Here is a 57671-nt window from a genome sequence, read left to right on the forward strand (position 1 = left end):
GATTTTGCCCATAAGTGCATATTTGAATTTTATGAGGCAAAGGTATCAAAACCTTATGATATAAACCAATTATGAACATCTACTTATCATTCCCAAAGTTATCTTTAGTACAAGATGTTGCAAGTGTTACAAGACTCAATATACAAAAAAATTTTCTAATCATAATTTCAAATTTTTAAATGGTTATTTCCAAATGCTTGAATCGAAACGATTTGATTGACTTATTACGAAATTCTCCATCCCATTACCTTCGGGGTTACTTGAACACAAGACACCTTCCGACTCAACATTAATCACTACACACTTGGGGGATTCATAAGAAACGTCCTTCAAAGAACCGTTTTCGATAATTGTTTGATTTGTTTTCATATTAATATATTTTATTTAATTAGTATTCGTAAACAAATAAAAATCCTAACGAGATATACAGCCTAACATCGCAGTGTTTTTAAAGGAAAGAACTTTCTGTTGTCTGACATCTACACGAAAATACATATTAAAGAGCATAACAGCAAGCTTTTTAATATTTATTTAACAATATATGTTATACAGCATTTTTCAAGAAAGATTTCCGAGCAGTACATCCATACAAATGAAAGCTTAAAAATCATTAGGATTGTACTCCCTCTTGGAAGACTTGAATTGTGAATAGTCCTTTCTCCTCCATGTGCGAATATAGTCCACCTTCATAGTCGAAGGAAATCCGGCTGCATCGGCCTGCTCTTTCGTGGTAGGAACAGGATAACGCTTGCCGTTATTCCATTTCTCGAACGGAGTACGAGGCTCCATAGACAATGTGATATACATTCCCAGATGCCAATAATAATTAGGAACAGATGCCACTCTTTTATTATCAATATACCATATTATTGAGTCTGGGCGGTTCTCACATGCATACAGATGATAATCGTCTCGTGAATCCCAATCTACCACAGTTTCATTATGTCCCCACATGCTCTGTGGATGGAGAAACTTGTTGGTAAACTTCTCGCTGCCGTCAGGGTTAGTACCGTCCGGTTTCAGCACCATAATATGATAATTACAACTCATGATATGAAAATCCTTTGGAACCTGCTGCAGTTCGATTATGTCTATTTCGTTATACACCACCGTATTCTCTTTCTGAGGCTTGATTTTCTTTCCATCACCAGGAAGAGAATAAAGCCAAAAGGCAGGGCATGTACCTCTGAACACATGCGCTCCCTTAATCCTTGCTTCAAAATATCCGTATGTCACCTTACCTTTTGAATTCAGCATACCCGACTGGAAATAATAATGTGGGAATGCCTTACTGAAATCATGTTCATGGTGTTTAATTGTGATATTGAGATTTCCATCTTCCTGCTTCACGTTATCAGGGCTGAAGCTTACAGTAGCAAACGGTCTGCACGGAGTATTCCATTTTGATTTATCTATCTCTGTCCCGTTGAAATCGTCAGTGTACTGTTCCACTACCTCGAAAAGTTGCGGGTCGGTATGCGGAGTTACCACCTGTTTCCCTTTCTCGGTAATAGCTGAATCGTGCTTAATAAGCGGTTTCTTCTGCGGAGTATCATTGATAATAGCATTGACAGTGAAAAGGCATGTTGCAAATGCTGTGGTTAAGAATAATAAGCGTTTCATACTATTGTGTTATTTTTATAGCTGAGAAGGGAACATTTTATGGATGCTCCCTTCTATTGTGGTTTAATTATTAACAGGTATAAGCTGGATGTCGTCAATATAGATTTTAGTTCCATCAGGGATGGCATACCTGGCAAAATTGAATTTATAAGTTGTCAAATCTTTATCAAAAGTGAATTCTCCAGACTGAAAAACAGTCCATTCACCATTATTCGACAATGTTACATCTGTGGCTTTCATAAAATTCGAAGCCGAAGTATCTTTATATTGGAAGACACAAGCTGCTGTACCAGTAATGTTAGCTTTATATCTGAATTTCAACTTATATGTTCCAGCTTTAGGAAACGAAACCACCTGTCCTCCATCAGTTTTTGGCATAAAATAAATCTGACCTTTTGAACTTATGTTACCGGTATTATCAATAACCAAGACCATATTCTTGTTTTTACCCTCAGTCAGATTCTCATATTTTACCGGAGTATTAGTTTCTTTACCAACATCGCTTGCAACAGACCAACCCAGAGTTACAAAATTGGAGAACTGAAATTCATCTGGATTTTGCAAGTAACGTTCAAAACCATGCATGAATGGGTCAAAAGCACTGGTATTATCAGCACCCTTATGAGTTAAACCATCAAAATCGAATGGTGCTACAGCAAAACTATTTTCAGTCTCCAGTCCTTTTCCCTTAAATTTCAATTTAATAATATCATTTGCTCTTATAGCAACAGGCAGTATAACATTGATATTATTGTTAGCAATATTTACAGAGCGGATATTTACACGACTTCCATTTGCATACACCTCAAAGCTATTAATCAGATTAGTAGGAGTTTTAAAATTATCTTCCTTTAAACCTGGTTTTATAGATATTGCTGTTACAGATTGATTATTATAGAAAGAAATCATATCATTTGAAATTTCTATTACAGGCATCTCTACCTTGTTTTCTATATTCACGCTACCAAAGGCTTCCAACTTAACTCCATTATTCAAAGCAATATTTCCGTTTCCATCATAAGAAATTGTAACATTATTGCCATATTTTACATTCTCAGCGAGTTGTAATTTTAAGCATTTCTTATCGTCGGACATAGTGATACTATTGATTGTTGCTGCTTTGCTATCAATATTTACAGATAATCCTACAGAAGTTATACCATCTGCAAAAGCTGAAGCGGACTGCTCTTCCTTAAAGGTTATAACAACCAAATCAGGGTCATTATTTTCAATTACAAAGTTCAGTTTGTCGGAAGTAAAAGGCAGTACGTTATTTTCCACATCATTATCCGGATGTTTTGCAGTATCAAATGCTGCCAGTTTCTTACCATTGATAAACATAATATCACCAGTGCCATCGTATGCAACCGAAACACTAACTCCTGCTGTTACTGCCTGCTCTAATTTCAATTCGAGCACCGAACCGTCTTCTTGAGAACGGCGAACCTCCTTCAAGACAAGAAGCGAAGAATTGCCATCAATTGAAAATACTGACGACGGTGTGCTTGTTACCGTGAATCCCTTGGTAGAATAAGGCATGAGCTTGAAATCCAAATCTCCACCTAAATCGATTTTGACAACATCAGGCATATCATCAGATATAAGCATTGATGTCGTGTTATTTTCACCCAAAATATCATAAGACTCGTCAGTTACAGAAGGGTTCTCACCTTCGCCGGAACCAGAATACTCAAAAGACTTTACATTAAACGTAACCGGAACCGAGAGATTCATCTTTTGACCGGCAGAAATACCGGTCAAAGACAAACTAATATTATTATACACATCGTCAGCATTAGGGAATTGCATACGCAGCGTATCTTCTTCAGCCTCTATAGAGTTCTGTTCAGAAGAAATGACCCATTTTGCTGCAGATACATTTACCGAACTGTTACAGAAACTGACATTGTCATACTGTGTCACCTCTACCTCCTTGGATTCGGGTGAAGAATTCTGCATATCAGCAGAAACAATCTTTACTCCGTTCACAAACACCGAATACGAAGGATTTATGGCATTGCTTGCAGCAGCATCATCCTTAGAACAGGAAGCAAAAGCTGTAGAAATCAGTACCGAAGCTGCTATTATCTTATTTAGTTTCATATTTTTCCTTAATTTAAAGTTATACTATTCTCCTATTCTGCGAAGTTCCAACTGGTCAAGATAGAAAGTTCCCACTCCTACAAGAGTATTAAACATGAACCTGCATTGCATCCCTGACAGTTGGGATTCAATAGCGATGTTTGCACTCTGCTTTATCCACTTACCCCTTGGCATTTCATTAGAGAACGTGAATGTGGTAGGATTTTTCGAATCCGGCTTCTTGAAAAAATCAAAATTGAAGTTTCCTGTCGGTATATAGCCTTCGGAAGGGAAATACACATAAAAAATCAATTCATAATTTCCAGAAGGTATGTCAATGGTATGTTGTGCCAAATTCATTAAATAAAAATTACCGGAAGTGCCCGAGGCTGTTATCTTCAGCGAGTATCCTTTATCGCCAAACTTGATTTGCGAATCCTTTACAATTGCACCATTGGGAGCAATACTCCATCCAAGATTTCCTATTGTGGCATCGGAATTAAATGTGAATTTATCTCCTAAGAATATATTTTCTCTTGAGTCGGGGTCCACCTCTCCATCATCATCTTCATCTTCAGGCTCTTCAACAAACTTTACAGGCAACTTCTCAAAAGGTTCGAGCAGCTTGCCAATAGACGATTTGATATTTCCTTTTCCATCATAACTCAATGTTACGACATCTTCGGCTGTCAACATCCTGTCTACCCTTACCTTAAGGATAGAAGAATTTTCCAAACTAACGGTCACTCCATAAATATCTACCGTATCATTATTTATTATAGCAGTAAATCCTGAATTCTCGACAAGACCAAACGGAGCATTGGCACGAACACAGATATTTCTGGTGTTTGATTGATCAACGAAAAATGTATCGACAGCTATACAGAATACATCCGAAGGAATTTCAGAAGCAGGAACATCGGCAGCAGACGTAGGACGCTGCAATTCATAAAGAGCCAAGGATGAGAATTTCTCCTCCTTATCCAATACATCATTTATGTAAGTCTCTACTACAAGTTTAGCCATACCTGACTGGCGCGAACCATCACATACATATTTCTTAAGTATTGTCTGTTCATCGCCCGACTTAGTATCTGCCTTGGACTTTATGACTACAGAATATGAAAAACTGTATATTTTATTTGTCGAATTATCAACAAAATCGCTTGTGGCAAAGGATGTCAAGAGATTTCCTTTCTCTTCAATCATCAATGGAAGATTTCTATACACATCAATGGCTAACCCATCACGAAGATTTTCAAGGCGATATATATCGGTCATGACTGTAGGCTCTTCAGTCCATTTTTCGGGGGTACATGATATGAGTACCCCTAAAAATGTCATTAATATATAATTAAAGTATTTTTTCATAAGTCTATTAATTTACGTATTCCAACTTAATATCATCAAAATATATTTTAGAATTTACAGGCAACTTTCCTGCAGGGAAAAATAACTGAAGGTTTGTAACCTTGTCAGTACCGGTATCAAATTCAGATGTAATTTTAGTCCATGTACCTGTTGAAGTAACATTCAAATCAGAAATTTTCTCTAGAGGATTAGCACCATTCTTCTGGACTCTTATCTGCGCGTCGTTTATCGCCTGGTCTGTATATACCATTAACGACACTTTGAATTTTCCACCATCAATATCCAATAGATTAGCCAACTGGAAGGATACATATTTGTCATTGGCCGTACCAGAAACAATCTTCAATGCCTTGTTAGTGGTATTAACCGGATCGGCCGTTACAACGGCAGATGCGCCTGTATTTTTGTTATCTACCATCCAGCCGTTCTCCCTTGGTGTAGTACCACCAACTTCAAAGCCTGAAACAGATTTAGGAATAAGATTAGAAGTTACCGTATTCGGTACGGATATTTCAAAACCTTCAAGGCTACGACCATCCATCGATTCTATGCCACCCGTGCCATCATAATATACTTTAACAAGTGCTCCTTCCGACAACGGAGCGCTTAGAGAAATCTTAAGTTTTGTTCCGTTAGCATCTGCTGTCACACTGGAAACCGGGATTATTTCGCTACCACACTTCACCGTGAAACTTGACCTTAACTTTTCATCTGTAGCGATTGACGCCAAAGCTCCGCTTGATATCTTGATATTTATTGTCTTTATATCTACAGTGGACATTCCTGATTTTGTATCAACTTCAAATGGTTTGGATGATTTCACAACTTTGATGACAAGCGGTATGGACTTCTTTACGTTGGCAACCGGTTTTTCTACACGGCGTGCAGCCAAAGAATGTTCGCTATATCCCTCTTCGCTTGGTACATTGAAAGTGAAAGCAGCTTCGTTGGCAGCAGAAGTTTTCTGTACACTACCTTCAACACTCCATGTTATACCCTCAACAGTTTCGAATTCCTGGTTTGGCGTATTATTGACAAAAGTCAGACTTTCGCCGGCTTCCACTTCTACATTCTTCCATGTAGACTTATCAGAAGAAACTACGTCGTCCGGCAAAACATTAAGCAATACAGTCCCGTCAGACTTCTTTACAGTGAAAGCAGGCCTTGGCTTTGCATAAACATTTACAGTAAACACTTTTCGGAGTACCCAGATCCCGTCTTCGAGAACTGTCTGAGTAGGATTCTTCTCATGAGAAGTCGCCCATTCGTTGAATGTGTCAACCAATGTAACTGTAGTCTTACCCGGAGTGCCGAAAAATATGCTTTCGGCGGCATTCTTTGAAACAAGGCCCTTATTGGGATCTACCTGATTTTTGATAGGAGGCTTCTTATAGTCGAAGTCATCAATCATAAAATTACTACCTTCTTCGATTACCCACTTGTGTGAAGTAAATCCCTGGGAAGCATCTATAAATGAGATAAATGTATCTACATTTACTACATACTCAGAATTTCCCTGATTGATTGTCTCACTTGTATACCACGCCAAATCGCTGACCTTATCAAGCGGTTCATACTCTTTTCTACAGCTTGTTGCCAGTACTGCGGCAATAGAACATGGTAAAAGCAGTTTTGAAAATATATTTCTAATCATATTTTTAGCGTATTAGTTATTGTTTTTGATAGCTGAATTATTCATCAATTCTTTCTGAGGGATAGGGAAATACAGGTTTCTCTCTTTACTATAGTTCTGTGCAGCAATTTCAAATTCATAATTCAAGCTCAGATTACCACTTCCTTCTTGTACGGTAGAATTGTTTTTTGTCTGAGTCTGATTGCTGTTAAGTTTCTTGGCCGTATATTCTACAGACCAGAAATCGTCATTATCATGATGGAGTTTGAAAATATTTTTACCATCGTCTTCCAATAATCCCCAACGGCGCAAATCCTGCCATCTAATCTGATGACCTTCAGTAGCAAGTTCAAGAGGACGTTCAACAAACATAAGATGTTCCATCAATTCATCTTTGGTATAAGACTCTCCGTCGTATGTACGAATTCCGGCAAACTCTGCTTCGATACCCAAAAGTTCAACACCCCAGCGTGCTCTCACCTTGTTGATGTACAACAATGCACCTGCTATATCAGGCGTCTCTCTCTGCAAAAGACATTCCGCATACATCAAATATACATCTGACAGTCTGTTTACAACGACATTCTTTCCGGACATTGAAGGCTTCTCTTTTGTTACGATATCATGATTGGTATATTTCTTGAACTTTCCGAATCCCCAATCGGCCAATGGACCACCCATAGGGCATTTTTCGGAAGCATTACCATTGATATAATATGGAGTAACTTCATCCTTAACCAAAGCTACCATAGCAGACGCTCTGAGAGAGACCTGACGTCCTGTGTTTCTTGAATCCTTATTGTCAGGTTTATCATTAAGAAACTCGTTGACCAACCAAGCTGCAGGCAAGAATCCACCCAAACTAGTGGAAAGAGTGGCAAGACGATTATACATACAATTCATATCCCAAGTTGTGATATCCTGTCTGTAATCCAACGAATATGAAATTTCAAGAATAGACTCAGAATTAAACTCACCTGCGTTAGTAAACATTTTAGTCCAGTCCTGTTCCAGTTCATAGCCGTAGTTATCAATTACATCCTTGAATTTCATTTCTGCCTCGGAATATTCTTTTTCATAAAGGTATGAAATACCTTGGATAGTTGCTGCAGTACCTTTTGTTGCCAAACCCTCATAATCAGAAGTTACATCCTGAGGCACAGGTAGCAAATCGTAAGCAACTTCCAAGTCTTCTCTAAAGAATTTCAAGACATCTTCTGCAGGAGACAAAGGCAAGTTGAAAGACTGTGCAGTGCTTGTGCGGAGCACAACACTTCCGTTATTGAAAGAAGAATGCAAATAAAAATACATCAGACCACGGATGAATCGGGCATGTCCCATCTGAATATTCCATGTTTCAATTTCATCACCCGAAACGGTATCCTTAATTCTTTCTAAAGCCTCGATTACCTGATTGGCACGCCAGATACTGATATAAAGAGCATCCCATTTGCTGGATATTGCGACAGTACTGTTAGTATAATTCTGACAATACCAGTTCCAACCTTCAGCATTGTTCTGTGGTTGAGGTCTACCATATCCCGGCCAACACAAGTCACTTCTCCATGCTTCTTCACGAATATTGAGTACATAGTCATTTCTGAGAGCTGCATATGTAGCATAGAGACCTGACTTCGTATCCTTCAAATCAGTCCAGAATGTTTCAACCGTTGTTTTGTTAGGATTTGACAAGCTTAAATAGTCTTCACAAGAAGACAAAGAAGATACCACCAGAGCCCCTAAGGCTATATTTCTAAATATATTGTATTTTTTCATGACATTCTAATTTAAAACGACAAGTTAAGACCCACAGAATATGTTGCAAATGTAGGATAGTTACCCATATCCATACCTCGCTTGTTGATGCCTCCACCTATTTCAGGGTCGTAGCCTGAATACTTGGTCAGAGTAAACAGATTCTGTCCTGAAATGTAAAAACGCAAATTAGACAGACGCATGCGAGTAACCAAAGCCTTTGATAATGAATATCCTAAGGTTATCGACTTCAAGCGTAAATAGGAGCCATCTTCAAGCCATAAGTCGGTATCTGCCCTATAGTTTTCATGGCCCTTCACATCACCTCTATAAGTAGGAATAGGCGAATCAGTGTTAAACTCAGTATATTGTGCCACCAAATCTTTGTGACGTCCATAGCCAAATGCAGTAGCACGGGAACCATTCATGATTTTATGTCCAAGTGCAGAATAAAGATTTGCATAGAGATCGAAACCCTTGTATCTGAATTGCATGTTGAAACCGATTTCATATTTAGGGAGTCCACTACCGGAATATACTCTGTCGTCATCAGAGATTTTTCCATCCTTATTGGTATCAACAAAAATCAAATCACCCATCTGTGCAGTAGGATTGATTTTCTGATATTCGGCAAGTTTTTCTGGTGTATTTATGATTCCATCTGTAGGATAAAGGAAGAAAGCTCCCGCTTCATAACCTTCTGCTATAAAAGTTACCTGTGAACGGGCTGCTGCACCTGAAACAAGTCCTTGAGGATATGCACTGATGCGTGTACCATCTCCATTTATTCTTGTCACCTTATTCTTGTTGGTACTGAATGTTCCGCTAAAATCATATGAAAATCCCTTGATTGCAGAACGATATCTTGCAGTAAGCTCATAACCTGAGTTGGTCATGTTACCTACGTTCATTACCAGAGTTTTAGTAGCTCCTGTTGAGCCTGGCAATGTAACAGGGAAAAGCATATCCTTCTTGTCGGTAGAATAGTATTCGGCAGCCAAAGTGAACTTATTATTGAACAAAGCCAAATCTACACCAATATTATACTGTCGTGTAGTTTCCCATTTTACATTCTGATTTGAATATTCGCTCTGGATAGAACCGATAGCCAAAGACTGATTAGATGCATCTCCTATAACATAATCATATCCGTTGGTAATGACTCCGCTAAACGTATAAGGAGTAAAATTCTGATTACCTGTAGTACCATAGCTTCCACGCAATTTAAAGTTATTCACAACATCAGCAAGTGGCTTGAAGAAAGGTTCGTCACTAATATTCCAAGCAGCAGATGCTGAAGGGAAGAATCCCCATCTATTGTTCGAAGCAAAGCGCGAAGAACCATCACAACGGATACTTGCACTTATAAGGTATCTTCCTCTCCAATCATACTGAAGACGTCCTATAGAACCTATAAGCCTGTTTACATAATTGTCACTTGAAGTGGCAGAAGGATTAAGAGAACCACCGTTCAATACCTTAATGTCATTATCGACTACACCCTGTTTCTTTGCAGTAAAACCTTCGTAAACATATTCTTCGCCGGTAACACCTGCAAAAGCAGTTACTTTATGCCCTTTGACAGTCTTACGATATTGTGCTCCGAAATCCCATACTATAGAATTCCTGTTAGTTGAAATCATGGAAATATAACTGTCTTCAGGTTTAGTAATAAGTTCGCCATCCTGGTCTTTTATTTCCTTATATGGACGGAAGTTACGACGGTAGCCACCTGATTCCTTCAATGCAACTCTACCGCTGACATTGAAACCCTTGAAAAGCTCATAATTGATATTGAAATTAGCAAAAGAATTAGTCATTCTCTGATAATCCTCAGAGAAGAAACTGTCGAGAACATAAGTCAATCTGTTCTGTTCATTGCCACCTACTGTTTCGAAAGTATCACCGGGCTTGATTTCCGGCTGGGTAGGGCTGTATTTTATAGCCTGAAGAATAAGTCCAGCAGGAGAATAATCGGTATCTTCGACAGAAAGTCCTACACTGGCATTCATGGTAAGACGTTTTCTCTTATAGCCAAGATTAATTCGTGTATTGTATCTATTGAAACCTGAATTGATAACACTACCATCCTGTTTATAAAAACCATTCATTATGCTATATGTGAGACCATTATTACCTCCACTCAATGTCAATGAGTAGTTTTGTGTGGCAGCATTGTCTACAAAAACCTGATCCAAAAGATTAGTATCGTTATGATAGTACTGCAGGCTACGATACAAGTCCAACAATGTGGTATCATCGTACGTATTGGAAGTACCAGTATTTCTTTTGAACAAAAGATTAAAATATGTTTGTTCCTGTGTATTCATCAGATAATCCGTTGACGTGATTTTCTTGATACCATAACTTGCATCAAAACTTGCTGACATTTTACCTTCCTTACCTTTTTTGGTTGTGATAAGAATAACACCTGCTGCACCACGAGTACCGTAAATTGCACAAGAAGCGGCATCTTTGAGGATATCTATAGTCTCGATTTCGTTTGGACTGATACGCGGGTCACCTTCCTGCGGAACACCATCCACGACATAAAGAGGAGTATTCTGACCGTTTACTGAAGCAACACCACGAATAAGAATTTCCGAACCAGCACCAGGCGCACCACTCTCAGCCGTTACACTTACACCGGAAACCATCCCCTGAAGGGCATTTCCAAGGTCGGACGTATTGATTTTGGTTATATCTTCCGATTTCACCTGTGCTACAGCACCCGTCAATTCTTTTTTCTTTACCGCACCATAACCTATAACCACCACATCATCCAATAATTGAGTATCATCCTTAAGAACAATATTCATATTCGGCGACACTTTGACTACGGTGTTCTTATATCCTATAAATGATATTTCAAGTTTGGCATTTTTATTAGCCTTGATTGTAAAGTTTCCATCAAAATCGGTAATTGTTCCGTTTGTAGTCCCTACAACCACAACATTAGCACCTATTACAGGCTCACCGGCACTATCCTTTACAACGCCTTTAACAGTAATAGCCTGTGCAAAAACCTGAACTGAAAAGACTAATCCCATTATCATCAATAACAGGCTCTTTAATCTATATTCCAAGTATTCATTCATTGAGTAAAAATTTTGATTAATAAATTAACATTTTCTATTTGAATCTTTGTTTATCTTCATCAGTAAAAGCACGCTTAGAAGATTCAAAATTCTCATAATCACGTTTCCATGAACGTATATAATCCACATACATCACCGAAGTGAATCGCTGTGGAGATTCAGGATTGATAAATTCACCTTCATTATCTAAAACAGATTTATCCAACCCATCTGGATTGACCGCTAAACGCTGACCATCAGCTTCGTATTTTTCAAATGGAGTTCGTAGCCCTAAGGATAGAGTAAGATACATATCCATGTGCCAAAAATAATTCGGTTTGGATGCAACCCTTACATTATCCACATAGAATACAACAGAGTCAGGACGGTTTTCCACTGCATAAACATGATAGTCGTCTTCAGGATTCCAACTGACAGTTGTTTCATTCTTACCTAATTTAGGGTATTGTCCGGCTTTAATCTGTTCATTTTTCAAATCCTCATCTAATATCCATATATGCATATTCTGACTAAGAATAAACTTGCTTTTAGGGACTTGCTGAAGTTCTATTACGTCAATCTCATTGTAGACAACATCATTCTTCTTTCCATTAGAGTTATCGATTTCACTGGGAAAAGTATAAAGCCAAAAAGCAGAACATGTACCAGGCCAAACATCTGCTCCTTTTATTCTCGCCTCATAATACCCATAACCGACTTTTGACTTTGAACGCAACATTCCGGAAGTAAAATACAAGTCTTTAGTGCCTCTTTTATGCTTGTAATACTTGATTTTCAATTCCAGCTTTCCATCTCGTGTTTCTACATTTTCCGGAAAGAAAGTCCAGGTTGCAAACTTGTCGTCTTTAGGATTCTCCCAATATTCAGTATCAAAGCCACGGTCAAACTCGCACGAATACAAAATCTGCTTTTCAAACTTGTCAGAGTTGTATGGTGTACACATGAAAGGAGAAACCTTATCGGTTTCCTTATCTCCATCATCCGAACCTTCATCACCTCCTGGAATTCCAGAATCCGGATCTGGAATATCTTTTTCTTCAGAGCTACACCCTGAAGAAAAAGACAATAAAAACATTAGAAAAAAAGATATGTATACAATCTTATAAATCATATAATATAGATGTCGTAAAAATAGACCTAACATTATTACAAAAGCCTGTAAATGAATACAGGTTATTTAACTTTTTCGAAAGTTATATCATCAACATAGAATGATACATTTTCTGTTCCTTTTGGAGCTACTACCTGAAGAGCTGCTTTAACATGATCAATATGAGTACCATTCTTTGAACGGAAAGGACGCGAAGTTACTTTCACCCACTTGCCGGCAGGAACTTTAGCAGTCTGAATCATAGCTGAGAAATATGGAGATTCAAAATCGGCAGACTCTTTTGATTTTGGAGCAAGTTTCTTTCCATCTTTATATTTTGTAGCAGGAAATATCATGCTGAAGTTCTTTATCTTACCAGATTCAACGAAAACCCAGCAACTGACAGTGTATTCACCGTCTTTCAACTCTACCATACCATCAGGATTGAAAGAAGCGCATGCCATTTTCTGTTTTTCAAGGGCAGCCTCTGTCTTGAAATAAAGACTATGCTTTCCATTAGGAGTATGATTCTTTGAATCAGTTATAGAAAACACGTCATTGTTCTGAATCCACCAGTTACATGAACTTTTATTAGACGAATTTGCAGGAATTTTACCAATTTCAAACGCATAATTAGCCTTGTTGAATGTCTGTGCACTAACTGTTGTAAGAGAGGCAATAGCCAAGCCTAGAAATAATACTTTTGTTTTCATGATAATTAAATTTTAGTTTATGAATTATTGTTTTTCTCTTAAATATCGTTCTTTTAGACTTTAAATCAAGTGTAGGTTGTCTGATGTCTTTACAAGTTTAGGGATTATATTCTATATATACAAATAATTTTAAAATATAATCACACTTAATGGTGATATTTAACTATAATAAACACAATGTAAATTCTATGCTTTTTGCGATACTTATTTAGGACTATGGGAAAGAAACTTTCGGATTATATGACATGGGACGGACTTTGGATAAAGAAAAAAATCGCAAGCTTAATATTTTTTCGATATGTAAGCTTGCGATACCCTAAACAAAAAAATTAATTAATAAACTGTATCCAGTGGTTTAATCTGATATGTAAACTCGTAATCTTTATATGTTAGCCTGTATTGAGGCAAACAGGTGCTACCCCAACTATTTTCGCCACCTAATCCTTGCTGGGCGTAATCTATGCATACTTCGGTAAAATCGGCAGGTTCTACTTGACCTGAATGCCTTTGATCTTTGAGGTCACCATCGTCAAGAGATTCAATTGTATAGTTCAATGCTACCATAGAGAAAGGTTTTGAAGCCACAAAATTCAAACCTATACCACCTTTATTTGTTTGGTTCCACCATCTGATGTCGGTCTTACAACCATTTTCTTGCGGACGAATGTATGGGTAGAATTGTTCTTGTGTGGTCATTTTATATATACCGACAAACGAATTGTGGTTTCTGTCTATATAGTTTTCTACAGGTCCTCGTCCATAGAAATGGCTATAATACATTTCCTTAGGCATTCTCATACGCATTCCGTAACGGAACATATTTGGAACCTTCTTGCCTTTTTCCGTCAAGAGTTTCTGGGTAACCTGAATATCCCCCTCATTATTGATGACATACGACAGTTTCAATATAGAGAACACTTCCGGCATTTGATATTCAGCATCGACATATACCATTGAATTTTCAACCCGGGAATTTATTCCCTTAAGTTTCATTACAGGATTTTTCCAGACCTTATACTTGAGGTTAAGACGTGCTCCATAGTCATTGTCCGTTCCAGCACGCCAAAAATTCGGAATAAGGCTTGTTCCTTTCTCAAGCATTGAGATTCCGTTTACATCGTAACGACACAAGAAACCATCAACTTTACTGAATTCAATATTAAAGTTTTCACCCTCGACAATTACTCTGTTAACATCCGGTTCCTTTATTCTAGGAGCTAAGATTTCAGGATGTCCACTAGCTTTATTAGCCAACTGTTCAAACACAAATCCAGAAGTATTAACCGGAATCTGACTCTTGGCTATTACATAACCGGCATTAAGTAACTGTTCTGCCTTCTTTAAGGTGTAATATACATTAAGGAAAACCTCATCATCGGCAGTAAATTCTGATGACGAGAAAGGTATCTGATATTCTTTTGCAGATTGTGCCGGTACATCAAGATTTGATATAACGCCTTCTTCAACTACATTACCATTTACAACCAGATTCCATTTCATGTTGTAAGCATCAATATTCCTGAAGAAATATTCGTTGTAGACATTAACCTTGCCATTTTTAATATCAGACTGCGTAGTCCAAATTGGCTGATGGAAATATTTCACTTCATAGCTTTGCGGATTAGGCACTCTATCCGGGCTTACCAGACCATTGGCACAGAAGTTATTATCGGATGCATCATAAGGGTTGAAATCACCACCATAAGCATAATACATATTACCTTTGTCATCATACTGACGTATACCCTGATCCACAAAATCCCATATAAAACCTCCCTGGAATTGCGGATATTTACGAATCATATTCCAATAATGTTCGAAACCTCCCATAGAATTACCCATAGAATGTCCATATTCACACTGAATCAGCGGTTTTTTAGGATTAGCCTTAAGATATTTTTCGCAAGGGCTATATCCGGCATACATTGGGCAGAAAATATCTGTATAGTCAACACTAGGATTCTTCTTGAGGGATTCTTCTAATGTCATGCCTTTATTAAGGTCTCTGATAACCTGAGACATAGCCGGTTCAAACTGACATGCCCTAGAAGGATCTTCATTCTTAATCCAATTATAGCAAGCCTCAAAGTTAGGTCCCATACCTGCTTCATTACCCAAAGACCAGAATATTATGGAAGGATTGTTGAAGTTACGTTGAACATGGCGTTGGTTTCTTTCGAGATGCGCTTTAGCATATTGTTTGTTTTTTGCAAGCGAACGATCTTCGAAGAGCATCATCCCATGTGATTCAATATTAGCTTCTGCACACACATAAATTCCATATTTATCGCACAAATCATACCAATATGTATCATTAGGATAATGGCTCGTACGTACGGCATTTATATTTAATTCTTTCATGAGACGTATGTCCTGAAGCATTCTTTCCTTACTGATTACATATCCATAATCCGGGTCAATATCGTGACGATCGGCACCTTTGAATAATACAGGCTGTCCGTTCACGAGAATTTGTCCTTTTTCGTTATCCAGTTCCACCTTGCGGAAACCAACATTTACGGGAATTACCTCACCATTTGAAATGGCAAGAAGTTTATAAAGGTTAGGAGTCTCTGCAGTCCATTTCAGAGGAGACTTCACATTGAAGCTTACTGTCTGGTGACCACTCCCTGAAACCGTCTTGGTTTCGACAGGCTGTCCGTCCGGAGAGAATAGTTCGAGAGATACAGTCTGACGTCCGTTTAGCTCTAAAGAAACGTCAAGTGTAGCATCAGTATATGTTTTGTCCAAATCTGGCATTATACGGAGATCGTCAATACGTTTATTATTTCTGGCGTAAAGATAACAATCGCGCGACACGCCACTCAGCCTATAGTAATCCTGGTCCTCAAGATAAGTTCCATCGCACCATCTGAATACCTGGAAAGCAATAAGGTTTTCCTTTCCAAATTTCACATAAGGGGTGAGATCAAACTCTGCCTCAAGTTTACTATCTTCACTATATCCTACGAATTTTCCATTTACATAAAGATAGATATTTGATGTCACCGCACCAAAATGTGCTATGACTGTTTTTCCTTTCCAATTGGCAGGAACGACAAAACTTCTTCTATAAGAGCCTACATGATTATTCTCAACAGGAAATTTAGGCGGAGTATGATAATATTTGTTGGTCCATGCCTGGGTTAGGTCGTTTATTTCGCAGTCTTCAATCTGGCTTCTCCATGGATAGCCAAGATTGACATACTGCGGGTCGCCATATCCGTTCATTTCCCAATTTCCGGGCACTGGCATTTTGCCCCATCCGAGGTCGTTGAAATCTGTTTTATAAAAATCAAGAGGGCGCATATCCGAATCTTTTACCCAATTGAATTTCCATATTCCATTCAAAGACATGATATTTTCCGAGAGCCATTTATCACCTTTCATGGCAAGTTCTTCAGACTCATAAGCAAAATAATATGTATGCATCGGCATGCGGTTCACCTGGTTTACTTCAGGGTCTAACCACTCTGTCCTATTCTGCGCCACACCATTTACTGATGCAAGCATCATAGCTAAACATAATGTTTTTATGGTTTTCATAAATCTACAATGTTAAGTTTAAGTTACTTATCAGTTCTTTATTTCTGAATTTCTATCAGTATTGTTTTCTCAGGAGTCAAAGTGAATTGTTGTCCCAGCGACGTTCCGTTTATAAGATTTACGACGTTCTTTATGTTTCCTTTCTTTGACTTCAAAGTCACTGTGGCATCAGTACATCCTAAATTTATAATCGACATGACATATTTGTTATTGCCTGTCGGAACGACTCTCCACATACAACCTTTTGTGTTTATTCCATTTTTCTCTACAATGAACACATCCGGCGTAAGTTTCTTCTGTTCGAGAATTCTAAATGCTTCGTTCGTTATTTTGCCAATGCCATCCATCGGGATTAACTTGCCTTTAGATGCGTTCAAGGAGATATTCCGAGGTTGTCCATATTCATTTTTCTTCAAACTGACAGAATCTATAATAACCGTGCCGCCATTGTCAAGATATTTTTGTATGGAATTAAACTCTGCATCTGTCACAAATTCTGTTTTCGACACTACTATCAATTCCCAAAGATTATTTTTCTGACTGTTGATTATATCTTCCGTAGCAAATCCCAATGGAACACCGTTGAAATACATTTTGCGATAAAGATCGAAAAGGTTTTGCATATGGAACCACTTGTTGATGACAGAAGTTTTAGAATAGAACAGGCGTATAGGCTGTTTAAGGCTTTGCATTGCTGCGATTTCACTACTGAAAGCATTAAGATCCATCATTGTTTTTGCAACTTCGTTTGCCACCCTTGGCTGCTGAACCACACTTGCCGCATATGCATTGTTCATCGCATTGTCAGGCCCTCTATAATTCATCAGATCTTTTCGTATAGCTCCGTCTTTTTCTCTTGCCCAAAACCATGTATAATTAACATTCATACCATGGAGGGTTGCAAGCCAATATGCAGAACGAACAAAGTCAGGTGTCATATAAAGGTTACGATACTGTGACGAGGAAAGGTAATGTGACTCCGAGTTTACATTTGGCTTGTTTGGAGAAACCGACCTGCAAAAATCATAAGTCATAGTCACTTCTTTCCAATCGAAAGAATAAACCCCTTCCCAATATTCTTTTTCCTTTCTGTGGTTCCACTGTTTCTTTACTATTTTAGCGTCATTACCGATTATATCTGAAAGTTTTGTCAGAGCCTCCATGTCAATACCATGATCTATCTTATCGTCCGAGAAAAGATGTGGCATGATTTTTAAATGTGTTTTTGCATCAGAATCGTATTTCTTTATTCCTGAATCAAGGAACTTGAACCATTCTGTCACTCTATCCATATTAAACGACATCCAATCATAGCCGGCCGGTTTTCCCTTAAGATTTACGGCAAACGGAACTTGAAACTCCACCTCATCAAAAGAAGAGAATGATGTATTCCATAATTTATTGAGATGAGCTATATTGCCATGCTTGTTTTTCAACCAAACACGGAACTTTTCCATTGTATATTTCGAGATTACACCAGTAGCCCACGTTTTCTGCATAGAAAACCAATGCGGTTCATTTGACAGTATATACCCCATATCCGTATAGGCCTTGCCTTTCATTAAAGGTATCGTAGATTTAAATGTCGTTTCCCAAAATCTACGTATGTTAGGATTGTCAATATCGTATTTTGTAAAGTATCTTGAGCCTATACCTAAATCAGGGTCAATGTCCAAGGCCCATTTTGGAGCTACTCCATGCCATAAAAGTACATAACCGGAATATTTGGATGGATATTTGGCTATCTTTTCAACACCCATATACGAAAGATCTCCGTTCTCATTTTTTATGGATGGTAACGCCAATGAAACTCTATCGACTTTTCCACAATATTCATTAACCATGAAGTCGGGCTTCGTAAAATAATCATTTATATATACAGGTCGATTGCCACTCACAAATTGGTTTCCTTTTACTTTAATGGATTCCCAATCTATAGAAGGAACCGGACGACGTACATATTTGCCTGATATAACACCTTGTAATTCTTCGATAGCGGTATCAAGCATTTTGTTTACTTCATCTCTTTCGAATTCGGCAAGCTCTGCAGCCATCTTTTCTGCATCTTTTTTATAAGCCGGCCATGCTCTGAACTGATAAACATTAGGCTCAATGTTTTTCTCATCCCAAGCTGCATAGCCAAGAAATGTCTTGGACATCCATACTGCAAGTTCTTCACGCTGTACATCAAGCCCTTTGCTTTTAGCCTCAATTATCAATGAATTTAATTTAGAAATTTTCTTTTCTGCATTTTCTACAGACTCCGATGCCATTATTAACGCAGGAATCAATAAAAAAATAAAGAGAAACTGTTTTTTTTTCATGATTAATTAAATATTTAAGTTACTATGTAAGTGTATCCAATATTATGACCTTACCTTATTGCACACTCTCACAAGAATATTCAAATATAGACTACAAACACACAAAAGTTACCTGAAAACTCTCTTTCTACCTCAAAATACTTAATATTAGAATTCTGTAAAAAATAAACTTTCTATAAAGCATGAATGCATTATTAATTCTATCCTGAAATTTTATCCAATTATAATTTTATGACTCAATCAATTTGTATATCGTTTGTCCCTATATTATTTCAATTCACTTTTTACCTAAAGAATATATCATGTGTTGTCTGATGACAATGCAAAAGTATAAATAATTACATTACATACAAAGTATTAATAGATGAAAAATAAATTATTAACATTTATTATTGGAATAGTTAAATAATAAAATAATAACAGAGAATGCTCATCTCCTGACGGGAATTCACATTCTCTGTTATACAGTGATCATTTAAACATTATTTATCTCAAGTATCACTAACCGACCATCTATAAAGATATCATGTCATACTCAAATCTTCTGTTTTTACCGCAACTTACAAATACTTAGAAGCAGAAAACGATTAGAAACTGTTTTTATTTATTATGCCTTAGTTTAAACTTCCAAAAGAATAAATAAAACCGCAAACTTGAATGTTAACATAATTATTTCTTAAGGCAAATATCATAAAAATCAATTAAATTCTTTTACCGGTATAACCAATGGTTTAGACTTTAAACTACCAGACTCATTTGTAGCTGTTATAGTTATGTCAGAAGGAGTCTTGGTGGACTGTATCATCAAAAGACAACGTCCAAATTCCGTTTTTACCATTTTTTTCTTAAATGAATCCATTTTCTCTGTCTTTCCACAGTCTGTTCCAAGGAATCGATAATCACCTGAAATAGTGAACTTTATCTCGTCGTCTACATTCTTGACCTCTCTACCTTTCTTGTCTACAAGCTGAGCCACAACATGGAGCACATCTGTATTATTGGCCGTCATCATCTTTCGGTCTGGAACGAGTTTAATAGAATACGCCTCATCAACGGTTTCAAGAGTTTCTTTTACTTTCTTTCCTTTATAAGTACCTACTGCCGTGAGTTTACCTTTTGAATAATCTGTTGCCCATTTGAAGATTCTGTCTTCCTGATCTTTCAAACTTTGTTTTCCCAATGACTTTCCATTTTGGAAAAGTTCAATTTCATCGCAATTAGAGTAAATCTCCACTATGATTTTCTCGCCTTCGCTGTAATTCCAGTGCGGATTAACATTTTGCCATACTCTTGGAGCCAATTTCCAGTAATCTTTTTTCTTCTCAACAACATTGCCATCTGCATCTTTCTTAAAAATTGAAAGTTTAGCTGTTTGAGTATATATCGCAATAACCGGTTCATCAGTCCAAAACGACTTAAACTGATAATACGATCCACGCGGAAATCCTGCCAAGTCCAAAGGTCCTTCAGGCGTAGCTTTCTGAGGCCATTGCTGTGCACGGCGTTCACCCAAATAATCGACACCTGTCCATAAGAAAACTCCTGCTATATAATCTCTTTCGATACAAGCTTTCCATTCGTACCATCTAGGGACATTCTCGGTACCCATCATAATTTTATTTGGATATTTTTCTCGCAAATAGTCATATTGCGCTGGTTTGTAACTGAAACCTGCAATATCCAATACATCGGTATATCCTGTTTCAAAACTTGAAGTAGGAAGAATAAGATTGGCTATTACATAACGTGTGGTATCCATCTCGCGTGACCATTTGGCTAATTTTGCAGCCGTTTTTCCTATACTGAAAGTCTGACGTGGATAATTACGCCAAAACTCACGTACAACTTCCGGAGAATTTGGTGGTACGGGAGTACGCCATAAAGTCCAGTCCATCTTATCGTTCCTATCCGTATTGCCAAACAATCCTGTTGCAGATCTATTACCTGGATATGTCCATTCAATCTCGTTTCCAATACTCCACTGGAATATGCAAGGATGATTGCGCGAAGAACGCATTACGTTCTTTAAATCAATCTCTGCCCATTGCTGGAAATGTTCAGAATGTCCTCTGGTAATATAATCTACTTCTTTATCGTGCATATTATATCTTTTATCTTTTGGCAAATCCCATTCATCGTAAAACTCATTTTGAACAAGAAAGCCCATTTCGTCGCACAAATCGAGGAATTCATCCGAAGCAGGATTGTGAGCTGTCCTGATAGCATTACAACCTCCAGCTTTAAGTATGGCAAGACGACGTTTCCATACATCTTTCGGAACGGCAGTTCCTACGATACCAGCATCATGATGCAAACATACACCTTTTACTTTCATATTCTTTCCATTAAGGAAAAAACCTTTGTCCTTATCAAAATGTATAGTCCTTACTCCAAATCTGGTCTCGCGATTTCCTATCGTTTCATTGCCACTAACTATATATGTTTTAGCGATATAGAGATATGGAGAATCTATATCCCAAAGTTTGGGATCGAATAGTTCTACGTCCTGATTGAGGGTAACCTTTTCGCCTGAAGCAAGATTAAAAGCTGTGCTCACTGTGGCTACTTTTTTATTATCCGCATCATAAATGTCAGTATATACTCTACCCGATTTAGCTTCAGAATAATCATTTTCCACATCTACACGAATATTAACAGAAGCTGATTCTTTATTAATTACGGGAGTCGTAATGAATGTTCCCCAAACAGGAATATGCAATTTATCCGTAATCAACATTTTCACATTACGGTAAATACCAGAACCGGTATACCATCTGGAATCGGCATATCTACTATGGTCTACCCTTACCGACAATCTGTTAATTCCATTTTCCGGTTCAATAAAATCCGTCAAATCATACCAAATGGGGGCATATCCATAAGGATGGTTTCCCAAACGCATACCGTTTATCCAAAAATCCGCATTGTTATACACGCCATCGAAGATGATATAACATTTCTGGTTTTCACTGATTTCAGTTTTGAAAATCTTAGAATACCATCCTATACCACCGGGAGTAAATGCCGTACATCCTTCGAGATTCTTGTCAAATGGTTTTTCTATTGTCCAGTCATGAGGGAGATCCAACTGCCTCCAACCTTCAGGATTGTATGTAGTCAATGAATAATCATGAGAATCCGACAAAGTAAATAACCAATTATCATTGAAACTCACATATTTTTCTTGGGATGCATATGCTCCCATCCCAAACGAAAACAAAAGGAAAAGGCCTGAAAATAAATGTCTTTTCATGGTAATTATCTTTTTATAATATAATCAAGATTTTGCAAGTGGGGCACTTAATAGTTGATTGACAAGCCAACAAGGTTTCCCATACAGATACTATTTTTACATATTGCAAAAATAGCTTTCCCATCTGTATATTTTGATGAAATGAAACCTTGTCAACTTGTCTTCTTGTCAACTTGCAAAGTATAAGTTAGACTTGCAAAGTTTAAATAATAGAATTTTATTTCAATGGACGCATACACACTTTCTCAATCGTATGTATCATAGGCAGCAATGCATTGGGCTGTACTTTAGACTTATATTTAGCAGGATTATAATTTACCTTATCAGTAGATTTATAAAGATATGGTAAACCGATTGACAAAGCTGGTTCTTTGTATAATTTCATCTGTCTGATAAGTTCTTTTTGCATTCTGTCAGCTATCTCCTTGTATTTAGGATTATTATAGAAATTTTTCATCTCATCCGGGTCGACCTCAAGATCGAACAACCAAGGAGTTTCCCTGCAAGAAAGGACTAATTTATACCGTCCGTCCGTAGCCATCGTCCAATCGTTAAACGGAGAGGCTGTAGTATAAACTATTCTGTCTTGTTTGACATTCTTTTCCTTGTTTGTAAATGCCTGGGCATCATTGATACCCTCTTGCAAACCAGGAATCTGTTTCACTCCCATCAATCCAAGAATGGTTGGAGCAAAATCTACACATGTATATACAGTATTGACAATCTTGCCAGGAATTATCTTTTCAGGATAGCGTATAACAAACGGAATTCTGGCAGACGATTCATAAGGAAGTCCTTTGTTTACTCGGCTATGCTCATAAAGCATATCCCCATGATCGGCAGTAAAAACAACTATAGTATTGTCAGTCAGATTATTTTTATCAAGAAAATCCAAAATACGGCCAACGTTATCGTCTACACATTCCACCATGGCAAAATAGTTTGCCAACGCTTTCTTGTCAAACTTATCCTTGTTTACATTGTATTGTCCACCCCTGGCCCAACGCGGACGTTGGTCAGTATCATTTGTGACCATCGTTTCCGGAGCTTCATAATCAAGATTGATATATTTCTGAAGATATTCCTCGCTCGCTATATCTGGAGAATGAGGATCCGGAATGGATAACATCATATAGAAAGGTTTATTCTTGTCGCGTTCAAGCAATTCAAGACACCTGTCGGTGAGATACTCCGTAACATGGATAAATCCAGGTTTAACCGGGCCCGACCAATACGAACGGATTTTATTGGGTTGTTTTACAATTTCAAAATATTTCCAGTGACCATCATTGAACATATAAGTACGATCCATATATCCGAAGTTGTATCCTGGTTCAAAATATGGACGACCAATATTGGGAACACCGCCCAAATGCCATTTTCCAACGTATGAAGTCTGATAGCCGTCACGTTTCAACATTTCAGCATATGTAATCAAATTTGGATTCATAGGCATATCGTTAATCGGACATCCTGTAGATACAGGATAAAGTCCTGTCTGGAAAGATGCTCTTGAAGGAGTAGAAACAGGAGATGAAGCATAATACCTGGTACAGATGGCTCCTTCTTTTGCCAGCCTGTCTATATTAGGTGTCTGAACAACATTCTTACCCCATGGAGAATCGTTTATATCGCCAACCAATCTCCTGTAACATCCCAATGTATTGATGGTATGTTCATCGGTTTGTATGACAATAAGATTTGGTTTTTCTGATGCATATGCACACGAAACAACCAATGAAAGGAATGGAAATATTTTGTCTTTCATGATACTATTTGTTTACACTATCAACAATATTCTTACAAGCATTGAAATAAATTCCGCAATCTACAGAATAGGCTATATACAACACACCCTGATTACGCCAAAATTTTGCATTCTCAGCCGACTCTACAAATGTACCTACTTTAACCCCCTTGGCAGCAGCTTTCTTTACAGCTTCCTTCATTTTTTCTACTACTATAGGGTTTGTGACATCGCCCGGAACTCCGCAAGACTGGGACAAATCGTAAGGGCCGAGGAATATTACATCAAGGCCTTTCACATCAAGGATTTCATCCAGATTATTGATTCCTTCCAGTCCTTCAATATGTACCAATACCATGGTACGTTCATTAGACAACTTGAAATGTTTACTTTTTTCCACATGAGTATATTCGGCAGCACGTGTATAACGGCACACCCCTCTTGTCCCTTCCGGAAAATATTTAGATGCACTAACTACGGCTTGAGCCGACTCTTTGCTGTTTACTTGTGGAACTTCCACGCCATGCGCTCCCAAATCGAGCGCACGAAGGATATTCTCATCACTTGTATCGGTGGTACGAATTATCGGACTCATTCCATGAAGCTCTGCAGCACGGATAAGATTCTGGGCAGACTCAAAACTGATTGGTCCATGCTCCATATCTATAATACAAAAATCAAAACCTGCCAAAGCCGCCTGTTCAATAAGAGCAGGATCATTCATTTTCAAGAATGGGCCCAATACTGCGTGGCCATCATTCATTTTTTGTTTTATATAATTTACAGTCATAGTGTCTTTATATTAATCTATTCATGAAAAATAATCTAATTTTACAGGTATCCCTTCTTCCTCGATAAAAGCAACAGTCATCCCAGGAACAGGAATAAAAGGACCATAAATAAGTTTAGCATCCTTAAGTTCTTCGTCCATGGACTCTACTTCGTATGCGATATGCGGCATTGTCTGAACAAGTTCGGGAAACGGACACCCCTTTTCAAAACGTAAAAATTCAATCTTATTTGGACTCGCTGCCACATCAGTACAGAAAAGATGAAGCTCATCATTGTGAGTTTCACCATCTACCGGATTTGTTACCGGTATGCCAAAATGGTGTAACTTTCTCATAAATTATAATTAAAGTGCTATTGAAATACGTTTAATGTACAGATAATCTTCAAGTGCAAGATGCGAGCAATCATGTCCCAATCCACTGTCTTTCATACCTCCATGTGGTAAATTTATACCATACTTGACACCATTGACCTGAACTTCACCACATTCTATAAATTTAGAATATTTCTGTACCCTTTCAAGACTGTTTGTAAACACATACGAAGCGAGACCTGCATCTGGAACATTCACCATAGGGTCAAGATCTTCTTCCGTATTGAACTTGATGATGGTAGCAACAGGACCAAACATCTCTTCGTTGAAACAACGCATATCAGGAGTTACATTTTCAAGAATCGTAGGATTCAGATAGCTTGTTCTTTCAGGCATACCTTCCGGTATTCCTCCAAGAGACTTTTTGGCTCCCTTGCTTACAGCATCGTCTATCAATTCCATTATGCGTTCACGAGCCTTAACATTGATGACAGGTCCCATATTTATACCTTTATCTTTACCAAAGCCGACCTTGATAGCTTTAGTTTTTTCCGTGAAACGCGACATAAATTCGTCATAAATAGATGACTGCACAAAAATACGATTAGGCGTAACACAAACCTGGCCACTGTTGTTGAATTTTAGTCCAACCATTGTATTTACTGCTTTATCCATGTCACAATCATCGAAAATCAATGCAGGAGCATTTCCGCCGAGTTCGAGGCCTAATTTTTTGATAGATGTTGCAGACTGCGCTACAAGTTTCTTTCCTGTGGCACTCGAACCAATCATGGTAAGAACTCTTGGGATAAGGCTCTCTGACATAGGAATGCTTGTATCCTTACTTGAACCTGTAAGAACGTTAATGACACCTGCCGGGAAATTTATTTCAGCACAAATCTCCCCAAACAAGTAGGCTGAAACAGGAGAATCAATAGACGGACGGATTATTATGGAACATCCTGCCGCTATTGCCGGTGCCACTTTATATGCCACATTCAAAATCGGGAAGTTCCATGCCAACATGGCACAAACCACACCTCTTGGTTCGTGAACAAGGATATTGGTATGCGACCCCTGCAAATCGGGCAATACCTGCGAACGCATTCTTAACATCTCGTTGGGATAATATTCAAGTGCATCAACTATCATGTCAATATCTTCGTCTGCCGATTCCCATGTCTTTCCCATTTCATACATCACAGCATAATGAAGTTCGTCTTTATGTGCGATAACGGCATTACGCAATTTGGCAATCCACTCGTTTCTTTCGGACAAAGACAATTTTGACCAATATTCAAAACCTTTCTGTGCTTCCTGCAAAGCCAATTCGGTATCTTCCTTTGACGCTACACAAAGTTTTGCAATACATTCGCCTGTTGCAGGGCTAATAATCTCCTTCTGCGTTCCGGCAACGCTCTCACACAAGCGTCCGCCTATATACATTTTTTTTACACCAAAATCCATAATCAATAATTTATACGTTTTCTATAATCATTTTCATATTCGGGAACAACATTAGTCTCCCAGTTTCTTAAATCTTTTTTCATTTTTTCGAAACGTTCGGGATAAACATTCTGCAAATCTGTAGTCTCACTTATATCGTCACGAAGATTATATAACTGATATTTACCTGAATGATATTTTATCAGTTTCCAATCACCGTTGATAATAGCAGCATACTGGTCTGTATTATATGCACGGAAAAAATAAAGATTACGTTCTTTCATCTTTTTTCCTTTCAAAAGAGGCATAATGCTTTCGCCGTCAAGCTCCTTGTTCTTATATTTCTTTCCTGTGGCTATTTCCATGAATGTAGGGAAGAAATCCAAAGCCTGCACTGGGGTTTGGCAAACACTACCTTTTTTAGTAACTCCCGGATAATAAATGGCAAGAGGCACCCTGATTCCTCCTTCTGCCATTGTATCATCTATCAATTTACATCCGCGAAGAGGATAATTCGAATATAGTCCTCCTTGATCAGAGAAATATATAACTATAGTATTATCTTCTATTCCACGGTCCTTAATCGCCTTCCTTATCCTGCCTACAGACTCATCAACTGCCTCAATCTGCGCTGCATAGTTTGCTTGAATGTCTGTCATTCCTTTCGCTTTATATTTATCGAACAGATCTTTTCTTCCGATATTAGGACTGTGAACATTATAATAATGCATTGAAAGCATGAACGGTTGGTCGCGGTCGTAATTTTCTATCATGCTGACAGCCTTATCTGTTAGAAAATCTGTAATATAGTCTCCATTTTTGGCTATTTTTTTCGTTGTGTCAGCACCACGCATACGGAAAAATGGAGCATAATAATTTGAAACATTTCCAAAATCGGACAATCCATAAACTTCGTCATACCCACGCTTGTCAGGCCATACTTCAGGTCCTCCCAAATGCCATTTTCCCACAAACATATTATAATATCCGCATTCTTTCATAAGTTGAGGAAAAATTGTTTCTTCCATAGGAAGCCAGTTACGCGAAGGCATATACTCGTTTAATTCCGGAGAGTTTTCAGGCCAATAAGAATATGGTTCGGTGGTACCTGCCACTTTATTGTCAATATGTCTCACCAATTGGAATCTTACCGGCTGTTTACCAGTCATAAGCGACGCTCTACTTGGACTGGATGCCGGCTGTGTGACATATGCACGTTCGAAATTCATTCCATCAGCAAATAAGCGATCTACATTCGGAGTGTTGTAATGAGGATTACGTAAACCAAGGTCTGCCCATCCCAGGTCATCAACAAACATCATTACAATATTCATTCTTTTACTTTCTGCCGATGATTTTACCGATTTGGATGCAGCCATTACATTATTGGAAACTCCTAAAAAAGCCGCTATCCCTAACGTAGTATTGCTAATTATATTTTTCATATAAATAATCTTTAAAATTACTCATCTTCCCTGCCGATTCCTGTATAATCGCGGAAAAGCTTAATAGCATGATCGTCTTCCGTCTTAACTAAATGCTTGTAAAGACGAACCCGCAAATCCTTAATAACATTTTTCAATTCTGGTTTATTTATAAGATTAACCATTTCATGCGGGTCGTTTTTCAAATCATAAAGCTCATCATCGCCACACGGATTGAAACAGTATTTATATTCCGGGGTACGAATAGCCCTTTCGCCAAACCAATGACCGTTATAATATTCGTAGAAAAAGAAAGATTCATCCGGAACATTCTTCCATGCCTCGTCACCATCGTATACCAAAGGTAACAAAGAACGGCTATCTTGATTCGACTGGCGTGGCTGAAGTCCCATATATTCTACCAACGTTTGATTTATATCAATAAGAGACACTTGGTGTTTTACCACTTCTGGTTTCGCCCCAGGCACCTTCATAAGCAATGGGATTCTCATTAATCCATCATAGGCATACGGACCTTTATCATACAATCCATGTTCGGCCAGCATACTGCCTTGATCGGATGCAAAAACTATCATTGTATTATCCCATAAGCCTTTATCTTTTATGGTCTGGAATAGTTCTCCCAAAGCTTGATCCAACATCGTTACCATTCCCATGGAATAAGCTATGGTCTTTTTCCAATCATTTTCTGTCATATGTCCTAAATCCATCCATGGCCACATTACGGAATACTGATATTCAAGGCCTTTCTTCATATCTTTCCTGTATGAAGGAGGAAGCTGTACATCCCTGTAATCATACATTTTATTCCATGGCGACGGCACCCTGTATGGCGGATGTGGATAATGGAAACTTACAGTAAGAAAGAACGGGCGCTCATCATTTACGGCTTCGTTCAAAAATTTAATACCTAAATCAACTTGTTTCTTAGGTTCACTCTTTTCGTATGTAGTCTTTAATGTGCAGTAATAATCCGGTTTTTCAGGACTATCTGCTTTATCCTTGAAGACCTTTTTGTCATAATACCTTTCTATAGCCTCGAAACTTGGCCGTTTTGGCTTGACCCTTAAACATTCATTTGCACTTCCTACATACTGGTCGACACCACGGACATCAGGAGTAACATAGCCCACATGCCATTTACCGAAATAACCCACATTATAATTCTTATCCTTTGCCCATTCATAGATAGTACTCTGCTCAATGGGCAAAGTCATATCCTTACAATGCCAAAGGTGAAGATTATCATTCAAACCGGTACGATGAGCCAAGCGTCCTGTAAACAAAGCAGCTCTTGAAGGCGACGACAGGCCTGTCACGGTACAAGCATTAGAAAAGTCTGTACCCGAATTACGCAATTCGTCCAGATTGGGAGTTTTAGCCTTGCCACCTGCATAATTTAACATATCAAAACGCATATCATCGGTAAGAATTAAAATTACGTTTTTCTTTTCCGGATGCTTAGGATCTAAAACTTTTTTTTCTGCCGCATATGTTGTTATTGCAGGTATAGACATCAAAGAAATGGCAGAAAGAATATATGAATTTTTCATTTGTATCATCTTGTCAAATATTATTTCCAACCAGGTCAAAAGGATATTCCTTTCGACCTGGACTATATATTACCATTTAGCAGGTATAAATACACTCATTTCATGTTCGCCACGGTTACTCCATGTATAATAAGGAATCAATTTCAATTTGAATGGCTTATATCCAGTTTGCAAAGGAGCATACAACTTGTTTTCATCAAATCTCTTTGTACGTACGTAAGCATCTGTGGTAAGAGTCTTTACTCCGCCAAGAAGGTCTTTTTCATATTTAACGTCAAATTTAGCATCTACAGGCAGAAGAATATCTTCAATCTTGACTTTATTAGGCAAATCTATTCCTTCCACGCAATATGTCAAAGGTCCATAAGAGACAGCAAGCTGATTGCGTACTTCTTCTACTTTTGGATTACCCTCGTTCAATATAGGTTTCATTGGCAATACAAGTTCTACCTTGTCACCAGACTTCCATTTACGATTAACCACAGCAAATACTCCAGTATTGATAGGCATATCTATACCATTTACCTTAAGAGTTGCTCCTATAGCCCATGCCGGAATACGCAATTTCAATGAGAATTCAGCATTCTTGTCACCCTTGTAATTCATTTCTATTTTATCATCCCAAGGATAATTTGTAACTTGTTCAAACCTGACATTTTTGCCATTGATTTTTGTGTCTATTTCGTTACTTCCATAAAGAGTCACAAAAAGAGAATTTTCATCTTTCGCATAAGCATAATCTTTTGTTTCAGCCAAGAAACGCACCAAGCTTGTAGGACAACAAACGCAAGTGCATTCTTCAGTCCATCTCTGATGAAAATCCAACGACAATAGCGGATGCTGCTTACCATACCAACGCAACACGTTCGTATAGAAATAACTCTTTCCGTCAAGCCCCATGGACGACAAGTTGTTATAGAACGCTTTCTCCATAACATCCAAGTACATAGGATTTCCAGTCAACATAAACAAACGCCAACTATAATATGCCCCATAAAAAGTCGCACATGTTTCATTATATGCCGTAGAATTTTGCAACTGATATGGAAAACCAAATGCTTCATGCACACATTCAGTAGCATTTCGCGGAGTTTCCGAACCACCTCTATGCACATTACCCAAGCCTCCCGTAAAAGAAGCCTTTCTATTGTACATATCATTCCAGATTGTTTCAAGGGCAACAAGTAGTTCCTTGTCATTTATTTCAGCTACATAGTCGGCGGCACCTATATACAATACCGGACCTAAAACGGCATGTCCTACAGCACGATGCTCTTTTCTAAGCTTTGTATCGTTCTGGTTTTGTGTTTTACCATTTTTATTTCCTCTACCGGTTATGAATCGGTTTGCACAATCCAAATATCGTTTTTCGCCTGTGCTACGATATAATTCCATAAGTCCCATAATTTGGGTTGGGTTGAAATCAACGTCAGCAAGTTCAGGAGTTATTTTTGCAAAATATTTATCCAGGAAATCACCAACTTTGATAGCTGCATCCAGCAAAGTGCGATCTTTTGTAACACGATAGTGCACACAGGCCAATGTCAGGAAATGACCCATATTATATGTTTCATGAAATCCTGGTCCCTTAAATCTCTGAGTATTCTTAAATGGCTTATTCCATGCACGTTCTGAACCTGTAACACCGAAACCTATCTGAGTATGTGTAGTAAAATATCCATCCTCGGCCACACTACGTGCCAGACGGGAAGCCTTTTCCTGAATAACTTTCAATAGTTCAGGGTCTTTTGTCACTGCATAAACAGCGATTTGCGCTTCAAGCCATTTAAAGTAGTCGCCATCCTGCCAATATGTACCTTTAAATCCTTTAGAGCCATCTGCTCCATCAGCCAAAATCTTGAAGTTATATTCGGAAAATTCCATGAAATATTTGTATTGGGCAGGAATAAGATTCGGCATTACCATATCAAAACGGTCTTTCCAAAAACCTTTTGTCCATTTTACTTCTCCCATATCGGCTCCACGAGCTTTAACATATGCATTCTCTGTTGCTGCCACATATGCATTCTGCTGTGCAGAGACTGTAGAACCCAAAGTATGGGCCAACATTGCTAATAATAATAATCTTTTTTTCATGATAACTATATAAAGGTTAAATTAATCATTCAACTTAAAGTAATTCAATTTATCTTCATCCACTTCTATTCCCAATCCATAGCCTGTCGGCACATCTATATATCCATTCACTGCCACATGAGGTTTAGTAATCAATTCCTCACGGATTCTGTTAGGACTGCGATCAAATTCCAAAAGCGGCTTTTTGTCGAACATACGACCCGGTGCATATTTAAGATTTGACGAAATGTGGAGATTTGCAGCTATAATGATACCTGTACCCCAATTATGTGGTGTCATCTCTACGTGATGCGTATCGGCAATAACAGATATGCGTTTTGCCTCAGTAATACCACCCGTAGTTCCTGTTTCAGGTTGTATATAATCTACACACATATTATCCAACAATGTTTTAAATCCATCAGCCCTGAATTCACATTCACCGGCAGCCAACGGAATAGTAGTTCTTCGGTGTAACTCTTTGAATCCCATATAATCATCAGGAGAGACAGGTTCTTCAAACCACATTATATCATACGGTTCAAGAGCTTTCGACAGGCGAAGCGCTTCACGGAAATTATATGCATGATTGGCATCAATTGCCAGTTTAACATCATCTCCTATTGCCTTTTTAACAGCCAACACATTCTGGATATCTTTTTCTATTCCAAGTCCGACTTTCATTTTGACGGCTGAATAACCTTGCTCTTTGTACATCAAAGCTTCTTCAGCCAATGCTTCACACATTCGGTCTTTCATACTTTCCGTGAAATACAAACCTGTTGCATAAACCTGGACCTTCTCTCTATATCTTCCACCTAACAAAGTAGAAACAGGCTGCTTTAAAATTTTTCCTTTCAAATCCCAAATTGCAACGTCAATAGCACTTATGGCAGAAAGCAAAATTCCTTTCCTTGCATAATCTATAGAACGTCTGAACATATCAGACCAAATTATATCGCTATCCAATGGAGATTTTCCAACCACCAAAGGTTTTAAAAATTCTATTCCACTCTTGATTATATTTGCCGGGCCGTATCCCTCGCCCCATCCTACTAAACCACTTTCGGTTGTAACCTTTACAATACAAATCAAACGTGAAGAATAACTAAACTGCGAGAAATAAAAAGCCTCATCCAATTGGTCGGACAACAAAAAGACTTCTATATCTTTTATTTTCATAACTTTGGAATTTATTAATTTATAAAACTATCTTTAAAAGTCAATATCATACAAGCTGCAATCAATATGACAGAAGCAACTATCATCAATAGAAACGAGTGTTTGGTGTTTTTCCATTCACCTGTCAGATACCCCCATATATTACCAAATATTAATGATAACGACAACATTACCGGCCATGTTATAACATTTCCAAGTTCACCTATAGAAACCGAGACAATTCCACTTAAACCTAAAGGCAAGAACCACAAAAAGCCTGTAATTACAGCCCATACTGAAGCCGTGATACTTCCTTGTTGTTTAAAACTAAAATCACCCCAAGTCTTATTCTTACATAACAGAAAGATGGCATAACCCGCATTCATCAATAATCCTCCAAAAACAACCACAGCCCTTGCCGGTATAGAAGAAGCCGAATACGTAGCACCCAAAGATTTCGCATTGTCAATAATCGGTATCGCAGCTTCGAAACCTACATTAAGAAGAGAAGAAAGAATACCTGACGATACAACAATTACGAGTCCCTTTACCAAAGATGATTTCTGACTGTTATTCACCTTTGAGGAACCTACATTCTGTTCTTTTTCACGAAGAATTCCGGAATATGCCGAAAGAGCCACGCCAACCAACATTATAGCCACTCCTAATATCACATAAATAAACGACGGCTGATGAGTAGCCCCTTCTATGCCAAACAAAGGAATTATGGCTCCAAGACCTCCGGCCAATCCCATTACTACCCCATTGGTTATAGATATTCCAACATAAGAGACACTCATTCCAAATAAAATTCCACCAATACCCCACAAAAAGCCTAAAAGCAGTGATGTCATAATTACTTTCGAATCTGTCATTAATATTGACTCCATGAAGGAATCAAAACCTGCGTATCCCCATACAAAAGGAACGACAAGCATAGCAAACAATGAATAAATCAACCAGAACGACTCCCATGACAATGGAGACTGTTTCTTCATACCTAAGCCAAAAGACCCTTGAGCAAAACCTGCCAACAAGAGCAATACCAAACCTAATTCACTCATAAATATTATATTTTAAAATTAAACATTAATTCTTTATATGTTGTCTGATGTCGTATGCAAATATATTCCTATTTTATTATTTGCGCAAGTTTTCGTAATAAACAATCAAAATATTAACATTTACAACATTTTACAAACAACTTTTAAGTACATGACAAAAATTTGATTATTATTCATCTAAAACCTATAGTGGCGTGGCGACAGCCCTCATCCTTTGGAGAGAACTCACTCCTCACTCGCTCGAATTCCCGCAGGTCTCTGCCACTGACAGAAGGACGCTTCTTGGAAATGACTTCTTCGAGCAGAGCCTGGCTGATAGGCTGGTACTCGTCTGTGCAGCCCTTGATAGTGGCATTGAACATCTTTCTTGCCGCCGACCTCACTATGTAACTGATGTCGCTGCAGTTATAACCTTCGCTCAGCTCTGCCAGTCTGTTGATGTCTATCCCCTCATCCGAGGGAAGTTTGGAGAGTGCCAACGTGAACAGACTCTTGCGGGCTTCCTTGTCGGGCATGTCTATATACACCATCTCGTCGATACGTCCTGTCCGTAGCACAGCCTTGTCGATGCGTTCAGGATGGTTGGTCGCGGCAAGGACATATACACCACGTTCGGAGGCATTGTTGAGCATACAGAGAAACTCGTTGACCTCACTGTCATAGTGTTGGTTTGCCTCGTCACCGGAGCGTTTGGGCACCATGGCATCAAACTCGTCGAAGAACAGCAGTGTGGGTGCTTTCTTCTCCGCATCCTTGAATACTTCGCCTATCTTCTGTTGTGTTCCATGTACCCATGTACAGGCGAGGTCATCAGGCACGATCTTCATGAAGTTGATGCCTATCTCCTCGGCCATCTTCTCGGCAAAGAACGTCTTGCCGCAACCTGCAGGACCATAAAAGAGCATGGAGGGAGGCTTGATGCCATATACCTCGGCACACTTGCGGTTCTTCAGTACGTTGATAAATCCCTCGGTCACAAACTCCTTCAGCTCGTTCATGCCGGCAATGTCTCCAAATCCATGACCATTGGCTTTCTTCTCTGCTACAGGCTTGTGCTCAGCCTCCTTTGCAGGGGCTGTCTGCTGTTCTGTCACCGGCTGTCCTCCGCAGATGCGGCGCAACCAATCTTTCTCGGCTTCTGACGTATGCATCTTTCTATCCTCCACTGTTTTGTTTTACTTCTATGATAAGAGAGTGGCATTTGTAACCATTCTCTATCATCTATCCCTACTTTCTGCTGAAAAAAAATATCCCTTTGGTCTATTGTGCCTGTTTGCCACATTAGCCAAAGGGATATTATCATTGCATTCATGCAATCTTCAATCTTTAGGCTTTGGTGGCTGTAGTTTCCACTGCTCTACCAATCGTTTACAACCGTTTTCAATGTGTTTAGCCACACGATGATATACAGCTGCAGTCTGGTAATGAGGGTCTTCCACATTGCCGTCTTCATCAAATGCCATCTTGTTGAACAGAACGATTTTGTTCCAATAGCTATAGTCCAATACTCGTGTTATGGCATCACGGTGACGCTCGTCAAACACAATGACCGCATCAGCTGCCATCAGTTTCTCACGTGTCATAACCGTGGTCGTACCACTTAAATCATATCCCAATTCCTTCGCCACATCCACCATGGCAGCATCACGAGGATACTCTCCACAGTCCAATGTACCAAGTGAGAATACTTCGATGCCATTCATTCCTGCGTCTGCCAAGAGTTTCTTCGTCACACATTCTGCGAATGGTGACCGACAGGCATTGCCTGTGCATACAAAGCAAATCTTGTAGTTCATGTTCATTCAAAAATACGGTTTACATCAAACAAATGCTTTTTACGTCTCAGAAACTCTGCCTCATAGTCTGCGGGCAACCCTAGCATGGCAAGCTCGTCGGGAGTGATTGCCTTGATAATGCTGTTGAGCCTTGCGGCAATGTCATCACAGCGGAACTCCTTTTTCTCCACATAGCGATGCCCTCTCATCTCCGGCACCTCTTCAAACGGAACGGAAGGGTGCATCACATAGTAAAGCGCAATGGCAATGTCCGTGCGGTGTCTGCCCATAGCACAGGCAATATAGAAGCCACCCTTGTCCATCAACTCGAACAGCAGCGGAAGCGAGCTAATAATCTGATGCACGTCCGTGTTCCTGCTGTCGATGGGCAGACTGTGGTATTCCAGGCCAGCCTCTACCACATTGCGGTCGTAGCGGTCGGTATGGTCAGCCGTGCGGAGGTCAATGATGACCTTTACACCGGCATCACGCACCTTTGCCAACAACCAGTTGCTGCCACGTCCCGACATAGTCCTGCCTCTCACTCCTTTGTCATAGACAGGGGCAAGGTCAACAATGGGGTATCGCATCAATGCCTCATACAGAGCATTGGGCTTGTTGACAACTGAAAGGTTGTTCGCCTCAGATTTGTTCTCATGGACGACCTTGTTTTGGGCATTCTTTCCCACATGCCACCCATCGCACCACGCGCATTTATAGACGGAGAAATGCACACCATGCTTCTCGCTCATTGCCTTGGCAGCCCTCAAAGCAACAGCTTTCGTAGGGTAAGACATCTTTTGCTTGCCGCTTCCTCGTGCCGTATGGCTATATCGGCTGAAAATGCCGAAGGCGTTGTGCGTCACGAAGATGTTTCTCCAAGCACCTTTGCGAGTCAACTGGTCATATATGGCAAAAAATAGATTCTTGATCTTCATCTCATTAATCCTCATAAATAGTAGAAATTCTTGTAATTGAATGTGGTCAAGGGTGAGTGGACATCATCCATTGCCAGCATACGTTTAGGTATCTCGCTCAGGGGGATTCTTTCATCAATCAATGCTCTCAGCCTACGGGCCAACTTCACATTCTCACGATTAAGTTCCTCTTGCGTCGTCTTTACCTGATATAAAAGAGCCTCATTTAACTCTGAAACTATCATCCCCGTAAACAAACCATGCAAGCCTTCTGCACGGGCAAACTGGTCGGCATTGCACCACACAGCCACAATGTTGCCTCCATGCTTGCGCAGATGATAAGCGTGGGAATGGCTCACGATTATCTTGTCGAACTCGTCCTTGCTGTCATCCGCACGAAAGAACAGTCCTTTGTCTGAGCCATGCCCCAGCAACATGATGCGCTCCTGTGTAGAGACATGATGCAACAAACGCCCCATCTCCTTGGTTGTGCGGTAGTCGGCAACGACTTGTGCTTCCAGCCCATCATATAGGGCTGAAAGCATCGCCGTGGTTTTGTCTTTTGGATGTATCACTAACATATGTTCTACTTATTATTTCTCCTATAAAAGGTATTATAGCTTCCAGTGTTTGGATTCCATATATTTCTTACATTTGTCGCAGAATACGTTTGTTTTGCGGAAAGGATTACCACCTTTGGCATTCTGCATCATACATTTTATATCAGGACAATGCCGCAAGCCTTGGGCATGACCTAATTCGTGGAGCATTACGCTAAACAACTGCCCGTTGCCATGAGGACGATAGGACGAGAATACCGCCACACCTGTCCCTATACCGCTGGCAAGTCCCATAATTCCGCTATGGGCACGACCTCTGAAATTATCAAGTCCGATATCCGCCTGCGTAAGTCCAACGACAATAGTTGAATCAGACTTATAATGACATAGCACCTTGTTCAGTACATCAGCCCTATATCGTTTGTGGTCATTCCTTTTAGTGGTAAGGGCAGAGTCGGGCAAGTGAATATTACCGGCCATTCTGCATTTGGGATAATGAACTCTTAAAGAATCCATCATGGCACGCTGTAAATCTACATTGACTGCGCCCAACGTATATACACAAACAACAGGCACAACAGATTTCTGCTCTGTTGTTGATGTAGATACAGGGGTACTCTTCTTGCAGCTTCCCAATATCAGGGATAGCGCACACAGCAATATGATGTCAAATATTCTGTTGTTCATTTTGCGACACATCTATAAATCAGCGGTACAAGAACGTCCTCTATTACCCTGTCATCCATACGGTGCTCGCCACTGAAGTGGATTACTTGATTATAGTATTGCAGGAACAAAGATTCTCCATTCACCTGCTGGTCGTTGTCGGCAAACATCCCCCATACCTGCTTGCGGTCGGCCTCGGTAATCCCTTCAAACTGATGCTCTTCCATCTCCGCATGGTTGTGGATGATTTCTGGGGTAATCTCAAAATGAGTAGTACCATCCTTTCTCGGCTTGAAGTATTCATGTGTGCCAACCGTGAGCATCTTGCTCTTCTTCGACATCTCGAAAGCGGGATTCACACAGATGCGGTTATATCCACGCATCTGCTGTGCATACATGCCTCCCATGCTGGTGCCTACGACGACATCCGGCACTTCGTTCATACACAGCCCTCGCAAGAAGGGCAGAGCCTCGGCAGGGTCAACGGGTATGTCGGGAGCAACGACATCAAAGTCTGACAACAGCTCTCGTAGAGTCTTTACCGTTCCGCTGGCAGCCGACGAGCCGAAACCATGAAGATACATGAGTTTCTTCCTTCGGATAGACTTCTCCTCCAGTTCCTTTGTCTTATCCCGAAGGTCATAGCTGTCGCGCATGTTCATCAAGATGTCGCAGAATTCAGCAGGAGTAAGTATCGTTTTATAGGAACTCGGCTCACCGCTTGTATGAACGAGTTTGATGCCACGAGTCTGCATCAGTGCGGCACGAAACCGTTCACTCTGTTCAAACATCGCCTGATAGGCACGGCGTATGATTCGCTGATACTCTTCGCTTTGGCGGTCTATTGCCTGCCCCTTCCACCACACAATCTGGTCAGTCTGCCACGATGTGACGCTCATTTTCCGAGCATTGCCGCCCTTCATGCTGCATATCTGCCGCTGCTTGTCGAGTTCCTTCCTCTTCAGAGATTGCAAGAAACCCTCCATACTGCTGCACACCATTCCGTCGAGGCGGAAACCGTTGCTGCACAAATTGCTGAGCACATTGGATGGGTACAAACCATTGGAACGTATATCCAGCGTGTTAGTTTCTGGATTGTACATATCCTTCAGTTCGTGTCCATTCCGTGTGGTAGCCATATAATTTTCTTCCATTTTTCAATTCGATTTTTCAGTCACATTACTTCTTGGAGTAGTAAAAGATGCTGTAGTAACCTGTTTTCTATCACAATAGACCGACGTTTTCTATAAGTTAGAAACAGTCGGATGCTTGCGTTCATATCACATGCCTATATCGATTATTGCATCAGCATTTTCTTGCGACTGATCATAGTTATCCAAATCCTCATCGGTCATCAAATCTATTTCGCTTGGGATGTTTCTGACATCAAACCAAGTGATTTGGTTTTGACCGCAGAGGATGTATATTTCTCCGTCATCATATTGCCTTGCGCCATATACTGGTCCTCTAACGACACACTCAGTTACCAACTGGTTGTCTCTGACTGCTGAAATCCGTGCAGAGTCGTCTGCTAATTGCAGCCAATAGTAAGCCGTGTTGTTTATCGTGGCTATACTGTCACCCCATTCAGAAGTATTCTCTTCCTGCTGGTGGCCGCCCCCACAACCTATAAGGGTGATGAAAGCAATGAAAAGCATTATCAGGTTCTTCATCTTGCTTCGGTTTAACTCATTGCTTCAATAGTGTTTCTATGCTCTTTGCCAACTCATTCAACTCCTCATGTTGTGGTGTACTTTGTCTTGCGGTCTTCAGGTCAATATTGTATAATACCGTGCTGTCACGCTTCACGTCATAGGAGTAATGGAGTACATGAAAAGTGTCACCATAGCGCACAACAGAGTCGGTTGCAAACTCCCCGGAACGAAGAGTCACCGAGTCTTCCGATATATACGGTTGGTCTGAGTAATCATAGTATGAGTTAATTCCGTTTCTCGTCATCTTGACGTGAGAAAGAGGAATCTCCGCCTTGAACTTATTGGTAACACGTATTTCCAACCTGTCTCTGTGACCATAAGCATTCCTGTCACAATATTTATCAAGTATTTGACAGATACTGTCCTGTAGATTCGGGTCGCTGATATTTGATGTCATCATTTTGTTTTGATATACATTATACAAAGTATAGCATCCGTTATTTCTTAGTTCATAGATTCCCAATGGGCGATTGCGTGAATTATGAACAATGTTGTCATATATAGGTTCGACAAGTATGCCGTATCTGTCCCGCAAGCCGACCTTGTCCGTATTAGTGTCCTTGATATAGAAAATGCCTCTCAATGGTTCCAACGTATATAACCCTCGGCGACCATATTCTATACAGGCGTATTGATTATAACCAATTGCCAAGGTTGGGAGGAGTATTCCCAAATATACGGTAGCCAATATGCTTATTCCTGCCAATCCTAGCTTACCAAAAGTGCGCCAACATACGTAAGCAACCATTGCTATACTGGCAACGAGCATCCACACGCGCCACATCCCGGCATAGCGTTGGGCATAGAAGAATAGTACCATAGCAGCTACCATCATCCAAAGTTTGCCGACAACAGGATTCTTCTCTGTTGTATCTTTACAGGAAGTCATATATCTGGCAATCAGATATAGACTGAGAGGCGGCAGGACGACACAAGCGAAACGACACATTCTCATGTCCATGGCAAGCCCTGCATATAACGCACAGATGGCAATCAACATCAGTTGGCAATAGGCCTTTGTCCCTTTGTCCTTCCAGAGAATCGCTCCCAAAGCATCCTTCCAAGTCAAGGTAGATGACTTCATTGTTTTCCTGATAAGTCCAACAATATATACAGCTATCGGTCCCAAGAATAGCCATGCCAACAATATGCATTTTATAATGTTATGGGTCAAGTGGTCATTGTTTATACCCATAACGACAAACGGCAAATCAGCGAAATCACCCGTTGTCCTCATAACCGGTCCCTCAACAGACAGCAAGGCAAACAGAGCCGAGAAAACTGTCAATGGAATCCAACTTCGTTTCTCCCCACGATAAAGGGTGAAGGAGAGAATGATTCTCATCACGACTGTGACTACCATAAGAAAATGAGTTGGTAATGACCACCAACTACAGTTTGCCAATGCAACAAACAGCCATAAAGAACAGACGGCCAAATCAAGCCAAAATACTTTTTGCTTCATTATATTCGTATTTACTTTTTGTTTAACCACTCAATCAATTCATTCGCTTTGTCTGACACCATTGCAGGCGATGCCGGCAGCTTATGCTTTCTCTGCACGACCATGCTGACAGCATACTTCGGCTTGTTGGCAGGGAAGCAGCCTACAAACGTGAATGTCTGCTCCGTTCCGTCATCAGCCACATTATATACTCCTCCAAGTTCCAAGTCCTTCGGTGCACGCTTATGTTGTATGCCTTCTTCCTTGAACATTCCGATGGCAATTGCACGGATATTGCCGCGTCTTTCCGCAGAGACGTTCACGGAATCCAAATGGAAGATATTGTTGAACACCGTAGCCAGTTCCAACGCATTGGTGTTCTTTGTCTGGTCAGTAGCGTACTTCCAATAATCCATGCCGTCAGGCAAGGTCATCATGGCGTGATACATTCCAATTCTCGACTTGTTGAGCAGAACCTGTCTGTATGTCAACATTCCGTAACCACCTCTGCGCCAATTATGGTCTCTTATCCGCACGCTGTCGTTCAACACAAAAATACCTTGTCCTGTATCGACGCTGTCCTCCAAAGATGTTTTTGACTGGGCGAGGCAGTCGGCAGCCACGAAAGGCATATATGTTTCCGAACTGCAAAACCTTTTAAGAAGAGGAGCATACACAATGTCACCCTCTACATTCTCCAATGCTCCCCATGTCAAGACATCACCTGTCCTTACGTCAATGACCGACACCTGTCCTTGGATTCCATCAATAGCCGCCATGCATTCACTCAGCACGTCATAACTCCTCGCCGAAATCAATGAGTCTATGGCAGGAAAGTCTTCCACTTTCCCCACGAGTCTTGGATTGTCGGCAAACGCTTCCATTTTCGTGTTGTCATTCATATTGATGCCGATTTTTCCGCATTGCAGCCCTTTCTCATAGTAGAAATAGCAGAAGCACATACCGTCTTCTGGTTGGAAATAGTGGGAATACTCGATGTATTCCATATCCACAGCCGTGACACTGTCGTTCTTCTCACGGTCATAGATACCATACTTCCCATTCATGGAGACGATGACGTAACGTGACTGGATCAAACTGTCCATCCTCGCCTTGTCTTCTTCCGAGTCATAATCCGATTTAAACTCTTCGGCAAGTGCCACGGAATCCACTTCAACGGAATCTACCCAGACCGAATCCGCCCCCTTCTGTGCAAAGACATCAGCTCCAATCACCGAGAGGAGCAATGCCAAAACCATTGTCATTCGTTTACTCTGTCTCATAATCATTATCTTTCTTTAATCTTCAGCTTCTTCACTTTCTTTATCCTCCTTATCGTCACGACCGGATAAGTAGGTGTGCTTCTCTATCACAGCTTCATTGCCAAACATATTCTGTCCGAAGCGGTTGATGTTCACCCTGCCCCCAATTGCTGCCGCACAGTTCATGGCAAAAACATCATTAGGATTTTTCTCAATCCTCTTCAGACAGGTCTGATAGCATTTCTTGCGCATATCGTTATAGATGCTGTTGGGAATGGATGAATCACGGGATATTCCGCCATAGCAATATTGATACAGACATCGCCATATAATCCAAATGTTGTTAAGACAAGGGTTGTATTTGCCGCTGTCCATTAGCTTCTCCGCCACAGCCACAATCCACTCGTCTTCAAGATCTGCTTCCGGACTGTCTGCCCAATTTAGGAACAGGGAGCATTGCTCGTCAAAAGTGGAACAGTCATTCAAGCTAGTCAGCATCATTTCCACTCTTTTGTCTGCCTCAACCTGCTTGTATAGTTCAAGAGTTGGCTTTGTCGCATCAGTCAGTTCCTTGGTCATGGCATTCAAGGAATCGACAAACTTCCCCTCATCAGTGAAATACTGATAGGACTTGGCTTCAATCTTGTTGCCAAAGGCAATCAACAGATCCATGGAATGTTCGTCTTCGCCCCATTCTTCTGGAGAACGCTTCATCATAATGACGATGCTGTCCTTGTAAATCTTGGCAGCCTTACGGAGTTCTTTGTCCCTGATGCAATCTTCGCTAATAGCCTTGATGCCGGCAACAACGTCTTTTTCTTCAGCAAGTTCAAAACCATCACATCCTCTCAGCCACAACTCGTGATTGCTCCACACGTTGAAAGCCAACAGGCAAGAGTTGTAGAACACCTCTGCATTGGAAAGAAACGGTTGTTTGCTTGCGGCATATTCCGGCAATTGCAGGGCGAATGCCGTATCACTCACAATCTCGTATTCGAGAACATTGTCTGCCGCATCCTGTCCATAGAAGGCAGCAAAGAGGTCAAAGTCCGTGCTGTCTTCCTTCGCACTTGCGTATTTGTCATAAATATCGATTATGTCTTTAAGACTGACGGCATCGTCATTCTCAAAGCATCCACGATACTGCGTTCCCATTTCTTTCTTGCAGCCAGTCATTGTCATCAACAATGTCATGGCAATAATACCAAACCATTTCATACTATCTGTCCTATCTTATTCTTTTACCTCAATCAAGACTGCCGTATAGTTGTCATCGCCCTGCTTTTCGCACATGAAATCATAAACATCAAGAATGTCGGCAAGCGGCTTTTCATCCATCATCCTTGCCAACAGAATGTCTGGAGCCATGCTTTTGTACAAGCCATCGGAGCAAAGCAACATTCTGTCGCCTGCCTTCAATTTGAACTGTACTATGTCCGGGACATCTGCCTCATGATGATAGGAGAAAAAGCAACGGTCAATGACCTCCCAGCCATAATCCAAACGCACATGGTCCTTCGTCTGGTAGAGCAGCCCTTCATTAGGACGCTGCAAATAGCATCTGCTGTCACCCACATGGGTAATGGTCACGGTGTCGCCCTCAATGCTTGCCATCACCATCGTCGTTCCCATTTGGCAATGGTTTAACGAGTTGGCTTTCTTGTCAAGTGCCCTCATGGCATGGGCGCAGGCCTTTTCCACCTTTGTCTTACTGTCAGGCTCGTCCGTATGTTTTTTCCAGTAATCCACAATGGCATCTGAAACGGTCTCGCTTGCCACTTCTCCCATGGCGTGACCTCCCATGCCATCGCAGACCACTGCCAACCAACGGTTACCGTCCTCACCATTTACGATACGGAAAGCGTCTTCATTGTTCTGACGCTTTCCCGTTTCACTGATTGTAGCGTAATGTATCTTCATATTATTCAATTATACAAATTGTCGTCATCGCTCATCTCCCATTTCTGTCAACAGCACATCATGACATATATCGCCCTGCCAATAAGCCATTGGATGAAGTTCGCAATTCAGCTTATTGTAGTTACCATGTCTTTCCACCTGATTCAGTATGCGTAGTTTCTCGTCTATCTCCTCTAGGCTTTTAGCGAAAACCAGATTGGTAAAATAACGATTCTCATACATATAGTCCTCGCTGTCAAAGCAAGGATAGAGTTGTGAGTCTTCGCCCACATACACACCATCCTTTGGCATTCGCTTCCTTGCGTGTTCTATCATTTCTTTCACACCATTGAAAGATGCTCCCAAGACCTCAATGGTCTCATTGTTCTTAAACCGCTTCATAATCGTTCGTTTTAATATGATGAATAATTCTTATGACGAGAGGCAGGAACATCAAGCCCCCACCTCTTTATGTCATAGCCTTATAATACCCTTCTATTTATGACAACTCTTTTTGTGTCCACAATGCTTGCAGTATGCTTGTTGCCATACATCTCCATTGGTGATGGGAGAGAATCCCGAACAACTACAACCTACCGTTCCTGTACAATGTTTCCCTCGAAATGTAACATTAGAACGATTGTAAGCGCTGTCGCTTTGAGGGCAGACCCACGTCTGAGACTGTCCATTGGCATAGACAACTGAAATTTTATCTCCTCTCTTCCAATACCATCTCCATGGGGTTGTAGGCCCAAGATAGAAGCCTCCGTTAGGTGTCATTGTCTTAGTTTCAGAGTTATTCCTGTCCGTAGAGGCTGCGACAATCTGTATATTGAATGTTGCACCTGTTTGATTATTCGCAACAAAATAGATATGTCCATCGTTACCTTGCTGGAAGCCCCCAACCATCTGTGCGCTTGCTATTAAGCACATAAACATCATTGATAGCATAATTCCAAAATGTTTCATTTCTATATACGCTTGATTTGTGACGCGCCCAACTTCTAAAATTAGGTGATAATATTTACTCAATACTTGTCAATATGAGAACGCTTGGAATGACCACACTTACATGTCGTAGGGTCGGCACCGCTCTTCGCTCTAAAATACGGGCATTTGTTGGGACCGCAATAATGACAGTGTCCGTCATCATTCCCTGCTACATGCACAGTGACATCCGATGTAACAGGCGCAACTTCAGCATTGGTAGTTTTCGCATTTATGTAAAGTGCATTGGCACCTACTAAAGCGATGAGAGCAAATGCAACTGCAAAAATCTTCTTCATTGTCTTATACCCTAATACGTCATCGGGCGCAACTTCTAAGTTTGTTATTATTGTTCCTTTGTCTGTTTATGAAGGGTAGTTAGGCATAGTAACCCCTTGGAGCATTATTTTATCAGGATTTTCTTGCTTTGACTGCCTATCTTGATAATATACAACCCTCTGGACAGGTTCTCGATGCGGTTGGTCTTTCCAGAATAGACTTTGGTTCCATTGTCTTTGTACACCGTAATGTATGACGCTTCATCCAGCCAAACGGTTCCGTCCTCTATATGAATAACAGGCGATTCGGCTATTGTCTCAGAAAGACCTGTGACATCTTCTATCTTGGCCGTCATGCTGTAATACAATGCCTCCAACTGTCCATTTTTCCATTTCTCCTCATCTTCCACCCATGAAAAGGCTGCTACATAGAAGTCCCCTACAGTTATCGTTCCGTCTTCATTCATTTTCAGTGTCCATGTGTCTGCCCAATCATCCGTTGTCTCATCAAACACATATATTGCATATAACGGACTGTCATTATCGGTATATTTCAGGATATTGTAGTATGATACATCAATCTTTGCAGTACCATCTCCATTGTCATACAACTTGAATCCTCCGTCATTGTATTCCGTAAGGTCATCACCAAACATGGAAGTGATATAATACGATCCATTCTTCTCAGTAATAGTCATTTCGAATCCATCTTTATACTCCCTCGTGGGATTGTTCTCCACATGACTGGATGCGACCCTATAATTCCCTGACCATACTGTTGTTTCTCCTATGACTTCCTCATTCACGGTTATAGCACAGACAGCGGCAAGATTGTTGGAAGTTGTAGCAATGATGTTGGCTGTGCCGGCACTCTTTGCGGTGACAAGACCAGTGTTGTCCACGGTTGCGACGGTTGTATTGTCGCTCATCCATGTCACGGTTTTATCGACAGCATCAGATGGACTTACCGTGGCTGTCAATTGTAATGTTTCTCCTTCGGTGAGTGAAGCCTTGGATGCGCTGAGCGTTATAGATGTCGGCTTTACATTCTCTTTTACCGATATGTTGCACGTTGCTTGTTTCCCGCTTCCGTCTTTTGCCTTACATGTAATAGTGGCAGTGCCAGCAGATTTTGCAGTGACAAGTCCAGTGGATGACACCGTGGCTACAGACGTGTCATCGGATGTCCAACTAACACTTTTGTTGGTCGCCGAACTTGGGCTAACAGCTGCATTAAGTTGTGTGGTTTCTCCAACATACAGAGAAGCAGAAGTCTTATTCAGTGTTATACTTGTAACATATACCGTTGCAGACTCTACGGAAACCTTGCAAGTAGCATATTTCCCACTGCCATCCGCAGCACGGCATGTAATAGTAGCAGTTCCCGCAGACTTTGCCGACACAAGTCCGTTGTTCACCATAGCCACAGATGTATTGTTGCTTGACCAGTTTACATTCTTGTTCGTTGCATTTGTAGGATAGACAGAGGCTGACAGTTGGTAGGTATTTCCTTCTTTCATACTGATGGACGATTGGCTCAGTGTTACACTTGTCACACTGACACTTGTCGATTTTACGGTGATCGTATAGTAAAAGTCCATAGTGCGATAGAAGCCATCAATGAAATAGCTACATTTAAAATATACTTTGCACGAAGATGTTGCCTTGATTCCCTTGACAGTGGCATTATAGCGAGTGGAACTGGTCACGGTGGCATACGAATTGTTCTCGGAATACCACTGATAGGTAACACCCGTTGACTGCATAAGTGTACGTTTGTAAGTGTCAGCCAACGCTATGGTTACGGTACTTCCTTCATAGACTGATGCTTCTCCGGCTTTTGCCGAAGCATTCGCCTTTTGAACTGTTGCAAATGCGAACAGAACCATTAGAATCATGGTCTGCAGATGTGTAGTAAATGTTTTCATTGTTGTTGTATTTGATGGTTTGTTTTATCTGTGGTGTTATTATTTTGCTCTCTTCAGCGCATACTCTGCCTTTCTCATATAGTCCTGAGCACGTTCTCGGGCATTCTTTGCTTTTCGTGCGTAATCTTCTGCCTTGTCCGTGGCATTCTTTGCCCGTTGCTGATATGTCTTCACACTATCGTAGTTCTTCCGCTTCGAGTAGTATTCAGCCTCTCTGAGATAACCTTGTGCTTGTCGGTTATAGTAATCGACTTCTTGCTCATAGCCCAATGCCTGCTTCGTGTAGTATTCCGCCTCACGCTGATATGATTGGGCTTGCTTGATATAGTAGTCATTTTGCGCCATAAGGGGCAGAAAGCCGAGCGTTATGATTATAATTGAGATTAACTTTTTCATGTCCTTTTCAGTTTGTTGAGTAAATAGGTCGAGGCGAAATCCAAGGCATTGATGATATGAGGGACAATCGTATCTGCCGATTCATCTGATGTCGTTTTGTGGTCATAATCCAATGAAACACTGCCACAGTCCAGTTTGACTGCTTTGATAAATTTCACGTTCCTGTTTGTCTCATTGATAGCATCCGACAATAATTCAGTGTTGTACTCGTTTGCCTTTACTAAATGAGGGACACAGAAACGTATCATATCCTCATTTCTCCCAGTCATATAAAAGAAATGCCTGTCGTGGTAGATAAAATGCCAACCCATTGACGGCAACATTTCCACATGCCCACATTTCTTCCTAATTTCATTCACTATTTCTTCTTGTCTCATATTCAATTATATTTGTTATACTCTTTATGGTATATGAGCGTGATTAGTAACCATATCTATCAATAAAAAAAACTGCACCAAATCAAACTTGTTGAATGGTGCAGTTTCTAACTCGTGTGTTGTATGTCTCAATCCAGCATCACAAATGCCGCCCAATAGTATGGGTCGGGATATTTCTCCCGAATGATGGACTTTGCGTTTTCAAATGCCTTACGTTTGTTCCACTTGCATTGTTTGGATGCCAGTTGCTCATAGAATGCAGTCATAAACTCTGTAGCCACCTTGTCGCTGACACTCCATAGAGCCATGACCATAGTGCCAACACCGGCTTTCTTGAAGGCACGCTGCAAGCCGTAAAGACCTTCGGAAGTAGCCTTGCCTTGTCCCGACTGACAAGCTGAGAGCACAACCATCTCCGTGCCACTTAGGTCGAGGCGAGCGATGTTGTTGGCTGTAAGAATACCGCCTAACACTCCATCAGGCAATTCCTTGCCTCTCCATGCCGCATTGCCTCCTGATAGTACAATGCCAGAGAGCATCATGGCATCAGAATAACCTTTCAGATAATCTACATGAGCGGCACGTTCAGGAGTATAATAAAATCCGTGAGTGGCTATCTGCAACAACTGAGGAGCATTTCCGTGCATACTGAGGAACGACTCCTCAGTTCCCTCCATTCCCATTCGGGGTGTTACCTGCCACTTGCTGGCTTTCAGCAGAGACTCAATCTGCATAATCTCCTGCTTGGAGCCAGGAAGTTCACAGAAGACAGAATCCCCACGAACCATGTCGCCACGCATCACCAACAAATCTGTCAAGTCATATTTCTTCGCCTCCTCAATCATTGCTGTCGGTTGAATGTCATATTGCAGTCCACCATATAACACCGCAGAATGCGGTGCAAATGCCAAGACTGGCGACTGTGCCTTTACCAGTTCCCTTGCGGAAGACAACCTTACGAAGTTGTAATGGTTTCCCAATAACGAACCGTCAGCCAGAGGCAATGACTCTAATGACACTTGGAACAGCAGTTGTGATGGAACATAATAAACAGTCGAACCTTCAGCTATGTATGCTCTTAATGGCTCCCATAACAGTTTCAGTACCTCTGGGGCATAGTCCTGATTATAATACATATCAGGTCGGGTGATGCCCAACGAATCAATCTGTCTTTCGGCGAACAGGTATTTCACCAATGGGTATTCATCGCTCTTGTTGATGATATAGGCTGCATATTTGCGCCCCATGGTCTCTGAAACGTAATCAGTAAAGTCCAAAAGGACTTCATTGGGCTTCAGAGCACTCTTAACTGTCGCATAGTCTATATCCATGAAACGTGTGATATTGTCGAAACTGCGGCATCTTTCGGTCAGACGTGCCGCCAATTGATCAGCCCGTTGTGACATACTTAATATGCTATCGGCATAATGTGCTTGTTCCTTCTCCCACTCCTTTATTTGGTTCTTCATCAAGGTAAGCAGCATATAGTCCTTCATATCATCATCAGTACCTTCTTTCTTTACCACGTCAAACAACGAGCGTTCAGACTCCAGCAGAAAAGACTTCGACATGACAAGCGCATCGTAGCAGCTTGCGGTAAACTCATCCTGGTATCTGTTGGCTTCAATGGCGTATGGTGTCATCATCGTAAACAGTGAAGACACTGGCGACCACAAACTCTCACGTTCCTCGACACTCATCATCGGAATACGCTCCTTCATCAACTCTTTCAACCTGAAAGCGGCATCCGTATAGTGTGTGCAACCAGCATCAAGATGTTTGGAGAATCCCTCTGCATTGGCGAGCATCATTAGCGCATTGATATACTCCATGCTCTTTTCGCCATAAAGTTGCTTTGTGTAATCCGCATAGAGTTGATAATGCTTTTCAGACTCATCATACATGTCAAGGCGATGTTCCGTTCCTCCCATGGATGCAAGGAGCATTATCCTATTCTCTTCCGTTTGGGGATATTTCGATGCAAGTATTTCATCTGCTTTCTTATAGTCTGCGAGAGCTGCGGAGTATTCTTTGAAGCCATTATGGCAGCGTGCCCGAACCATATACATTTGACATAGTTCCCTTGGCTCTTTCATCCTGCTTTCACTCTTAAAGAGAGAGTCTATACATGCAAAGCAATTCTCCTTGTCTCCTTTCAGTCTGTAGATGTCTGCCACCAGGCTATACGGAAGATAATACGCATCTTCCTCTGGATTCATCTGCTTCTGGTATTCTTCCAACACTTTGCGACCGTATGCGATGGCATCGTCATATTGCCCCGTGGCAATGTATAGATTTCTCAGCTTGTTATATGCCAGATGTTTACTTGCCGCAGGGTCTTTGTTGTCCCCTTCAGCCAGTTCCTTGCCCTTTATATACCACTTCTCGGCTAAATTATACTGACCTTTGGATTTCGCCTCGTCACCTTTTTGATGGTAGTATGCAAATTTCATTTTCACATCTCCTGCCTTTTCCACTAACGAATCCATGGAAGCCGAAGCGGAGCGTATCAGTTTCATGTCACCAGTGGAATTGCCCAGCGACCACAACTCCCTCAACACATCCATCTGCTTGTTCACCTTGCCATTTTGATGTGCCAAGACAAATGCCTGATAGTAAACTCGCTTTGCTTCGTCAAACTTGCAAAGGTGTGCTTTTACCGATGCTATGCCGGAGAGTACATCTACTTCTTCAGACACCCTACCCAAATCCCTGAATCCATTCAAGGCTTCTTCATACGAAGAAAGCGCCTCGTCATAACTCTGTGTCATCGCATATTGCGCTCCCTCAAAATACCATGATAGAGGAATCTTTGTCTCCGCGTATTCTTTTACCTGACCGTCAGAATAGGGAAGTATTTCTGATATGAGTTCCCTTCCACGCTTATAATCGGCACGTCCTTTTTCATCACGCTGGATAAATTCGCAAGCATACATATAGCCATTCATAGCATAGAGATGGCCGACGTCTTTTCTTTCTGTATCATTCAACTTACCTTGAAGCAAACTCTTTCCTAAAAGATACCCTTCTTTATACCTGCCAAGCAATTCATAACACTGACATGCCATTGTCTGACTACAAACGTACACTTGCCGCTCGCCTTCGTTGCGTTGCTGCTTGGTATTCTCTCCAACAATAAGAAACAACTCAAGTGCTTCTGCCTTCTTGGCGGCTTTGTTCAGTTCAAATGCCTGATACATTTTAGCAGTCACTTCTTCCTCTGACAGGGTCTGGGCTTCTATCTGCATTGTCATGCAGAAAAACATCAATGCGAATACTATGATTCTATTCATCTGGATTTACTTTCTTCTCGATATTATACTTTATGGTATCGTTGTCCGTACTGTCTGCCGGGGCAGGGCTGAACACTTCATCCCCTCCACGCATCTGCTCCATAGGTGCCCCGTTATAGTTAGGAGATGACTCATAATCAAACATTGGCTTGATGGCAAAGAAACCTACAACAAGCACAGCTGCCACACCAGAAATCCACAGCCATATCTTCTTCTTTGACCGCACTGGCTCTGTTGCTGCAACCTCTGGAGCAGGACAATAACATGCTGCTTGTTTAGTACCTGTAGCACGATAAGCAGCAGTTTTTCGTTCTTGTTCATACTGTCGTTGGAACTGTTTTAGTGCCTTTAGTTTCTCCTCACGACTTCGGATGCAGTCTTTCACGTCCTGTGTAAACTCCAGTTGTTCCTTCTTCTCTTTATCTTGTTCTATCTCACGCAAGAACTCCGTCTTTTCGGCATCATCCATGCGGTTAAGCAGGTAGTTGTCTATTCTGTCTTGAAACTTTTCGTCCATATCTGTAATTCTTTATGAGTTCAACTTTCTCTTATAGATTTCCCTCGCCGATTTTCGCAAAGAGTTCATGCACTTGTTCTTCTTCGTCTTTAAGGCATTGTATGACTCTATTGTCGGCATTTCCTTCAGGATAGTCTCCAGTTTCTTCTCCTCGTAATAGAATTTGGTGAGTATCTGACTGCACCTTGGTGACATGTGTGATATGACATCCGCTATAATGTCAAGCATCAAGTTCTCGCCCGAATCATAGAGCATATCTATATAATCGTTGGGGTCGAAGCCTTCAGCCCTTAGCAACCGTCCTAATTCTGTTTCGGGGTCAGCATATACAGGATGCTCGCGTCCGTATTCTAAATACTTGTTTCGGGCTATGCTCATAAAGTAGGTGAGGATGCTGCCGTTCAGGGGCTTGTTGTCTTTTCCCATCACGATTCCATCCTCCACATAAATTTTTCTTCTTTCTATGTTCTCCCAGAACGCAATAAAGGTGTTCTGTAGAATCTCTGCCGCCGCATTATCGTCAGCGAAGAACACACCCCTATAGTTGTCCCAAAAGTAATCGGAGCAGTATGCGTACAGCTCGTACTGAGTGCGCCGACCTTTGTCTGCTATACCCGCTACAAGTCGTGCTTCGTTCTCTTGTATGGGGGCTCTGAATTGTATTGTTTTTGCCATTACTGTATGATGTCTGTTATTCTAAATCTATCGGTCTCGCCAGTCATTACTGGATATTGAGGTCTGCTGCCCGTATTGGAATTGACAAACATTCTTATTCTTCGAAAGAAATCATCGTTGTCATTTCCTGTGCTTTCCTTTACCTTATTATATATTGCATAGGTAAGTTTACCCACAGCCGGACTTTTCATTTCAATGTTCACTTGGTCGCTTTTGCAAGCACTGATGGTAATCCACCTTTCCTTATTCACCTGGGCATTTGGATTTACATCCGTCTTGCCTTTATCAGTAGAAGCTCCCCAGATAAAGGTTTTGATAGCTTCGAATATGTCTTCCACGCCACGCACCACTTCATCCTCATCACCACGTGTTGCATCACCGCTATGACAAGCATCTATCACCACCAGCATCTTGCCCGAATCTCCAATTTTGTCTCTGATGGCATTCAGATAATAGTTCACTTCGTCATCCGTGAGGTGTTTCTCACCTTTGTCTTTCTCGCATGGCTTTCTGTAGGCATCGTATGGAATCCAGCACTCATCCAGTCCGTCCTTCTCGTCATTATGCACATCTTTCATCTGTTGACCATGCCCTGAGAAATGTACATACACCATATCCCCACGCTTTGACTGCGATGCTAAAGACTTGAAGGCACTCACAATAGCTGCCTTCGTCGCCTGCTGATTCACGAGTTTCTTGACATTACCCGCCTTGAACTTCGCATTTACCAGCATCTCCTCCACATAGGGCACATCCTTATCACCATTTATCTTTCCCCATGTCTTATCCTCATGTTTGCCAATGCCAATGACAATAGCTCGCCGTGTCTGAGCATGTGATGTGGACGACACAACGAGCAGAAGCAAAATGAACAGTATTCGAATAGCCATTAAGTATTACATTTCTTTATAAACTTGATGTAAAAACTCAAAGAAGTAATCCCTGTTCAGATGGTTTATCTAAAGGAAGACGAAAAAAAAGATTCTTCTCCTTTGAGTTCTAACTTCATTAATGGTTTTTCTGTTACAGGAACCAATTTGCCTGTTTTCTTATTGAGTTTACACAAAGACCATTCCAAATGTTCGGGGCTGAAGTAAATCTCATCATATTGTACATTCGGGAATCTTATTTTACATTCTGGTTTCACCTCAATCAATTTTCCATTTACGTCAAACGTATAAAGGTAATGCATGAAAGATAATTCATAATCATTGTTTGAACAAAGATAATATTTTCGATGATTTCTATCTTCCAATTGATATAGTTTAGTTATTAGTGAACAGTCCTCCCCAATGGCTCTGACTTCATACCCTTTGGTGCGTTTTACAAATAAATATGACCACCAAGGATTGTGATTGTATTCATGGCCAAAATTACGCACACCAACTATATGATCTGGACTTTGCATGTTAACTAAGCAGGTGATGTCTGGACTGTAATAAGCAACTAACATCATAAACCACTCCGCATAAGTAAGATCTACACCTGGCCTATGGTTGTCAATATATGCTGCACCATGTCCTAAGTATGATAAAGATTTATAAACCAAGGTGTCAGGATAGAATTTGCATAACCCTTTTCGGTATTTATCTATTTGTAATATACACCTATCAACTGTTGATTTATCTTCTTCACAAAAGACTATTTTTTCATGCTTTAATTCAATCTCTTCAAAAAAAGAAACAAGATTTTTGACACTATCAAAATTAAAATAGGTCATTCTTGTATGAAGAACTTCACCCGTAATCTCCACATCATCTATGTTCCTATTTGTTAGTGCAGATATTTTATCATCATTTAATTCAGTAGAGATAGAGTCTTGTTCAACCAAAGCATCTCCGCCAGTCTTATTGCTTTTACATGCACAAAGTATAAGAATTATCGCAAACATAATGTTCTTTTTCATGCCGTTTTGTTCTTTTCATTTTTGAAATTGTTGGTGTTATTCTCTAATCCTTAAAACCATTCAAGCGTTTGTATTTGGGATTAGCCATCATACACAATGAATGTCTCAAAATCTCAGATAAATATTCAATAACACAAGTTCCATTCTTCCATACAGAAGTCACCAATCGCCCCAAAGAGGTATATACATTATACCGCAGCAAAAAAATACTACAGTCCAAAATTCTGACATTTCCATTTGTCATAAGTCTCAGTCTCCACTGCGTTCAAAGTTGATTAGGATGTTTTCGCAATATGAACAAACAATTACATCCAGCTTTATAATTCTATATCAGAAAGCGTGGTTCCATTACAGAATCTGTCAAGATCCACATATCCCTTGACACCATGGATTTCGTCTTTCTCTGTGTATTGCCAAATATTGTGTCTTCCAAAGCTGTTAAGAGTCGGTGGATTCTTCCCATATCTAGCAATAAAGAGGAAATATTTATCAAATTCAGGAGACAATTTTTCCTTGTAAAAACCATATTGACTGTACAGTAGAGGATATTTGCCATACTCTGATTTAACAAGTTGCATGAATTCATTCAACTTACGTTGGAGTTCGTCTCTAGAAATAGAGCTATTTCCTGCTTCTTCAACATCAACCATTGGAATCAAATCCTGCGTGTGTTTGTCTATATGCTTCTTAAAATTGCGGAACTGGTCTTTCGCAGGTTTTCTGCCGATGAAATAATGATAGCTACCTATCTTGAGGCCTTCTTTTCTTGCATCATCCACATAATCATGATACTTATTATCTACTTGCCTCGCACCTTCAGTTGCCTTTATATATACAAATTGTATTTTGGGGTCAGAAGCGACTTTTTCCCAATCTATTTTTCCTTGATACTTAGAGACATCTATACCATTATAGTCGTCTGAAAAAATTGTTGTACGTTCTTTCTGTGGATAAGCAATTTTTATATTATTATAAAGATGCCATATAGCACAAAATATGGTGACACACAATGTACATATAGACAATGGTCGAATACGGTGTAGGAATTTTATATATCTCCTTTTAATGCAATAAAATAACCCTTTATTTTCTTTTTTTCTTGACTTTCTCCGATATTTTTTTGCCATATAAATCAAAAAAGAAGCGACCAGAAATATATAATGTTGTCATACTGAGCATTCAACAATCTCCAGAATGACGTAAACACATTGTAATGAGGGAAGAATGCCACAAGTATAATACAGCAGTTAATTAGTCGAGCAACGTATATAAACAGATATGAAAACAACAAAGGGTGATGATTTATATCGGTTTGATATTTACCAGTTTGATGAATAAAGCAATTTACATGAAAAGACAGGCTTACACCTATTATTATATCAAATATCCACATTCCGTGAAAGTTCATTAGACATCGTACAGATAATAACAGGAAAGTGTATATCGGTAAGCAATATGGAGCCAATGCCATTGGTGGAATCATGTTATTTGATTGTCCGCTCGTATATACTACACCAGAACCTTCTTCTGCATGAAAAGAATGCACCTTACGAAGGAATAGCATTGCCACAACAATATGTGTCAGTTCATGCGTGAAAGTCTCAAGCCATAAGGCATTCTTATTTAGAAATCGTCTCATGAAAGAATACCCAACGAATCCTATAGCAACCCATTGGAACAAGGATAGTTGCTGCCATATCTTAACATGCTTAGGAAAGAATAATATCTGTACTAACTTCCATGCATAAGGTATCGTTAAAACAAGAAGTATTATTAGTATTAATATAAGTAAGTGATCTAAAATATTTTTATATTCAGCACAAAATATTAATATTGTATCATGTTATTGCAACATGTAAATCATGAAACATATTAAAGTGCTCGAATTAAGTGAGGCTGATCGCCTCAAATTAGAGAAAGGCTATCATAATGAGCCTACTCATAACTATCGTATCAGATGCAAATCCATATTGTTGAAGTCGTCAGGAAAATCAGCTTCAGAAATAGCTGAAATATTCGATGTGACAATACCAACAGTATACGCATGGATAAAACGTTATAAAGAAAATGGTATCAAAGGCTTGGAAACACGTCCCGGTCAAGGTCGTAAACCAATAATGGATTGTTCTGATGAGGAATTAGTCCGTAAGGCTATAGAGGAAGACCGTCAGAGTGTATCAAAAGCACGTGAAGCCTGGGAAAAAGCTTCCGGCAAAAAAGCCAGCGACATTACCTTCAAACGTTTTTTAGGAGCATTGGTGCAAGATATAAGCGAATAAGGAAACGCCCAAGGGGTACCCCCTCACCGCAACTCTACTCATACAAGAAAGAGAAGTTGCAAGAACTTGAAAGCCTTGATTCCAAAGGTAAAATAGAACTTTATTATGCTGATGAAAGTCATGTATGTACCGATGGTTATGTACCTTACGGATGGCAGTTCAAAGATGAGTATGTCTATATTCCATCCGAGAAAGCCGCAAGACTTAATATCTTTGGTATGATTACCCGAAGAAATCAGTATAAAGGCTTTACGACACAGGAATCCATCAATGCAGACAGGATTGTGGATTACCTTGACAGGTTCTCTTTTAAGGTTGAGAAGAAAACGGTAGTTGTTCTTGACAATGCTTCTGTCCATAGAAATCGGAAGATAAAGGAAATGAGAAAAATATGGGAGGACAGAGGATTATTCCTTTTCTATCTTCCACCATACTCTCCGGAACTTAATCCAGCCGAAACTCTGTGGCGCATATTGAAAGGCAAATGGATAAGACCTGCTGATTACAATACTAAGGACTCGCTCTTCTATTGTACGAACAGAGCTCTCGCATCTGTAGGTACGAACTTATTTGTGAATTATTCATACGTATAAAATTAATTTTGAACAGTTACTTACCTATATGATATTTATAAGATTTCATTTACAAAAACTGTTTGACAATGAGACAAATTATCAGAGAGTAAAAACCTGCGAGAGCATCATCTAACATT

47 protein-coding genes (1 of these 47 only partly in view) are annotated in these 57671 nt (G+C 40.2%); 2 read left to right on the forward strand and 45 right to left on the reverse strand.

The genetic code is table 11. The features are described 5' to 3' along the window. Positions 1 to 183: 183 nt before the first annotated feature. The 44 genes from KQP79_RS19415 to KQP79_RS19630 form a co-directional block, all read right to left on the reverse strand. Complete coding sequence (locus KQP79_RS19415; protein ID WP_004320127.1) at positions 184 to 369, reverse strand: hypothetical protein; 186 nt, start codon at positions 367 to 369, stop codon at positions 184 to 186. Positions 370 to 600: 231 nt separating this feature from the next. After that, positions 601 to 1623, reverse strand: a complete 1023-nt coding sequence (locus KQP79_RS19420; protein ID WP_004320131.1) for a family 16 glycosylhydrolase — start codon at positions 1621 to 1623, stop codon at positions 601 to 603. Positions 1624 to 1686: 63 nt separating this feature from the next. Continuing rightward, positions 1687 to 3726 carry a SwmB domain-containing protein gene (locus KQP79_RS19425; protein WP_004320133.1) on the reverse strand — a complete coding sequence of 680 codons (2040 nt, stop codon included), beginning with the start codon at positions 3724 to 3726 and terminating at the stop codon, positions 1687 to 1689. A 24-nt stretch (positions 3727 to 3750) separates the two neighbouring features. After that, positions 3751 to 5076: a hypothetical protein gene (locus KQP79_RS19430; protein ID WP_234120785.1), complete on the reverse strand. Its 1326-nt coding sequence runs from the start codon at positions 5074 to 5076 to the stop codon at positions 3751 to 3753. A 7-nt stretch (positions 5077 to 5083) separates the two neighbouring features. Continuing rightward, entirely contained in the window at positions 5084 to 6730 is a 1647-nt protein-coding gene (locus KQP79_RS19435) for a hypothetical protein (RefSeq protein ID WP_004320137.1), read from the reverse strand. 12 nt (positions 6731 to 6742) lie between these two features. After that, positions 6743 to 8485: a RagB/SusD family nutrient uptake outer membrane protein gene (locus KQP79_RS19440; protein WP_060451228.1), complete on the reverse strand. Its 1743-nt coding sequence runs from the start codon at positions 8483 to 8485 to the stop codon at positions 6743 to 6745. A gap of 11 nt (positions 8486 to 8496) precedes the next feature. After that, positions 8497 to 11562, reverse strand: coding sequence for a SusC/RagA family TonB-linked outer membrane protein (locus KQP79_RS19445; RefSeq protein WP_004320143.1), 3066 nt, complete (start codon positions 11560 to 11562; stop codon positions 8497 to 8499). Between the two features lie 34 nt (positions 11563 to 11596). Then, positions 11597 to 12637, reverse strand: a complete 1041-nt coding sequence (locus tag KQP79_RS19450) for a family 16 glycosylhydrolase (RefSeq protein WP_157452184.1) — start codon at positions 12635 to 12637, stop codon at positions 11597 to 11599. Between the two features lie 98 nt (positions 12638 to 12735). Then, complete coding sequence (locus KQP79_RS19455) at positions 12736 to 13365, reverse strand: hypothetical protein (RefSeq protein ID WP_004320147.1); 630 nt, start codon at positions 13363 to 13365, stop codon at positions 12736 to 12738. Positions 13366 to 13698: 333 nt separating this feature from the next. Next, positions 13699 to 16911, reverse strand: coding sequence for a glycoside hydrolase family 2 TIM barrel-domain containing protein (locus KQP79_RS19460; RefSeq protein ID WP_004320149.1), 3213 nt, complete (start codon positions 16909 to 16911; stop codon positions 13699 to 13701). Between the two features lie 38 nt (positions 16912 to 16949). Beyond that, a complete protein-coding gene (locus tag KQP79_RS19465) occupies positions 16950 to 19235 on the reverse strand; it encodes a beta-galactosidase (RefSeq protein WP_234120783.1) in 2286 nt (761 codons plus the stop codon). Between the two features lie 697 nt (positions 19236 to 19932). After that, a complete protein-coding gene (locus KQP79_RS19470) occupies positions 19933 to 22488 on the reverse strand; it encodes a glycoside hydrolase family 2 TIM barrel-domain containing protein (RefSeq protein WP_004320152.1) in 2556 nt (851 codons plus the stop codon). 217 nt (positions 22489 to 22705) lie between these two features. Next, entirely contained in the window at positions 22706 to 24256 is a 1551-nt protein-coding gene (locus KQP79_RS19475; protein ID WP_004320154.1) for a sulfatase-like hydrolase/transferase, read from the reverse strand. A 4-nt stretch (positions 24257 to 24260) separates the two neighbouring features. Continuing rightward, positions 24261 to 25025 (reverse strand): HpcH/HpaI aldolase family protein, encoded by a 765-nt coding sequence (locus tag KQP79_RS19480; RefSeq protein WP_004320155.1) that lies wholly within the window; start codon positions 25023 to 25025, stop codon positions 24261 to 24263. A 21-nt stretch (positions 25026 to 25046) separates the two neighbouring features. Further along, entirely contained in the window at positions 25047 to 25361 is a 315-nt protein-coding gene (locus KQP79_RS19485; RefSeq protein ID WP_004320157.1) for a hypothetical protein, read from the reverse strand. 9 nt (positions 25362 to 25370) lie between these two features. Continuing rightward, positions 25371 to 26807, reverse strand: a complete 1437-nt coding sequence (locus tag KQP79_RS19490) for an aldehyde dehydrogenase family protein (protein WP_004320159.1) — start codon at positions 26805 to 26807, stop codon at positions 25371 to 25373. Between the two features lie 2 nt (positions 26808 to 26809). Further along, on the reverse strand, positions 26810 to 28231 hold the full coding sequence (locus tag KQP79_RS19495; protein WP_004320160.1) for a sulfatase: 1422 nt from the start codon (positions 28229 to 28231) through the stop codon (positions 26810 to 26812). 17 nt (positions 28232 to 28248) lie between these two features. Continuing rightward, a complete protein-coding gene (locus KQP79_RS19500) occupies positions 28249 to 29793 on the reverse strand; it encodes a sulfatase-like hydrolase/transferase (RefSeq protein ID WP_004320162.1) in 1545 nt (514 codons plus the stop codon). A gap of 60 nt (positions 29794 to 29853) precedes the next feature. Further along, complete coding sequence (locus KQP79_RS19505; protein WP_044917879.1) at positions 29854 to 31881, reverse strand: glycoside hydrolase family 127 protein; 2028 nt, start codon at positions 31879 to 31881, stop codon at positions 29854 to 29856. A gap of 21 nt (positions 31882 to 31902) precedes the next feature. Further along, positions 31903 to 33042 (reverse strand): mandelate racemase/muconate lactonizing enzyme family protein, encoded by a 1140-nt coding sequence (locus tag KQP79_RS19510; protein WP_004320167.1) that lies wholly within the window; start codon positions 33040 to 33042, stop codon positions 31903 to 31905. A 14-nt stretch (positions 33043 to 33056) separates the two neighbouring features. Further along, positions 33057 to 34085, reverse strand: a complete 1029-nt coding sequence (locus KQP79_RS19515; RefSeq protein WP_004320169.1) for an L-rhamnose/proton symporter RhaT — start codon at positions 34083 to 34085, stop codon at positions 33057 to 33059. A 173-nt stretch (positions 34086 to 34258) separates the two neighbouring features. Continuing rightward, entirely contained in the window at positions 34259 to 35251 is a 993-nt protein-coding gene (locus tag KQP79_RS19520) for an AAA family ATPase (RefSeq protein WP_131797386.1), read from the reverse strand. A 153-nt stretch (positions 35252 to 35404) separates the two neighbouring features. Beyond that, positions 35405 to 35881, reverse strand: coding sequence for a hypothetical protein (locus tag KQP79_RS19525; protein ID WP_085936339.1), 477 nt, complete (start codon positions 35879 to 35881; stop codon positions 35405 to 35407). A gap of 2 nt (positions 35882 to 35883) precedes the next feature. Beyond that, complete coding sequence (locus KQP79_RS19530; protein WP_131797387.1) at positions 35884 to 36450, reverse strand: hypothetical protein; 567 nt, start codon at positions 36448 to 36450, stop codon at positions 35884 to 35886. A gap of 359 nt (positions 36451 to 36809) precedes the next feature. Continuing rightward, the gene (locus tag KQP79_RS19535; protein WP_165861554.1) at positions 36810 to 37322 is read right to left on the reverse strand and encodes a hypothetical protein; all 513 of its coding nucleotides are present in this window, start codon (positions 37320 to 37322) and stop codon (positions 36810 to 36812) included. 69 nt (positions 37323 to 37391) lie between these two features. Beyond that, positions 37392 to 38024 (reverse strand): matrixin family metalloprotease, encoded by a 633-nt coding sequence (locus tag KQP79_RS19540; RefSeq protein WP_004320183.1) that lies wholly within the window; start codon positions 38022 to 38024, stop codon positions 37392 to 37394. Beyond that, positions 38021 to 39157 (reverse strand): YqiA/YcfP family alpha/beta fold hydrolase, encoded by a 1137-nt coding sequence (locus KQP79_RS19545; RefSeq protein ID WP_004320185.1) that lies wholly within the window; start codon positions 39155 to 39157, stop codon positions 38021 to 38023. Before KQP79_RS19545 ends, KQP79_RS19540 begins: the two co-directional genes overlap by 4 nt. 126 nt (positions 39158 to 39283) lie before the next feature. Beyond that, positions 39284 to 39676 carry a hypothetical protein gene (locus KQP79_RS19550; protein ID WP_004320187.1) on the reverse strand — a complete coding sequence of 131 codons (393 nt, stop codon included), beginning with the start codon at positions 39674 to 39676 and terminating at the stop codon, positions 39284 to 39286. Between the two features lie 16 nt (positions 39677 to 39692). Further along, entirely contained in the window at positions 39693 to 41183 is a 1491-nt protein-coding gene (locus tag KQP79_RS19555; protein ID WP_004320190.1) for a hypothetical protein, read from the reverse strand. Between the two features lie 11 nt (positions 41184 to 41194). Beyond that, positions 41195 to 42445, reverse strand: a complete 1251-nt coding sequence (locus KQP79_RS19560; protein WP_131797389.1) for a hypothetical protein — start codon at positions 42443 to 42445, stop codon at positions 41195 to 41197. A 15-nt stretch (positions 42446 to 42460) separates the two neighbouring features. After that, positions 42461 to 43642 carry a hypothetical protein gene (locus tag KQP79_RS19565; RefSeq protein WP_004320194.1) on the reverse strand — a complete coding sequence of 394 codons (1182 nt, stop codon included), beginning with the start codon at positions 43640 to 43642 and terminating at the stop codon, positions 42461 to 42463. A gap of 15 nt (positions 43643 to 43657) precedes the next feature. After that, positions 43658 to 44344 (reverse strand): PP2C family protein-serine/threonine phosphatase, encoded by a 687-nt coding sequence (locus KQP79_RS19570; RefSeq protein ID WP_004320197.1) that lies wholly within the window; start codon positions 44342 to 44344, stop codon positions 43658 to 43660. 24 nt (positions 44345 to 44368) lie between these two features. Further along, positions 44369 to 44725: a hypothetical protein gene (locus KQP79_RS19575; RefSeq protein WP_004320199.1), complete on the reverse strand. Its 357-nt coding sequence runs from the start codon at positions 44723 to 44725 to the stop codon at positions 44369 to 44371. A gap of 93 nt (positions 44726 to 44818) precedes the next feature. Then, positions 44819 to 45256 carry a hypothetical protein gene (locus KQP79_RS19580; RefSeq protein ID WP_131797390.1) on the reverse strand — a complete coding sequence of 146 codons (438 nt, stop codon included), beginning with the start codon at positions 45254 to 45256 and terminating at the stop codon, positions 44819 to 44821. Between the two features lie 95 nt (positions 45257 to 45351). Beyond that, the gene (locus KQP79_RS19585; protein ID WP_004320203.1) at positions 45352 to 45609 is read right to left on the reverse strand and encodes a hypothetical protein; all 258 of its coding nucleotides are present in this window, start codon (positions 45607 to 45609) and stop codon (positions 45352 to 45354) included. A gap of 104 nt (positions 45610 to 45713) precedes the next feature. After that, positions 45714 to 47516 (reverse strand): Ig-like domain-containing protein, encoded by a 1803-nt coding sequence (locus tag KQP79_RS19590; protein ID WP_004320206.1) that lies wholly within the window; start codon positions 47514 to 47516, stop codon positions 45714 to 45716. 39 nt (positions 47517 to 47555) lie between these two features. Continuing rightward, positions 47556 to 47912 carry a hypothetical protein gene (locus tag KQP79_RS19595; RefSeq protein ID WP_004320208.1) on the reverse strand — a complete coding sequence of 119 codons (357 nt, stop codon included), beginning with the start codon at positions 47910 to 47912 and terminating at the stop codon, positions 47556 to 47558. Continuing rightward, a complete protein-coding gene (locus KQP79_RS19600) occupies positions 47909 to 48289 on the reverse strand; it encodes a hypothetical protein (RefSeq protein ID WP_004320211.1) in 381 nt (126 codons plus the stop codon). The genes KQP79_RS19595 and KQP79_RS19600 overlap by 4 nt, the downstream gene beginning before the upstream one ends. Positions 48290 to 48417: 128 nt before the next feature. Continuing rightward, positions 48418 to 51582 (reverse strand): CHAT domain-containing protein, encoded by a 3165-nt coding sequence (locus KQP79_RS19605; RefSeq protein WP_004320213.1) that lies wholly within the window; start codon positions 51580 to 51582, stop codon positions 48418 to 48420. After that, positions 51575 to 52099, reverse strand: coding sequence for a hypothetical protein (locus tag KQP79_RS19610; protein WP_004320215.1), 525 nt, complete (start codon positions 52097 to 52099; stop codon positions 51575 to 51577). The genes KQP79_RS19605 and KQP79_RS19610 overlap by 8 nt, the downstream gene beginning before the upstream one ends. A 12-nt stretch (positions 52100 to 52111) precedes the next feature. Beyond that, positions 52112 to 52774 (reverse strand): RNA polymerase sigma factor, encoded by a 663-nt coding sequence (locus tag KQP79_RS19615; RefSeq protein ID WP_004320217.1) that lies wholly within the window; start codon positions 52772 to 52774, stop codon positions 52112 to 52114. Then, entirely contained in the window at positions 52774 to 53664 is an 891-nt protein-coding gene (locus KQP79_RS19620; protein WP_004320219.1) for a caspase family protein, read from the reverse strand. The genes KQP79_RS19615 and KQP79_RS19620 overlap by 1 nt, the downstream gene beginning before the upstream one ends. Positions 53665 to 53729: 65 nt before the next feature. After that, the gene (locus KQP79_RS19625) at positions 53730 to 54680 is read right to left on the reverse strand and encodes a hypothetical protein (RefSeq protein WP_044917893.1); all 951 of its coding nucleotides are present in this window, start codon (positions 54678 to 54680) and stop codon (positions 53730 to 53732) included. 317 nt (positions 54681 to 54997) lie between these two features. Then, positions 54998 to 55807, reverse strand: coding sequence for a glycoside hydrolase family 25 protein (locus KQP79_RS19630; protein ID WP_004320223.1), 810 nt, complete (start codon positions 55805 to 55807; stop codon positions 54998 to 55000). A gap of 735 nt (positions 55808 to 56542) precedes the next feature. Here KQP79_RS19630 and KQP79_RS19635 point away from each other — a divergent pair. Together KQP79_RS19635 and KQP79_RS19640 are read left to right on the forward strand one after the other, a co-directional pair. Further along, the gene (locus tag KQP79_RS19635; RefSeq protein ID WP_004320228.1) at positions 56543 to 56959 is read left to right on the forward strand and encodes a helix-turn-helix domain-containing protein; all 417 of its coding nucleotides are present in this window, start codon (positions 56543 to 56545) and stop codon (positions 56957 to 56959) included. Next, positions 56935 to 57552, forward strand: coding sequence for an IS630 family transposase (locus tag KQP79_RS19640; RefSeq protein WP_232305451.1), 618 nt, complete (start codon positions 56935 to 56937; stop codon positions 57550 to 57552). Before KQP79_RS19635 ends, KQP79_RS19640 begins: the two co-directional genes overlap by 25 nt. A 49-nt stretch (positions 57553 to 57601) precedes the next feature. On the opposite strand, the gene KQP79_RS19645 is transcribed toward KQP79_RS19640, so the two are convergent. Next, positions 57602 to 57671, reverse strand: partial view of a phosphatidylglycerophosphatase A gene (locus KQP79_RS19645; RefSeq protein ID WP_004320232.1) — the end only. Its footprint extends 434 nt past the window's final position; only the last 70 of its 504 coding nucleotides appear in the window; the start codon falls outside the window, past its right edge; it ends in the stop codon at positions 57602 to 57604.

This window comes from Bacteroides sp. DH3716P, from assembly GCF_025914115.1.
Lineage (GTDB): Bacteria > Bacteroidota > Bacteroidia > Bacteroidales > Bacteroidaceae > Bacteroides > Bacteroides ovatus.

Coding starts and splice junctions, on each gene's coding strand:
- KQP79_RS19555 (WP_004320190.1), bottom strand. CDS start 41,183: ATGAAGCAAAAAGTATTTTGGCTTGATTTGGCCGTCTGTTCTTTATGG.
- KQP79_RS19530 (WP_131797387.1), bottom strand. CDS start 36,450: ATGCGATACCCCATTGTTGACCTTGCCCCTGTCTATGACAAAGGAGTG.
- KQP79_RS19510 (WP_004320167.1), bottom strand. CDS start 33,042: ATGAAAATAAAAGATATAGAAGTCTTTTTGTTGTCCGACCAATTGGAT.
- KQP79_RS19425 (WP_004320133.1), bottom strand. CDS start 3,726: ATGAAACTAAATAAGATAATAGCAGCTTCGGTACTGATTTCTACAGCT.
- KQP79_RS19435 (WP_004320137.1), bottom strand. CDS start 6,730: ATGATTAGAAATATATTTTCAAAACTGCTTTTACCATGTTCTATTGCC.
- KQP79_RS19500 (WP_004320162.1), bottom strand. CDS start 29,793: ATGATACAAATGAAAAATTCATATATTCTTTCTGCCATTTCTTTGATG.
- KQP79_RS19445 (WP_004320143.1), bottom strand. CDS start 11,562: ATGAATGAATACTTGGAATATAGATTAAAGAGCCTGTTATTGATGATA.
- KQP79_RS19415 (WP_004320127.1), bottom strand. CDS start 369: ATGAAAACAAATCAAACAATTATCGAAAACGGTTCTTTGAAGGACGTT.
- KQP79_RS19480 (WP_004320155.1), bottom strand. CDS start 25,025: ATGACTGTAAATTATATAAAACAAAAAATGAATGATGGCCACGCAGTA.
- KQP79_RS19470 (WP_004320152.1), bottom strand. CDS start 22,488: ATGAAAAGACATTTATTTTCAGGCCTTTTCCTTTTGTTTTCGTTTGGG.
- KQP79_RS19475 (WP_004320154.1), bottom strand. CDS start 24,256: ATGAAAGACAAAATATTTCCATTCCTTTCATTGGTTGTTTCGTGTGCA.
- KQP79_RS19630 (WP_004320223.1), bottom strand. CDS start 55,807: ATGGCAAAAAAATATCGGAGAAAGTCAAGAAAAAAAGAAAATAAAGGG.
- KQP79_RS19440 (WP_060451228.1), bottom strand. CDS start 8,485: ATGAAAAAATACAATATATTTAGAAATATAGCCTTAGGGGCTCTGGTG.
- KQP79_RS19600 (WP_004320211.1), bottom strand. CDS start 48,289: ATGAGACAAGAAGAAATAGTGAATGAAATTAGGAAGAAATGTGGGCAT.
- KQP79_RS19565 (WP_004320194.1), bottom strand. CDS start 43,642: ATGAAATGGTTTGGTATTATTGCCATGACATTGTTGATGACAATGACT.
- KQP79_RS19525 (WP_085936339.1), bottom strand. CDS start 35,881: ATGAACTACAAGATTTGCTTTGTATGCACAGGCAATGCCTGTCGGTCA.
- KQP79_RS19420 (WP_004320131.1), bottom strand. CDS start 1,623: ATGAAACGCTTATTATTCTTAACCACAGCATTTGCAACATGCCTTTTC.
- KQP79_RS19465 (WP_234120783.1), bottom strand. CDS start 19,235: ATGAAAAAAAAACAGTTTCTCTTTATTTTTTTATTGATTCCTGCGTTA.
- KQP79_RS19540 (WP_004320183.1), bottom strand. CDS start 38,024: ATGAACAACAGAATATTTGACATCATATTGCTGTGTGCGCTATCCCTG.
- KQP79_RS19590 (WP_004320206.1), bottom strand. CDS start 47,516: ATGAAAACATTTACTACACATCTGCAGACCATGATTCTAATGGTTCTG.
- KQP79_RS19595 (WP_004320208.1), bottom strand. CDS start 47,912: ATGAAAAAGTTAATCTCAATTATAATCATAACGCTCGGCTTTCTGCCC.
- KQP79_RS19505 (WP_044917879.1), bottom strand. CDS start 31,881: ATGAAAAAAAGATTATTATTATTAGCAATGTTGGCCCATACTTTGGGT.
- KQP79_RS19545 (WP_004320185.1), bottom strand. CDS start 39,157: ATGGAAGAAAATTATATGGCTACCACACGGAATGGACACGAACTGAAG.
- KQP79_RS19620 (WP_004320219.1), bottom strand. CDS start 53,664: ATGGCTATTCGAATACTGTTCATTTTGCTTCTGCTCGTTGTGTCGTCC.
- KQP79_RS19485 (WP_004320157.1), bottom strand. CDS start 25,361: ATGAGAAAGTTACACCATTTTGGCATACCGGTAACAAATCCGGTAGAT.
- KQP79_RS19575 (WP_004320199.1), bottom strand. CDS start 44,725: ATGAAGCGGTTTAAGAACAATGAGACCATTGAGGTCTTGGGAGCATCT.
- KQP79_RS19560 (WP_131797389.1), bottom strand. CDS start 42,445: ATGAGACAGAGTAAACGAATGACAATGGTTTTGGCATTGCTCCTCTCG.
- KQP79_RS19430 (WP_234120785.1), bottom strand. CDS start 5,076: ATGAAAAAATACTTTAATTATATATTAATGACATTTTTAGGGGTACTC.
- KQP79_RS19535 (WP_165861554.1), bottom strand. CDS start 37,322: ATGCTTTCAGCCCTATATGATGGGCTGGAAGCACAAGTCGTTGCCGAC.
- KQP79_RS19550 (WP_004320187.1), bottom strand. CDS start 39,676: ATGAAGAACCTGATAATGCTTTTCATTGCTTTCATCACCCTTATAGGT.
- KQP79_RS19580 (WP_131797390.1), bottom strand. CDS start 45,256: ATGTGCTTAATAGCAAGCGCACAGATGGTTGGGGGCTTCCAGCAAGGT.
- KQP79_RS19610 (WP_004320215.1), bottom strand. CDS start 52,099: ATGGACGAAAAGTTTCAAGACAGAATAGACAACTACCTGCTTAACCGC.
- KQP79_RS19625 (WP_044917893.1), bottom strand. CDS start 54,680: ATGAAAAAGAACATTATGTTTGCGATAATTCTTATACTTTGTGCATGT.
- KQP79_RS19455 (WP_004320147.1), bottom strand. CDS start 13,365: ATGAAAACAAAAGTATTATTTCTAGGCTTGGCTATTGCCTCTCTTACA.
- KQP79_RS19635 (WP_004320228.1), top strand. CDS start 56,543: ATGAAACATATTAAAGTGCTCGAATTAAGTGAGGCTGATCGCCTCAAA.
- KQP79_RS19585 (WP_004320203.1), bottom strand. CDS start 45,609: ATGAAGAAGATTTTTGCAGTTGCATTTGCTCTCATCGCTTTAGTAGGT.
- KQP79_RS19515 (WP_004320169.1), bottom strand. CDS start 34,085: ATGAGTGAATTAGGTTTGGTATTGCTCTTGTTGGCAGGTTTTGCTCAA.
- KQP79_RS19605 (WP_004320213.1), bottom strand. CDS start 51,582: ATGAATAGAATCATAGTATTCGCATTGATGTTTTTCTGCATGACAATG.
- KQP79_RS19615 (WP_004320217.1), bottom strand. CDS start 52,774: ATGGCAAAAACAATACAATTCAGAGCCCCCATACAAGAGAACGAAGCA.
- KQP79_RS19495 (WP_004320160.1), bottom strand. CDS start 28,231: ATGAAAAATATAATTAGCAATACTACGTTAGGGATAGCGGCTTTTTTA.
- KQP79_RS19450 (WP_157452184.1), bottom strand. CDS start 12,637: ATGTTTTTATTGTCTTTTTCTTCAGGGTGTAGCTCTGAAGAAAAAGAT.
- KQP79_RS19490 (WP_004320159.1), bottom strand. CDS start 26,807: ATGGATTTTGGTGTAAAAAAAATGTATATAGGCGGACGCTTGTGTGAG.
- KQP79_RS19460 (WP_004320149.1), bottom strand. CDS start 16,911: ATGAAAACCATAAAAACATTATGTTTAGCTATGATGCTTGCATCAGTA.
- KQP79_RS19570 (WP_004320197.1), bottom strand. CDS start 44,344: ATGAAGATACATTACGCTACAATCAGTGAAACGGGAAAGCGTCAGAAC.